Here is a 56,657-nt window from a genome sequence, read left to right on the forward strand (position 1 = left end):
GGAGCCGATCGGCGGGTTGCTGCTGGCCAGGCTCACCGTCGAGGTGCTGACGGTGCTGGAGAGCCGCATCAGGGCCAGGTCGTAACGGGTGTAGCTGGTCGTTGTGCAGGAGACCAGCGGAGCGGGGTTGCTGCCGTTCCAGGAGCCGAGCAGCCCGAAGGTGGTGCTCGCTCCGGCAGCGAGGGCGCCGTTGTAGTTGACGTTGCGCGCGGTGACCTGCGTGCCGCTGGTGGTCACGGTGGCGTTCCACGACGACGCGACCTGTTGGCCGTTGCCGTAGTTCCAGTTCACCGACCAGCCCTGGACGGGCGAGCTGCCGGCGGTCACCCGCACCTCAGCCTGGAAGCCGCCGGCCCACTGGCCGGTGACCTGGTAGGACGCCGTGCAGGCTCCGGCCGGCGGGGGCGTGGTGGGCGGGGGAGTGGTCGGCGGCGGAGTCGTGGGCGGAGGAGTGGTCGGCGGCGGCGTGGTGGGCGGCGGGGTCGTCGGCGGCGGGGTCGACGACCCGCCGAAGTCGACGTCGCTGCACAGGTAGTACGACTGGTCCAGGTGACTGGCCTGCCAGATCGTGTAGACGATGTGTCGGCCGCTGCGTCCCGGTGCGCTGACCGGGATCTGGATGGAGACGCCACCGGTGTCCGGGTTCCACTGCGACGCCGGGGTGTTGCCGATCTGACCGGCCAACTCCAGGTCACTCCAGCCGAGCGGCTGGGTGGCCGCGTTGAAGCCCTGCTTGGTCACGTACACCCGGATGTAGTCGGCGCCGTGGCTGGCCTGGTCGAAGAAGCGGAGCCGGAAGTTGTTCGACACCGAGGTGGTCTTCCAGGCGCCGACGGTGTCCATGGCGTTGTAGCGACCGCTCTGGGTGCGCCCGCCGCTGCACAGCTGACCGTTGGGGATGGCGCCCTGGTGGTTGCCGGCCACGCCCTCGCGGAACAGGCCGTTCCAGTTCCACATGGCGTTCGGGTCGGCCTGCCAGGCCTGCCAGCACATCGGGTCCTCGGTGGCCATCCGCGGGTTCTGGAAGTCGCCGCCCCAGCGTTGCCAGCAGCTGTAGCTGCGCGAGGGCGGGTCGACGACCGAGCCGTGCGCGGCGGCGGGCCGGACCAGCATGGTGCTCAGTGCGGTCGTCAGCAGGAGCGTGATGGCTGCCGCGATGGCGAACAACCAGAGCACGCGTCGTGATCGGATGAGAGTGGACATGGAGCCCCCGGGGGGATGAGGTCGGACGACGACACCCGGACTGCCGGGAGTGCCCACTCCCGTGCCTGTTCGCTGGCTCCTGCGACGGCGTTACCCGGCACAATGCCAGGCAAATCGTCAGCGGTCAATGGGTTCGCGTCGCATCGGGGTGTGGGGGATGCCGTCCTCGACGTACTCCGGGCCGCTGACCTCGAAGCCGTGCCGGGCGTAGAACGCGACCAGGTGCGACTGGGCGTCCAGCACGCACGGCCGGTCGCCCACCATCTCCAGCGCCGAGGTCATCAGCCGGCTGGCGTGCCCGCCGCCGCGCGCCGCCGGGGCCGCCACCACCCGACCGATCCGCGCGAGGTCGCCCGGGTCGGTCAGGATCCGCAGGTACGCCAGGGGAGCGTCGCCGTCGGTCAGCCAGAGGTGCCGGGTGCCCGGCTCCACGTCCCGACCGTCGAGTTCCGGGTACGGGCAGTTCTGCTCCACCACGAACACGTCGGTGCGCAGCTTGAGCAGGTCGTGGAAGGTGCGGGCGTCCAGGTCGGCGAAGAAGGCGGTGCGAAGTTCGGTGGTCTGCTGGGGCACGCACCGATGGTAGGCCCCACCGGGCCGGGGCGGTCAGGGCGTCTCCGGGTGGCTGGGGCTGAGGTAGGTGGCGGCCACGGCGGTGAGCAGCAGCACGCCGCCGACGAGCACCGGCAGCGGTAGCGGCTCGTGCAGCAGCGCCACGGCCAGCGCCGCCGCGGTCAACGGTTCGAGCAGGGTCAGCACGGCGGCGACGCTGCCCGGGGTGGTGCGCAGCCCGGCGTAGAACAGCGCGTACGCCACGGCGGTGGTGACGACACCGAGGTGCAGCAGCAGCGCCACCGCGTCGACGCGGGCCGGTACGCCGATGCCGGCGACAAGCGCGAACGGTGCGAGGGTCAGCGCGCCGACGGTGGTGGAGATGGTGGTCAGCGTCATGGGTGCGGTGTGCTGCGACACCTGCCGGCTGATCAGGGTCGTCACCGCGTACCCGAGGCCGGAGCCGGCGGCCGCGAGCAGGCCGAGCAGTGGGGCCGGCGCCGCCGTGGTGGGCTGCGCGGTGGCCATGGTGATCAGGGCGAGGCCGGCCACGGCGGCGACCAGCGTGCCGAGGCGCAGCGGGCCGGGGATCCGGCGGGCGTGCGCCGACTCCCAGGCCGCGGCGAGCACCGGGGCGAGGCCCAGGCTGACCACGGTGGCCACGCTGACCCCGGCCAGCGCCACGGCGGCGAAGTAGAGCGCCTGATAGAGGCCGAGGCCGACGCCGGTGATCACCAGCGGCAGGGGTGCCGCGCGCAGGGCGTCCACCAGCGCGCCGAGCCGGCCGGCGGTGCACGCCAGCAGGACGAGCGCGGCGATCGCCAGGCGGTGGAAGCCGATGCTCACCGGGCTGAGCCCGGTGCTCTCGCGCAGGAGTTGCACCGCCACGCCGGTGGTGCCCCACAGCACTCCGGTGACGGTGATCTGGATCAGGCCGGTGCGGGCCCGGAGGACGGCCGGGGCAGGGGCGGCCGGCGACGCGGTACGGGACGTGGACACGGATGCGCTCCGAAGGGTGAGCCGTTGACGGGGACGACGTCGACGGAGCGCGTACGGCGAAATGGCCGAGCGGGTGGGTCACCCGGTCGGCGTGAGGCGCGGCGCTCCGATCAGGAGCGCGGCGGGGGAAGGACGCCCAGGAAAGGCCGCATGACGACGACCGTACCGCAGCGGGCCGCGTCAGGCCGGGCGGGCGCCGACGGCGTCCCGGATCTCGGCGCCCTCCGTGCGTTCGACGGATCGGGCGCAGTGCCCGCAGCAGAAGAACCGGCCGTTGACCTCGACGCCGTGCCCGACGATCTTGATTTCGCAGTGCTCGCAGATGGGTGCCATGCGGTGAATCGCGCATTCGAACGAGTCGAAGGTGTGCACGTCGCCGCTGACCGTGCGTACCTCGAACGCCATCCAGTAGTCGTTGCCGCAGACCTCGCACGTTGCCATGGAAAACCTCCCGTATCAGGACATGTGCTATCAGGTTGCCCCGGCGCAGAAGGTCGGGTGGGCCGAACGCCGCCGCTCGACCGGTACGGGTGGCGTGTCGGCTCTGGCGTGTCGTCCGTTGGGTCGCCGCGACCCCGACAACAAACTCGCCGACATCGATGGATTTATTGACCAGGCTCTTTACTGTTAACAAAGTTTAAATTACGTTGAGGGGCACCTCACCGAGAAGGAGCTGCCCCGATGCGTCGAAGAATCACCGTCCCGCTGGTGGCGGCGGGTGCTGTCGCCGCCACCCTCACCGTCGCCGCGCCCGCCCAGGCGCACGGCTACGTCTCCGCCCCGCCGAGCCGGCAGGCGCTCTGCGCGCAGGGCCGGGTGCCCGACTGCGGGCAGATCAAGTACGAGCCGCAGAGCGTGGAGGGGCCGAAGGGCCTGCGCAGCTGCAACGCCGGGATCGCCCAGTTCGCCGTCCTCAACGACGACAACCGGGGCTGGCCGGCCACGTCGGTCGGCAGCTCGCTGACCTTCACCTGGGTCAACACCGCCCGGCACGCCACCAGCAACTGGGAGTACTGGATCGGCAACAGCCGGGTCGCCGTGGTCAACGGCAACGGCCAACAGCCGGGCGCCACCGTCTCGCACACCGTCAACCTCGGCGGCTACTCCGGCCGGCAGAAGATCCTCGCGGTGTGGAACATCTCCGACACCGCCAACGCGTTCTACTCCTGCATCGACGTGCAGATCGGCGGCGGCGGCGGGTCCACGCCCACCCCCTCGCCGACCCCCTCGCCCACGCCGCGGCCCACCCCGACCGCCGCGCCGACGACTCCGCCCGCGCCGGGCGGCAGTTGGACGGCCGGCCGGGCGTACCAGGTCGGCGACCAGGTCACCTACGGCGGTCGCACGTACCGCTGCCGGCAGGCGCACACCGCGATCCTCGGCTGGGAGCCGCCGAACGTACCGGCGCTCTGGCTTCAGGTCTGACCGCACGGGCGCGGCCCCGGCCGCGCCCGTGTCGCCGCCCACGCGTGATCGGAGCACCCGCCATGCCTCGCGCGACCCCGCTGGCGCCCTTGGTCGCCGCGCTGCTGCTGGCCGCCGCCTGCGCCGGGCCGTCCGCGTCCCCGTCGGCCGCGCCCGAGCCGGCTCCCGCGGCCCCGGCCGGGTCGGCGGCAGGCGGGCCGTCGACAGCCGGATCGGCCGCCGAAGGCCCGCTGAGCGGCATCGACGTGGTCTTCCTGAACACCATGGTCGGGCACAGCGAACGCACCCTGCAGATCGTCCGGCTGGCGGGCGGCCGCTTGCGCGACGACGCGCTGCGCACCCTGGCCGCCGCCGTCGAGGTGACCGAGGCCGACGAGTTGTCGACCATGCGTGGCTGGCTGCCCACGGCCGGGCCGGGCGCCGGCGTGACCGGGCACGACCACGCCGGGCACGGCGACGACGCCGCGCTCGACCGGCTGCGGGCCGCACCCGACGCCGACGTCGACCGCGTGCTGCGCGAGGTGCTCGCCGACCACCAGCGGGCGGCGGCCGACCTGGCCCGAGCCCAGATCGACGTCGGCCGCAACGAGCAGGTCCGCGACCTGGCCCGGCGGATCGAGCGGTCCCGGACCGCCGAGGTCGAGCTGCTGACCGGGAGCTGACCGGGGTACGCCGCTGGCGCACCTCCCGCCGCGCGGAGGCCGCTCGCCTTCCGGCCTCGCGCGCTGGCTTCGTGCCCTGGCCTCGCGCGCTGGCTTCGTGCCCTGGCCTCGCGCGCTGGCTTCGTGCCCTGGCTTCGCGCGCTGGCCTCAGGTCAGCGGGGTTCCAGCCGGATGGAGACCGAGTTGACGCAGTGCCGGGTGTCCTTCGGGGTGAAGCCCTCGCCGTGGAAGACGTGCCCGAGGTGGCTGTCGCAGCGGGCGCAGCGGATCTCGGTGCGGGCCATGCCGAGGCTGCGGTCCTCGATCTCCTTGACCCGGCCCGGGATGGCGTCGTCGAAGCTCGGCCACCCGCAGTGCGAGTCGAATTTCGTGTCGCTGGCGAAGAGTTCCAGCCCACAGGCGCGGCAGTGGTAGACCCCCTGGGTCTTCGTGTCCACGTACTCGCCGGTCCACGGGCGTTCGGTGCCGGCCTCCCGCAGGACGTGGAACTCCTCGGGGGTCAGCCGGACGCGCCACTCGTCCTCGGTCTGGGGCAGCTCGTTGTCGTCAAGACTCACCCGTCAACGGTACGTCGAACGTCGGGGGTGTGGCATAAGGTCGCGAGATGGCTGGCACCAAGGCAGCGGTCACCGAGGTCGAGGTGGCCGGGCACAGCGTACGGCTGAGCAGTCCAGACCGGGTGATCTTCCCGCAGCGGGGCTTCACCAAGGCGGACGTCTTCCACTACTACCTCGCGGTCGGCGACGGCATCATGCGCGCCCTGCGGGACCGGCCCACCACGCTGCAACGTTTCCCCGAGGGCGTCGAGGGTGAGGCGTTCTTCCAGAAGCGGGTGCCGACCCGGGGCGTCCCGCCCTGGGTCTCCACTGCGGAGATCACCTTCCCGAGCGGCCGGAGCGCGGCGGAACTCCGCCCGGTCGACCTGGCGCACGTGGCCTGGGCGGCGCAGATGGGCACCATCGTGTTCCACCCGTGGCCGGTGCGCGCCGCCGACGTGGACCGCCCCGACGAGCTGCGCATCGACCTGGACCCGCAGCCCGGCACCGACTTCGCCGACGCGGCCCGTGCCGCCGGGGAGGTCCGCGCGCTCCTCGACGAGTTGGGCGCGACCGGCTGGCCGAAGACCTCCGGTGGCCGGGGCGTGCACGTCTACCTGCGCATCCAACCCCGATGGACGTTCACGGAGGTGCGCCGGGCCACCATCGCGCTGGCCCGCGAGGTGGAGCGCCGCCAGCCCGACCTGGTCACCACCGCCTGGTGGAAGGAGGAGCGCGGCAGCCGGGTCTTCGTCGACTACAACCAGATGGCGCGCGACCGCACGATCGCCTGCGCGTACTCGTTGCGGGCCACCGCGCGAGCCACCGTCTCCACCCCGGTCACCTGGGACGAGCTGCCCGACGTCGACCCGGACGACTTCGACCTCCGCAGCGTGCCCGCCCGGCTCGCCGAGCGGGGCGACCCGCACGCCGGCATCGACGACGCCCCGTGGGACATCACCCCGCTCCTGGAGTGGGCCGAGCGGGACGCCGCCGCTGGTCAGGGCGACCTGCCGTACCCTCCCGACCACCCCAAGATGCCCGGCGAGCCCAAGCGGGTCCAGCCCAGCCGCGCCAAGCGCACCCCCGACGACGACAAACCCTGACCTGCGAGCCCACTGGCGGTAGGGCTGTCGGTGTCGCGGCAGCGAGGGGGGGGTCAACGCCCGCACCAAAGCGGTTCCGCATCGCCCGGAAGTTGTCGTACACCTGTTCTAATGTTTGGGTGTGATCGATGAGTTGGCGCGGGCGGAGAGCGCGGTGCGGGCGTGCGCCGACGCCGCTGCCTGGGCCCTGCCCGAGCGTGATCTGATCGCGGCGCTCGATGCCACGCACCGGCTCCAACAGCGGCTGGCGGCGGTGCAGTTGGCCCTCGTTCGGGAGTTGGACGGTCGGGGCACCGCGGTCGCGCAGGGCGCGTCGTCGACGACCGTGTGGTTGCGCCATCGCCTGCGACTCGACGTCGCATCCGCCCGTCGGCTGGTCGGCCTCGCCGCCTCCGTCGACGCCGCCCCGCCGGCCGTGCGGAGCGCCCTCGCGACCGGGGCGGTCACTGTGGAGCAGGCCCGGGTCATCGCCGACACGGCCGCCACGGTGTCGACGTCCGCGGGCCCAGAGGTCGCCGGCAAGGCGGTCGGCGTGCTGGTCGAGTGGGCCGCGCAGTTCGATCCGTCGTTGCTGCGCCGGATGGGGGCGCGGATTCTCGACCACGTCGCACCCGACGTCGCCGATGTCGCCGCGGCGACGGCCCTCGCCGCCGAGGCCGCGCGGGCGGCCCGCGACCGGCACGTCACCATCTCCGAGCAGGCCGGCGGGCGGCTCCGGCTCGCCGGCACCCTCGACGCGGAGGCCGCCGCGCTGCTGCGTGCCGCCATCGACCCGCTGAGCGCGCCCTCCGGCTCCGACGACACCCGCAGCGCGGGGCAGCGCCGCCACGACGCTCTCGCCGACGTGTGCCGGCTCGCCCTGCGCGCCGGCGACCTGCCCGAGAACGGCGGCGACCCCGCCCAGATCGTCGTCACCACCAGCTACGACGGGCTGACCCGGCAACTGCGCGGCGGCACCCTCGACATCGGCGTGCAGCTCACGCCCGACACGGTGCGTCGGCTCGCCTGCGACGCCGCGATCCTTCCCGCCGTGCTCGGCGGCGCCGGGCAGGTCCTCGACGTGGGCCGGCAGCGCCGCCTCATCACCGGCCCGCTGCGGCGTGCCCTGGTGCTGCGGGACGGCGGCTGCGCCTTCCCCGGCTGTGACCGGCCACCCCGTTGGTGCGCCGCCCACCACATCCGCCACTGGGCCGACGGCGGCCCGACCAGCCTCGACAACGCCGTCCTGCTCTGCGGCCACCACCACCGACACGTCCACCAGAGTGACTGGGCGGTCCGGCTCGGCGACGACGGCCATCCCGAGTTCGTGCCGCCGGCCTGGCTCGACCCCGACCAACTCCCGCGCCGCAACCACTACCACCGGCGAACGTGACCGGGGCGCCGAGGATGCGCTGATCCCCGGCGCCCCGCCCCAGATGTCATGCCTGATGCCGCCCGCCCGTCGGCTCTGCCGGCTCCGGCCCTACTCGCAGCCGAGGGAGTCCCGGTACTTGGCCGGCGGTTTGCCGGCGGCCACCTCGTCGGCGGTCTCCCAGAACACCTCCGGCCAGTCTCCCTCGTCGTTCATCTGGCGCAGCACCGTCCACCTGTGGCTGCTGCGCAGCGCGTCACCGGCGCGCCGGAGAGCGTCGTCGTCGCCGGCCTTCTTGGCGCGCAGCCACTCGGCTATCCAGGCGCAGCCGACGCGGCTGGTCACCTTGGCACCGAACTGGTACGCGTCGTTGGCGCCGAGCCCGCCCAACGCGGTGACGTCGAAGCCCGGGGGGAGCGGCACGTCGGCGAGCACCTTGGCGGCCTGCTCGGTCGCCCGTTGCGGCGTCACGATCTCGGCCGGCAGCGCGGCCAACCAGGTTTTGGCGTCGACGCGGACCACGGTGGCGAGGACCTCGTCGAACGCCGCACGCGTCCACGTGCCGCCGGTCCGGAGTTCGACGAAGGAGCCCTCGCGGGGCTTCAGCATGACCGCGAAGTCACCCTCGTTGTACTGGAACCGCTCGGCCGGCCAGCCGTCGACCGTCACCTGCGCCGGCTCGCTGACCCGGAGCCGATCCTCGTGGAAGCTGTCGTACACGTCGGCCGGGTACCAGTTCATCTCCAGTTCCCGATCGTTGTTGCTGAACGTGATCGAACCGTCCTTCTCGGTGAAGCCGTAGACGGAGGTGGCCTTCCAGCCAGGCTGGTCGATCAGCAACCGTGGGTTCTCCTCGGCCGCCTTGAGCACCATGGCCCAGTCGGTGATCGGCTTCGTGTCATCGGAGGTGTCCGCCGGGGTGGAGGGGCGGTCCTCCGGCCGATCCGCGTTCATGATCGAGCCGGTGACGACCACGCCGAGAACGACGGCGGCGACACCCGCGCTGGCGAGGCCGCTCAGCAGCGCGCGGCGTTTCCTCTGGCGTCTGGCCGACGGTTCGGCGACCGGTTCGAGGGTCGGTGTGGACATGATCTCCTCCAGGAGGTTCTGCGCGGCCCCGTCGAGGTGCTGAACGACCTCGGGTCGGTACGGGTCGGCGTCGCGAACCATGCGGTCGAGGTGCGCGTCAGTCATCGGCCCTCCTTCGGGGTGCGTACGGCCAGGACGTCGAATACATGTCCGGGTGGGTCCGCATCGTCACCGACCAGTTGTCGCAGCCGGGCCCGGGCTCGCGACAGCCGGGTACGGGCCGCGGCCGGGCTGATGCGCAGGACGTCGGCGGCCTCGCGCGGCTCCAGGCCCTCCCAGAAGGTCAGCATCAACAACTCCCGGTCCTGCTCACCGAGCCGGGCCAGCGCGGCCCGGACCGTGAGCCGTTCGGGCACCTCGCTGCCCGGGTCGGCGACGATGACGGCCCTGAGCCGTTGACGCAGCCGGTCGCCCAGCCGCCCTCGGCGCAGCCCACTGCGGTGGTGGTTGGCGAGCACCCGCCGGGCCACGCCGTACAGCCACGGCCGTACCTCCGTGTCGGGTGGCATGTGACGGCTGCGCCGCCAGGCGACGAGGAAGGTCTCTGCCACCACGTCGGCCGCGTCCTCGGGCTGCTCGACGCGTCGCATCGCGTACGCCAGCAGCGGCTCGAAGTTGGCCGCGTAGACGCGTCGAAATCGGTCCTCGTGCTCGGTCGTGGAGCTCACGTCTACTCCATGTCCGGTTCGGCGTCGGTCGTGACGGGGACGGCCGGAAAAACTGCCGGGTCGACTCTCGATCCGCCACCCCACGCTATCGGGGCGAGTGCGTGCCGAACATTGCGCGACCGATTGACATTCGATAGGTAGCGAGCGAGGATCGATGCATGGTTGTCGAGCGTCGAGCGGTAGCCGCTCTCCGAGTTTTCCTCGTGGTGCTGTTCGGGGTCCTGATCCCGTTCGAGACACTCTCCCTGCCGGGGCAGTTCGCGCACATGGCGCAGGAGTCGCCGCAGGACGCGTACCTCCGATGGCCGGCGACGGCCGTGGCGGTCTTCTGGGTGCTGTGCGTCCAGGTGGTGATCGTTTGCACCTGGCAATTGCTGAACCTGGTCAAGAAGGACCGCATCTTCACCGAGGCGTCCCTGAAGTGGGTGGACGCGATCGTGTGGGCCATCGCCGCCGCCTGGGTGGTGCTCGTCGCCGTCTTCCTCTACGTCGTGTTGAACGCGGACGATCCCGGCCTGCCGGTCCTGCTGTTCCTGCTGACGGTGGGTGTCACAGTGGCCGGGCTCCTGATGGTGGTGATGCGTGCGCTGCTGCGGCAGGCCACCACGCTGCGGACCGACATGGAAGCGGTGATCTGATGCCCATCATCGTCCGCATCGACGTCGAGTTGGCCAAGCGCAAGATGAGTGTCGGCGAGTTCGCCGAACGGGTCGGGCTCACCCCGGCGAACGTGGCCGTGCTCAAGAACGGTCGCGCCAAGGCCGTTCGCTTCAGCACCTTGGAAGCGATGTGTCGGGTGCTCGACTGCCAGCCCGGTGACCTCCTGGAGTGGGTCGACGAATGACGTACCTCTTCGCCGTCCTCGCCGCCGCGCTCGGGGTTGCCGGCATCGTGCACGGAGAGGCTGACGACTCGCCCGGCCTGCAGTTTCTGGGCGCCGCGCTCGTCGTGGGCGCGGTCGTCTTCGGGGTACGGACGGCCCGGCGCGGCCGGTAGCCCGGCGAATGGGCCGCACGGGCCGAGCCGACTACCCAGAATAACGATCATGTAACGGGCGCGAACCTTTCCCGGTGGATGACCTGTCTTGAAGGTCGTCGGTCCGCCAGGGCCAGGGGAGGCGTCGGATGAAGTTGGTGTGGAGACGGGCCCGCGAGGCGCGAGGTCTGCTAGTTGCCGCGGTGATCGCCGCCTTGGTCGCCGTCGTGCTGGTCACCGGCCTGTCCGACTACAACCGCCGCGCGGTGGACGCCGGGCAGCGGGCGCTGGTGGCCGCGTCGCCGGCCGAGGAGCGCGGCCTGCTGGTCAGCGGCTCCGGCGGGCGCGACGCCGCCGAGTTCGCCACCCGCGACCAGGCGGTGCGGGCCGAGTTCGCCGACGGGCTCGCCGGCGTGCCGGTCACCGTCGCCGTTGCCCGGTACGGCACCGGTCGGGAGTTGACCGGCGACCTCGGGTCCGTGTCCCGCGCCGGCGACGACCCGATCTTCGCGAACCTGGCAACCATGGAGGGCCTGGCCGAGCACGCCGAGCTGACCAGCGGGGCATGGCCCCGGGCCGGCTCGACGCCGGTCCAGGTGAGCCTGCCGGAACGGGTAGCCACGGCACTGGGCCTGACCGCCGGAGCGCGGATCCCGCTGCGGGACCGCGCCACCGAGCGGGCCGGCGAAGTGGTGCTCGCCGGCACCTGGCGGCCCCGTGACGCGACCGAGGCGTACTGGCTGCTGGCTCCCGGAGTGGGTGCGGGCAGCGCCGGCTCGGGGACCTCGTACGGGCCGTTCGTGCTGGACCCGGCCGACTTCGCGGCCACCTTCCCCGGCTCGGTGACGGTCTCCTGGCTGGCCGAACCGGACCTCGGCGGCGTCGACGTCGGCGACCTGCCGGCCGTGCGGGACGCCATGACGGCGGCCGTGACGGCGGTGCCCGAAGCAGCGCAACTGGGCACGTCGGCGCAGTCGATGACCAAGATGGACCTGCTGCTGGACCGGATCGGCCGCGCTGACCTGGTGGGCCGATCCTCGCTGGCCACCCCGCTGCTGCTCATCCTGGTGCTCGGCGGGTACGCGCTGGTGCTGGTCGCCGCGCTGCTGCACGAGGACCGCCGCCCGCAGACCGCGCTGCTGCGCGCCCGTGGCGCCGCCCGCCGACAGTTGGCCGGCCTGGCCGCCCGGGAGGCGACCCTGGTGATCGCCCCGGCAGCCCTGCTCGGGCCGGTGATCGCCGGGGAGGCGCTGCGGTTCGTCCGGCCCGGCGGGTCGGCCGAACTGTCCACGGCCGGCGGCAACACCACCCTGATCTGGGCGGCTGCCGCGGCGACCGCCGCCGGCTGCCTCGTGGCCATGGTCGCGCCCACGCTGCGCGGCGCCGGCACCTACGTGGCCGACATGGCCGCCAGGTCCCGGCCGAACCGGGCGGCGAGCGTCCAGCGGGCCAGCGTCGACCTGGTGCTGGTGGCGCTCGCCCTGATCGCCTGGGTGCAACTGCGCCGGTACGCCTCACCGCTGGCCGGCTCGGACGGCCGGCTCGGGCTCGACCCACTGCTGGTCGCCGCGCCGACGCTCGGCGTGCTGGCCGGTGCCGTGCTGGCGCTGCGGGTGCTCCCGCCGCTCACCCGGTTCGCCGAGCGGTTCGTCGACCGGCGGCCGTGGACGGCCACCATGTTCGGCATGTGGCAGGCCGGCCGGCGTCCACACGCCGGGCCGGTGCTGCTGCTCGCCCTCGCCGTCGGTGGCAGCACCCTCGCCTGGTCCCTGATCAGCACCGGTGAGCGGTCCCAGGTCGAGCAGGCCAGTCACACGGTCGGCGCCGACCTGCGGGTGACCGAGCGGTCCGGTTCCGCCCCGCTGGCCCGAGCCGGTCAGCTCGCCGCGTTGCCGGGCGTGAACCGGGTACTGCCCGCGTGGCGGGACGAGGTACGGGTCGGTCGGCAGGACCTGCCGGTGACCGTGATCGGCGTCGACCCGGCCAGCGCGGCCGGCGTCGTCCGGCTCGACGACCGCCTCAGTGACGTGCCGGTGTCGGACAACTACCAGCGGATGGTCCAGGCCCGGGGCGCCCCTGTCGGAATCGAACTGCCTGCCGGCACCCGCGCGATCACCGGCACGGTCCGCACCCCCGTCGAGGGGTCCGTCCGGTCCCACCAGATCGCGGTGGCGTTGCTGGTCACCAGCGACGACGGGCTCGCCTTCCGGCTGCCGGCCGGCAACGCCCCGAGCAACGGACGGGCCACGCGTTTCACGGCCCAGCTACCGGATGTGGGTGAGGCGCGGCTGAGGCTGGCCGGGTTCGAAGCCGACGGCGGGCCGAGGGCCGGCACCACCTACGGGCTTCAGGTGCAAGGCTTGACGCTGGTCGACGCCGACGGCAAGGCCCGGCCAGCCGAGTTGACCGGCGACTGGGCGACGACCTGGGTCGGAGGGCCGCGCGTGCCGGTCCGATCGGGCGCCGCCGGGCTCGTGGCAAGCCGCGACCTGCTCGACTATCCCGGCGGGGAGCGTGCCTCCCAGGACTCGACCCGGTTCGTCGTCGTACCGGGCGCACCGGCCGCGGCCGTACCGGTGCTGATGACCGCCGGGGTACGCGATGCGCTGAGCCTGCGCGTCGACGACAAATTCACCCTGGACCTCTCCGGCGTGTCAGTGCCGGCGCGACTGGTCGGGGAATTGACCTCCGTGCCGACCACCACCGGAGAGGGCGTGCTGCTCGACCTGCCCGCCGCGGCAGACGCGCTGATCGCCGCTGGCGGGACGATACGTCCGGTGCCGGAGTGGTGGATCGGTGCTGGCGACGCGACAGCCGCCGCACGGGCGGCCAGCGAACTGCCGGGTGTCACCGTGCTCAACCGGGAAGCGGTGATCGAGTCGGCCGCCGACGACCCGTACTGGCAGGGTTCCCGCACCGGGATGCTCGCCGCCGCGCTCGGCGCGGTGCTGCTCGCCCTCGTCGGGCTGATGGTGGACGTGTGGGCAACCGCCCGGCGCCGGCTCGGCGAGTTCGCGGTGCTGCACACCCTCGGCGCGACACCCCGGCTGCTGGCGCGGGCGTTGCTGGCCGAACAGTCCTTCCTGGCCGGCATCGGCGTGGGTGTCGGGCTGCTGCTCGGCGCCGCGGTGGGGGCCACCATGGCCCCCCTGGTCATCCTCACCCCGGCCGCTGGTCGGCCGGTGCCCGCGGCGACGTTCGTGCTGCCCTGGGTGCCGATTGGCCTGACCGCGGTGGGTCTACTGCTGGCGGCGCTCGCCTTCAGCGCGTTCATCGCCACCGGCATCCGCAAGCGGGTGGCGGCGGTGCAGCTGCGAATCGGGGGAGAACGATGAGCGTCGGCGCGGCCGCCCGGCGGGTCCGGGCGTACGGCGGGCAGTTCCTGCTTCTGGCGGTGCTGACCCTGGTGGTCACGCTGCTGGTCAGCGGGGTGCCCCGGCTCGTCAACCGGCTCGCTGAACAGGGTCTGCGGGCGCAGCTGAACAATGAGCTGCCCGCCCGCCGAGACATCTCGTACTCCACTGGCGAGACGCCCTTTAACTCGATCAAGACCGCCACGGGAGCCGCTCGCGAGCGGTTCGACGACCTGGCGGAGCAGATGCCGCCGCAGGTGGGCTCGGCGGTCACCGAGCGCTGGCACAGCGTGGAGATCCCACCGGCCCGGGTGGCCGGCCCGGACCTCGTGGCCGGCAAACTGCTGGTCGACCTGGGCCTGCGGGTCATGCCCGGCATCCAGGACAAGGAGAGCAGCACCCTCGTCGAGGGGGCGTGGCCGAGCGAGACGTACGTTCCCAGCCGGCCGATCGAGGTGGCACTCGATGTCGACGTGGCCGGCAAGCTCAACCTGCGGGCCGGCAGCCAACTGCGCATCGGCCACACCGACGCCAAGGGCAACATCATCGATCCGTCTCCCGTGCTGGTGGCCGGGTTGTTCCGCCCCACCGACCGAGCGAACGGCATGTGGGACGGGCTGCCGCCGGCGCTGCGGATCACCGAACCGATCGGCGATGGCCAGCCGAAGATCGTCGTCGGCATGGTCGCCCAGTCGGTCTTCAACAAGCGGGCCGCGGAGGGTTGGCCGATTCGGTCCGAATGGCGGTACCGACTCGGCGTCGACTCCATCGACGCACGCGACCTGGACCAGTTGATCGACGGCCTACAGACAATGCAGCGCAGCACCCCGTCGGACCTCACCCTGACCCAGGGTTTCGACGTGCCGCTGCGGGCGTTCGCCGCCCAGCTGAACGCCGCCCGGACCCTGCTCGCGGTGATCGCGGCCGGAGTGCTCGCCACCCTGGCCGGGCTGATCGTGCTCGCGGCCACCCTCGCCACCCGCCGACGCCGCGCGGAGTTCGTGCTGCTGCGCGCCCGAGGGGGTGCGGCCACCGCCGGCGCCCGGCGCAGCCTCGCCGAGTCGCTGCTGGTGGTGCCGGTCGCCGCCGCGCTGGGCTGGTGGCTGGGCACCCTGTTCCCCGGTGCCCCGGACTCGACCGCGCCGTATGCCGCCGCGGCGACCGTGCTGGTCACCCTCGCGCTGCCGCTGGCGACGCTGGCCGTGCCGACCGGAGGGGCGGCCCGCCGGGACCTGGTCCGGCTCCGCCCGTCAGCGCGCCGGCTCACCATCGAGGTCTTCCTCCTGCTGCTGGCCGGGCTCGCGGCGGTGCTGCTGCGCCGACGTGGCCTCACCCTCGGCGAGGTGGACCCGCTGCTGGTGTCGGTGCCGGTGCTGCTCGCGATCGCCGCGGCGGTGCTCGCGCTGCGCGCGTACCCCTGGCCTCTGCGGTTGGTCAGCCGGCTCGCCGCGCGGACCCGGGGCAGCGTGACGTTCCTCGGCACCGCGCGGGCCGGCCGCTCCGCAGTGGCAGCCCCGCTGGTCGTCGTGGTGCTGGCGATCGGCACGGCGGCGTTCTGCGCCGTCGTCGCCGCCGGTGTCGACGCGAGCCGGGACCGGGCCGTCGAGCGGATCGTTCCCGGCGACGCGGTGGTCCGGGGCGAACGTTTCGCCCCGGACACCCTCGACGCGCTGAGTGCGCTGCCCGGGGTTCGGGCCGTCACCCGGCTGCTGGACGAGCCGGATCAGCGGCTGGCCACCGACGCACTCGGCACCGACGCGCGGGTCGCTCCGGTGGCGGTGTTGGTGGTGGACAGCTCGGGTCTGAGCGCGGTGAGCCGGGAGTCCGGTGTGGACCTGCCCGTACCGGCCGCCTTGCCGAGCGCCCAGCCCGCTGCGGGACCGCTGCCCGCCATCGTCTCCCCGGCGGTCGCCGCCGACCTGACCCGGGCGGGCCTGGACCGTTCGGCGTTCGTCTCCGTGCAGGGCGAGCGGTACGAGTTCCGGGTCGCCGGTTCGCAGGAGAGCTTCCCGCTGCTGTCGGAGAGCACCAGCCGGTTCGTGATCCTGCCCTGGCAGGCGCTGCCAGCCCGTAACACCGAGCCCGTGCCCACCAGCCTGCTGGTCGCCGGGGACCGGCTCGACGCGGAGGTGTTGCGCCAGGTCGGCGACCAGGGGCAGGACCGCTACCAGCGCGACGGAACGGTGACCGGCCTGCAACGGAACATCGGCGTGACGGTCGACACCCGCGACGGCGTCCGGCGGGACCTCGGCGACGGTGGTGCCAACGGTGTGCTGGCCTTCGGCTTCGCGGCCGGTGCCGCCGGCGGCACCGCGCTCGGGCTGCTCGCCATCGCGTTCACCGTGCTCGCCGGCGCGCGAGCACGCGGTCAGGTGCTGTCCCGGCTGCGGACCCTCGGCCTGTCCCGCCGACAGTGGCGAGGGCTGTTGCTCGTCGAGTTGGCCCCGCTGGTCGGCACGTCGGTGCTGACCGGCGCGCTCGTCGGGGCGGTGCTGCCCCTGCTGCTCAACCCGGTGCTCGGCCTGACCGCGTTCACCGGCGGCGTACCGGTCCGGGTGGCCTTCGAGCCCGGTCTCGTCGTCGCGGTGTTCGCGCTCGGGGCGGTCGCCCTCGGCTTCGCGGTCGTCGTCGAAGCCCTGAACAACCGCCGGCTGCGCCTCGGTGAGGTGCTCCGGCTCGGAGAGGAGAGCTGAGATGACCGCTACCGCCCAGACCGCACCGATGCCGGACCTGGCCGTCCTACAGCAGCGGGCCGCACAACGGGCCGCCGAGCGGGCCGGCGGGGAGGACCGACTGCGCGGCCACATCGTCTGCGACGGCCTGGTGCGCATCTTCAAGACCGAGGGGGTGGAGGTCGTCGCCCTGCAGGGCCTCGACCTGGTCATCGACCGGGGCGAGCTGGTGGCGATCGTCGGTGCCTCCGGTTCGGGCAAGTCGACCCTGCTCAACATCCTCTCCGGCCTGGACACGCCGACCGCCGGCATCGCCCGGGTGGCCGACTACGATCTGCTCTCGCTGTCGGCCAAGCGGCGGTTGAGCTACCGGCGGGAGTTGGTCGGGTTCGTCTGGCAGCAGACCGGCCGCAACCTGCTGCCGTACCTCACCGCGCTGGAGAACGTCGAGCTGCCGATGCAGCTGGCTGGCAAGCTCAGTCGCAAGGCCCGCCGGAAGCGGGCCCGGGAACTGCTCGACATGGTCGGCGTGGGCTACTGCGCGGAGCGGCGGCCGGGACAGCTCAGCGGCGGTGAGCAGCAGCGTTGCGCGGTGGCCGTGGCGGTGGCCAACGACCCGGAGGTGCTCTTCGCCGACGAACCGACCGGTGAGCTGGACGAGGCGACCGGCGCGGACGTCTTCGCGGCGCTGCGCGCCATCAACGCCGAGCTGGGCGTCACCATCGTGGTGGTGACCCACGACCACGCCGTCGCCACGCAGGTCCGCCGGACCGTCGCGATCCGCGACGGCCGAACCGCCTCCGAGGTACGCCGGACCGCCCGGATCGACGCGGAGGGCAACACCGAGCTGGTCAGCGAGGAGTACGCGGTGCTCGACCGCAACGGTCGGATGCAGTTGCCGGCCGCGTTCGTCGACGCGCTCTCGATGAAGGAACGGGTTCGGCTCGACCTGGAGCTTGACCATGTGCAGGTACGGCCCGGTGACCGGGCCACGGACGATCGGGAGGCACGGGCGTGAGCCGTCGGGACATGATGGTGACGGGAGCGGCCGGGTTCGGCGGTGCGTCCACGGAGCACCCCGGCGAGGTGGTCCGGGTCAGCAATGTGAGCCGCACCTTCGGCCGGGGCGAGCGCGCCGTGCACGCGGTGCGGGACGTCTCGTTCAGCGCCAACCGCGGTGAGCTGGTCGCCATCCGCGGCCGATCCGGGGCGGGCAAGACCACGCTGCTGAACGTGATCGGCGGGCTGGACCGGCCGGACAGCGGTCAGGTCGTGGTGGCCGGGCACGAGGTGACCGCGGCCGGCGAGGCGGAACTGCTGCGGCTGCGCCGGGGCATCGTCGGGTTCGTGTTCCAGACCTTCGGGCTGGTGCCGATCCTCTCCGCCGCCGAGAACGTCGGCGTGCCCCTGCGGCTGGCACAGGTGCCGGCCGCGGAGCGGGAGCAGCGGGTCGGGGTGCTGCTGGAACTGGTCGGCCTGGGCGGGCACGCGGCGCAGCGCCCCTACGAGCTCTCCGGTGGGCAGCAGCAGCGGGTCGCGGTCGCCCGCGCGCTGGCCAACGAGCCGGACCTGCTCATCGCCGACGAGCCCACCGGTCAGCTCGACTCGGAGACCGGGCGGTCCATCATGGACCTGCTGCGGGCGGTGGTGCACGCCCGGGGCATGACGGCACTGGTGGCCACGCACGACCCGGCCCTGATCGACCTCGCCGACCGGGTGCTCACCCTGCGCGACGGCCGCCTGGTCGACAGCTGACCGCTGCCGGACGGACGGCTGCCGCACGCCAGGGCGCTTCGCGACGGACCCTCGCTTCGCGACGGACCCTCGCTTCGCGACGGACCCTCGCTGTGCGGCGGGCCCTCGCTGTGCGGCGGACGCTCGCTGTGCGGCGGGGCTTGCTGGGCGTTGGGGCTCGCTGTGGCGTCGGGGCTTGCGCCGGCCTCGCACAGCTCGGCCGCAGTAGGCGAGGTGGTGGTCCGCGCTCGCTATGGAGCTGATGTCGTAAACGGATCGGTGCGCTGATTTGTTTACGACATCAGCTCCAAAGCGTCTGCGACATGGTGGTACGGGGGCCGCCCAAGGACGCAGCTCCGCGCTCCGCGCTCCGCGGACCCCGGTCGGTCAGAGGGCGAGCTTCATGCCCTCGTGGCTGGCCACGAAGCCGAGGCCCAGGTAGAAGCGGTGCGCGTCGTCGCGGGTCTTGTCAGTGGTGAGCTGGACCAGGGCGCAGCCGCGCTGCCGGGCCTGGTCGATCGCCCAGGCCATCAGCTCACGGCCGAGCCCCTGGCTGCGGCGGTCGGAGCGGACCCGGACCGACTCGATCAGGGACCGCTCGGCGCCGTGCCGACCGAGCCCGGGGATGTAGGTGATCTGCAGGCAGCCGACCAGGTCACCGTCCTGCTCGGCGACGATCAGCTGGTTGCGCGGGTCCGCGTCGATGGCGGCGAACGCCCTCTCGTACGCGTCGTCGACCTCGGTGAAATCGCGGGCCTTGCCCAAGATGTCATCGGCGAGCAGGGCGATGACGGAGGGCAGGTCGGCCCGGACCGCCTCCCGGAAGATCACGTCGGTCATCGGGTGAGAATCCCACAGCGACGGGGATCGAGCCGGCCCTGGCTGGCCTGCTAGAGCAGCACTCCCGCCGGCTCGGGGTCAGCGGCCCGTGGTCGTGGTGAACGGCGACGCAGGGACGGTCGGGGCGGCCTTCGACTACGCCGAGATCCGACAGATCTACGGCGCGGGTTGGGCTGAGCGGCTGACCCTCACGCGGCTGCCGGCCTGTGCGGGCGACGACCCCGCAGCTGTCGGAGTGCCAGGTGACCGATCCGGTTGAGGTGGCCAACGACCCGGCCACCAGTGCGTTGTCGGCCAAGGTCGACCTCTCCTGCACCTCACCGATAGTCTTCGCCATCACCGCGGACGAGTCCTCGGACGAGGGCGACTACAAGGCCACGGACCTAAAGGCATCGGGTTCATGGACTGCGGGGACAGCTCCGGAGCGTTCGCCTACTCCAACCCGCCGCGCCTGCCGCCGGCAGAGGGCCCGCTGCCCGAGATGTCACTGGACTACTCGTCACAGATGGTCGACGGGCGGATGGCCGGTGCCAACAACGGGCAGTGGTGCGGCTACTCCCAGGTGGTCACCAAGGTCGGCGAGCCGGGTCGGGGCGTACCGCTGACCACTCGAAAGCGCTCCCACCGCGGCCTGCACGACCAGCCGTTGCCAGGCGGTGGCCGGCGCGACGTACAGGTGTCCGATTCCGAGGGCAACACGTTCTCGTACCATGCGGCGCTGGCCGGCGCTCCGCCCGAGGAGGCGTCCCTCGACGGGTCGGCGGTTGTCGAGGCGTCCACCTCGCAGTGTTGGACCCGCCAGACAGCCGCGCGCAGCCACTCCGGTGGCACCGACCGGGCGTACCTCACCGGACCGTCCATGGAGAAGACCCGCAAGCTGCTCGCGTCGAACGTGTGGGCGCGGACCGAGACCCGCACCACCTATGACAGTGAGGGCCAACCGGGGACGGTGTCTGATCTGGGTGACACCGCCCGTACCGGCGACGAGACCTGCACCCGCACGACGTACGTCAAGAACGGCACCGCGTGGATCCGCGCGGCGGTGTCCCGGGTGGAGACCGTCGCCAAGACATGCGGCGAAACGCCCGCCCGGCCAGTCGATGTCATCTCCGATGTCCGGACCTACCACGACGCTTCGGACGTCCACGGCGCCACCCCGAGTAAGGGCATGGTGACCCGCGAGGAGACCTTCGACACGTGGAATGGCGGGCCTGTCTACACCGTCATCTCCCGTATTAGCCACGACGGGCTCGGGCGGATCACGAGCGCGACTGACGCCCGCGGTGGGGTCACCACCACCGCGTAAGTTTTCCCTTAAGGTCGACGAACTTGGTTATAAATATCCAAGGTTTGGCGCGGGCGTGACGACGGGTGTCAAAGATGGACGTTCTCGACTACTCCTCGTGGACGGTTATGGCGATCCTTTCGCCAGCCTTTAGAGGGGCGGCTCATGGCGGTCAAGAATATGTCGGATCGGGTGACATGTTGCTCGAGTACTGTCGAAGGATGGGGGGTGAGATACCTCTACTTAAGCTCATCCTGAAGTCCGATTTCCTGGATTCGGTGGATCGGAAGCTCGACGGCAAGGAGGGGCTAGGAAGTGCGCACCCACTCTCCGTTCATGAAGCTCGTTCCATCCTTCGCGAGGTTGCACACGAGAGTGCAGATTCCCTAACTGGTCGACATGTTGCGGTGTTGCCCACTTGGACGGCAGGAGCCGTGAAAGTTCTGGCCGACGCCCGATCAACTTCTGAGGAACGAGGCATCCCATGGGTTGGCGACCGCGAAGTATTGACCGCACTTCTCATGAGCGAGGGGACGACGGCGAGTGCGTTCTTGGCGCGCAGTGGCATCAATCGCAGTGATCTACTGTTGAAGGTGGGACGTCTCGAGCCATTCCAGGGCAAGCGTCCATGGGCACCTGCGATAGATTCGCTGGAGATGACGGGCGTACTGCGCGTGAATATGATGAGCCGCTTTCTGGGTTGGCCCATCCACGTAGTTTCGAGAAAGGTCAACGGGCGGAGCTTTGGTCTACTCTCAACGCTGGAGGGTGAGGCTACCCGGCAGGCTGTCCGAGAGGGCTCTGCGGGTGTTCAGGCGGAGCAGGTCGTGCTCGGCGCAGCTTCGATTTTCCATCAGTTGGCATTGAGCAAAATTTCTGAACCGGAGGAGCTGCACAACTCCCGGACCGTACTTGAACGGTACGGCCTCTCGTACGCTGACCTGAGCCTCCGCGTCGTTCATAGCGCCAGATCTGTTCGGTCCCAGCTCAATGGGGAGCCGCTCTCCGTTCAGGCGCGCCCCCCGGTCGCTTCACCCGAAGTTGCGATGGCCTTTGAACTATTGCGCGGCTTGGTTGCGCAGGGCAATAGTTGCATCCAGGTCTTGGAGTCGCTATTCGCGATCCCTCAGGTAACAGCTGCGATCGCTGCGCTCACTGCCGATCAACCTTGACGTCCGAGGTTGCGTCCAGGGAATTGGTGTACCACTTGCCCCTGGTGGCCGTGTTGCCTGAGGAGACGGCCACTGCGCGGTCCTTCGAGACGGCTCCTTGACCGTGAGCTCCGCGTCGGCCAGATCAGTGTGCACGTCGTACCCGTCTGGCACGACGGCCTCTTCTTCGGAAAGATCAAGAATGCGGCCAGCCGAGCCGCCAACGTGGTGGCCAACACCGCCAGGTCGGCGGTCAAGACCGTGGTCTACAACGCGGGCACCATCTCCGCGGTCGCGGGCGGGATAGCCATGGTGGCGGCGGTGCTGCCACCCGCGGCCCAGGTGGTGGCGGTTGCCGCCGGTGCCGTTGCGGCGGTCGCCGGCGACGAATACGGTACCGCAGTATGTGCCGGGACGTGTCGGAGGCATCTGATTCGTGCGACCGTATAGGAGGTGCTCTAATGGTCGACTACGTCGGTGAGAATCCATCAGGGTTGACCCAGCGCGCCCAGGATTTTCTGCGTAGGTGTTCGAGCCGTGAAGATTTTGATCGAGGTCTTGTTGGCGCCGATCTTGACCAAGAGATCCGTGCCGTCTACGTTCAGCCGAACAGTAAGATCGTTTCAACGCTGGAGTTTGTCCAGGAACGCTATGGAGGGCTCACCTACACGAGTGGCTTATTTGACTCCGACGTCTTCTTCACGCCGGTCTGCGAGCCAGAGGATCCGACGGAGGAGCTTGAGATCCTGTATGCGGTGCAGACGGGATCACCTGCGGGTGCCTGTCTCTCAGCCGACGGAGTGGTGATCGTTGGCGTGGATTACCACGAGGTGCCAGAGTTCCCATCGCTTGACTCGTTAATTGAATGCGATTCCATGTTCGAACTCGCCGAGCAACAGCCGGCGACCGGCACTATGCACCTTGCAGGGCTGGATCGCCTTCGAGGCGCTGTCGAGCTAATCGAGGCGAGTCCGTTTCGGCTTCGGCGAGTGCCGGAGGCAGGCGGTGCACACACATACTGGTTCAGCGGGCAATCGGCCTATGTGTTCCTGTCTGGAGTCTGGGGCGCGATAGGTTTCATGCCCCCATCGATCCGTGTTTGGGCCGGAAATCAGCAGGAGGTTAGTCGGATTCTCGCGACATTCGGCTGACGGTTTCCGGTCTGCTGACAAATCTGCGGATCGCTAGCGGGCTGGGCAGCGCAGGCCGTCCCGGGGGACGGTCAGGTCGAGCAGGTACGCGTCGACCGCGTTGGTGATGCAGGAGGTCTGCGGGTACGCGGTGTGCCCCTCGCCCTCCCAGGTGAGCACCCGACCGACGCCCAGCATCGACGCGAGGCGCGGGGTCTGCTCGTAGGGCGTCGCCGGGTCGCCGGTAGTGCCGACCACCACGATCGGCGGTGCGCCGTTGGCCTTCCCGGTCGGGTACGGGTCACGCCCGCCCGGCCACTCGACGCAGCTCAACATGCCGACCGCGAGCGCCGGCCCGAACAGCGGGTACTTCGTGCGCCACTCCGACTGCAACTGGCGGATCTCGTCGCGGCTCGGCTTCTCGGTTTCGTCGGCGCAGTTGATGGCGAGGTTGGCGTCGAACAGGTTGGAGTAGTGCCCGTCGCTCTCCCGGCCGGCGTACGAGTCGGCGAGCCGGAACACGTCCTTCGGGTCGCCCTCGGCCAGCCGGTCGATGGCCTGCGCCAACTCCTGCCAGCCCGACTCGGTGTAGAGAGACGAGATGACCGCGTAGAAGACCCAGCCGGCGGTGGCCTCGCGCCCGTCGTCACCGCGTACCGGGGAGACCTTGGCCTTGTCGATGGCCGTGGTGACCGCCGCGCGGGCGTCCGGGGCGATCGGGCAGCGGGCGGCGTTCGCGGCGCACCAACGGCTGAAGTTGTCGAACGCCCGCTCGAAGCCGCGTGCCTGGCTCTCCGAGCCGGCCACCAGCCGCTGCTGCGGGTCGACGGCGCCGTCGAGCACCAGCGCGCGCACCCGCTGCGGGTAGAGCTGGGCGTAGATGGCGCCGAGCAGCGTGCCATAGGAGTAGCCCAGGTAGGTGAGCTTGTCGTCGCCGACGGCGGCCCGGACCGCGTCCATGTCCCGGGCGGCCTGCTCGCTGCCGTACAGCGGCAACTGGTCGCCGTAGCGGTCGCCGCAGCCGCGCCCGATCCGCTGGCTCAGCCCGACGAAACCGTCGAACGACGCCTGGCTCGCCGGATCGGGGTCGTAGCCGAAGCTGGCGTCCAGGTCGGCGTCGGAGATGCACTTCACCGGGCTGGAACGGGCCACGCCGCGCGGGTCGAAGCCGACGATGTCGAATCGCTCGGTAATCGAGCTGGGCAGACCACCGAACTGGCTGCCGAAGGAGAGGTAGACGGCGGTGTCCACGCCGGAGCCGCCCGGACCGCCGGGGTTGACGACCAGCGAGCCGATCCGGTCACGTTGTTTGCTGGACCGGGCCCTCAGCAGGGCGATTTCGAAGGTCTGCCCGGCACCCGGCCCGGCGGTCGCTCCGGTGCCGGTGCCCCAGTCCCGGGGGACCGCGATCCGGGCGCACTCGTAGCGCATGTCCGGCGCGCCGCGGCCGACCAGGTCCTCGGCCACCTCCGGGCAGGGCCGCCAGGTCGCCGAGCTGCCGGCCGGCGCCGCCTCGCCCTGCACCTCGGTGCGCGGCGCGAACGCCGGCAGTGTGCAGCCGGCGGTCAGCAGCGCCGCCACCACGAAGGCGGCGAGACTGCGACGGACCCGGCGACTGGTCGCCATCCACGGCTGGTCGGCGGTGCGGGTCACGTGATCCTCCGAGGTCGGGTCGACAGCCAGGCTACGCCGGGCCGGTGGAGGCTCGGTCCACGGTGGTCGTCGGGTCGCCGCGCAGCACCTGGTCCACGTCGTAGCGGATCGGGCGGTCGAGCTGGTCGTAGCGGCAGGAGCGGGGATCGCGGTCCGGCCGCCAGCGGACGAACCGCGCGGTGTGCCGGAAGCGCTCACCCTCCATCGCGTCGTAACCCACCTCGACCACCAGCTCCGGGCGCAGCGGCTCCCACTCCAGGTTCTTCGTGCCGGTCCAGCGGCTCACCCCGCCCGGGATGCGCTGGCCGCGCTCGTGGTCGCCGTGCACCCACGGGTGCTCGCCACCGGTGTCCCGGTACGGTGCCAGCTCGTCGAGCAGTTCGGCGCGGCGGGCCATGGTGAACGACGCGCTCACGCCGACGTGGTGCAGGAGACCGGCGTCGTCGTAGAGACCGAGCAGCAGCGAGCCCACCACCGGGCCGGACTTGTGCCAGCGGAAGCCGGCCACCACCGCGTCGGCGGTGCGGGCGTGCTTGACCTTGAACATCAACCGCTTGCCCGGCTCGTAGGGCAGGTCGGCCGGCTTGACGATCAGGCCGTCCAGCCCGGCGCCCTCGAAGACGTCGAACCAGCGGCGTGCGGTGTCCGGATCGGTGGTGACCTGGGTGACGTGCACCGGCGGCCGGACCCCGGCCAGGGCCTCGACCAGCCGCTCCCGGCGGCGCGGGTACGGCTGGTCGAGCAGCGACTCGTCGTCGATGGCCAGCAGGTCGAAGGCGACGAAGTCGGCCGGGGTGGTCTCGGCCAGCAGCTTCACCCGGGACGCCGCCGGGTGGATGCGCTGGGCCAGCAGCTCGAAATCCAGCCGGGGCTGGCCGGCTGGTCCGTCGCGCCGGATCACGATCAGCTCCCCGTCGACGGCGCACCGGGCGGGCAGTTGCCGGCGGGCCTGCTCGACGACCTCGGGGAAGTAACGGGTCATCGACTTGCCGCCCCGGCTGGCCAGCTCGACCTCGTCGCCGTCGCGGAACACGATGCACCGGAACCCGTCCCACTTGGGCTCGTAGGTCAGCCCGGCGGTGGTGGGCAGCTTGGAGACGCTCTTGGCCAGCATCGGCTCGACCGGCGGGTTGATCGGCAGGTCCACGGCGCCAGTCAATCAGACGGTACCGACAGTCGTGAGGCACATCACGGTGCACGCGGGGGCGGCGTGTCCGCCCGAGCGCCGCTCGTCCCGACCGGGTGAATCAGATAAGCGCAGGTCAGAGCTACTTTCGCGAGATGTCCGAGTGGGTCTGTGACTGCTGCGGGCGGTGGCGGGTGAGCGTCGAGCTGATCCGGGGCCGCTACCGCTACCGGTTGACCCGCCGATACCCGGAGCGGTTCGGCGGTGGCCGCAATGTGCTCGGCGAGGTCGGTTCGGTGCCGGAGTTGGAGGAGTTGCTCGCCCGGCGTACCCCATTGAGCCTGGCCGACCTGCGCGAAGCCGCCTGACCCGCGCGAGGTGTCGGCGGGTCCGCGCCCGAAGCTGGCGGGCCGGTGGATGCGCGCGTCACGATGTGCCGGGCAGCCTCGTCCCCATCGCGCGGCGGCGCCGGGCGGTGCCGCCGGGGAGGAGACGTGATGCGGTTCGAAGCTGGTACGGAGATCGCCGCCGATGCGCAGCGGGTCTGGGAGGTGCTGGTCGATGTGCGGCGGTGGCCAGAGTGGACGGCCTCGGTGAGCCACATCGAACGGGGCGAGTCAGGCCCCCTCGCCGTCGGCTCGACCGCCCGGGTGACCCAACCGAAGCTGCGACCGGCGGTGTGGCGGGTCACCGGGCTGACCGAGGGGCGTAAGTTCACCTGGGTCTCCGACACCCCCGGAGTGCACACCCGCGGGGAGCACCGGTTGTCGCCGCTGCTGGGCGGCGGCACCCGGGTCGAGCTGGCGATCGCCCAGTCCGGGCTGCTGGCCGGGCCGGTCGGCTGGCTCTACGGCGGTCTGCTTCGCCACTACCTGCGGCTGGAGGCTGACGGCCTCAAGCGTCGAAGCGAGGAGGGCTGACGGCAGGCCCGTCCAGCACGGCGGGTTTCTCCAGCACCGCCAGTTGGATGCCGTTCGGGTCCGGCCGGTGCGCCACGACCCGATAGCCGTGCCGCTCGTAGAGCCGGAGATTGCGGGCGCTGTCCGCGCCGGTGAAGAGGGTGAACAGGGCCACCTCGGGTGGGCAGGCCGCCTCGATCGCGGCGAGCAGCCGACCCCCGATGCCCTGACCCTGCTGGTCGGGGGCGACCGACAGCCGCCCGATGTGCGCGGTGTCCCCGTCCAGGTGGGCGCGGACGGAGCCGACCAGCCGGTGCCCCAGCCGGGCGGCGAGGACGGTGGCCGGGCCGGTCAACGCTGCCCGGACCTCGTCCAGCGTCTCGGTCAGCGGCGGCAGGAAAGGATCGGTGTAGTGCTGTGCCTCGGTCAGGTACGCGGCGCGCTGCACGGTGAGGATCTCACCGGCGTCCGCGGCACCTGCCGGGACGATGCTGGCCTCGGCGCTCATCGGGGCAGCACACCACAGCCGTCGCCGGCACCGACGCGCGGCCCGACCGTCGCCCGTACGCTGGCCGGCGATCGCCGACCGGTGCGCGCCGGGCGGGCTGGTCAGAACCGGGCGAACGAGCGGATCGGGGCACGCGGGCCGTACTTCGGCGCCTGGATGCCGGCGGCCTCCAGCAGCAGACAGACCCGGCCCCGGTGGCCCCGGAACGGCTCCAGCAGAGCCAGCATCCGGGCGTCGTCGCCGCGTGCCTCGCCGGCGAGCGCCCAGGCCACCGTGTTCGGGATGTGGTAGTCGCCGAGGCTTACCGCGTCCGGGTCGCCGTAGGCGATCCGGACCACCTCGGCGGCGGTCCACGGGCCGATGCCTCCGATGGCGGTCAGTCGACGGGTCGCCTCGGTGGCGTCGGCGCAGCGCTCCAGCCGGTCGGCCAGCGCGGCGGCGCGGCGCAGCGTGTCGGCCCGGCGCTGCTCGACGCCGAACGGGTGGAACACCCAGTACGGGGTGGCGGCCACCGCGGCGGACTCCGGCGGCAGCAGCAGCGGTTGCAGCGGGCCGGGCGCCGGCTCACGGAAGTGCCGCACGGTCGCCGAGTACGCCCGGTACGCCTCCTTGCCGGTGACCTTCTGCTCGAACACCGCCCGCAACAGTCGGGGAAAGACCTGCCCGGTGGTGGGCATTCGCAGTCCCTGGTGCTCCCGGGCCAGCCGGGCGACGAGCGGGTGCGCCGCCGCCAACTCGGCGAAGCCGGTCAGGTCGTCACGCAGCCCCGCGATCGCGTCGGCCCGAGCCACCACGTGCTCGGCGCCCGGGCCGTAGCCCTCGGCGAGCAACTCACCGCCGGCCGGCCGCAGTGAGAGCGTGGCCGGGCCGTCGGGGGTGCGGGTCGCCCACCAGAAGGTGCCGGCGGCGATGCGGGCGCACGGGTCGTACGGGCTGAAGGTCAGAGCGCGGACCGACGCGGCCAGCCGATAGCCGACCGGCGGGTGCAGCACCCGGGTCGCGGCGGGTTCGGTCTCGGTCACCCCGCCACTCTGCCAGGTGAGGATCGGCGTTCACCACGTAGCCGTTCGGCAGTCGGTTGGGCAGAATCGCACGGACACCTTCAGTTGGCCGTACCGGTGCTGTCGTACCGACCGAATGGCCAGTATTTTTTTCGCGAATCGGGGCGGAGCGTACTTATGGGACGTCCCTCTGTGTGTCGGCTGTGGAACCTGTGGTTGTTTGATTTTCCGCAGTAAACGCACCGCTCCGGGCAACTGCGGCGGCCACCGTCTGTCCCGCTGAATGGGAGAGCGCGCGAGCCGGCCCGGAGATTCGGTGCCCGCCGACAGCCGCCGCAGCGCGGCACGCAGCCGGTGCCGGATCCCACGCGGTGCCCACGGGGGAACTGTGAAAGGGCATGCAGTGATGGCTGCACGAGTGTGTGTTGCTTCAGCGCGAGTGGGGTTCCACGCCGCTACCCACCAGCAGGGCTGACAGTGGCCGCCGACGAGGTGGCCGTTCCCAGCGAACGGCCCGGCGCATGATTGCCCTGAAGATCTACCGACTGCTGCCCCAGCCCGTACGGCGACGCCTGTTGGGTCTACTGCCCGCCCACCGCCGGATCGGCCTCGTGCAGGCCTTCTCCCGGCGGCGCGGCGGCGACACCGTGCATCCGTCGGGTGCCCTGGTGACCGTGCCCGACGGCGGTGTCCGGACCCGGGCCGAGGTGGTCGACACGGCCACGCCGTTGCAGCTGTGGCACCGCAACCTCACCGCCGTCACCGCCGCCCTGGAAGCGGCAGGCATCGACTACCACTGCATCCGCAACGACGACCACCTGCGGAGCACGGTGGCCGTCCTCGACGACCAGCGGCCGGCCGTGCGTCGCCTGGTCAAGTCCGCGCCGACGCTGTCCGGGGCGCACGTCCGGACGCTCACCGTCCAGCCCGGTCGGGACCGGCCCGACGATGCTCCGACCGAGGTGATCCAGGTCTGGTTCCCGGTGACCGACGTGCGGGCGGGTGTGGTCCTCGGCGCGCAGTTCGCCTGCGAGATCGAGTTCTGGACCCGGCACGGCGACGTGGTCCGCGCCCCCCGGCACAACGCGGTGATCGACGAGGCGCCCGCGGAGGCGGAGAAGGTCCGGGTCGCCGCGGCGCTCATCAGCCACTTCGTTCCCGAGGCGGACGACCACACCTACCGCACCCGCCGTGACCTCACGGTCCGGGCGCCGGACCGGGTGGGCTTCCCGATCGACGCCGTCTACACCTGGGTGGACGGCTCGGACCCCGACTGGCTCAAGCGCAAGATGGACGCGCTCGGCACCCCCGACGGGCCGCTGCACGCCATCGCGGCCAACACGTCGCGCTACCACAACCGCGACGAGTTGCGGTACTCGATGCGCTCGTTGCACAGCTTCGCGCCGTGGCTCCGCCGGATCTTCCTGATCACCGACAGCCAGCTGCCCAGCTGGCTCGACCCGAACCACCCGATGGTCACCGTGATCTCGCACGCCGAGCTCTTCGCCGACCTCGGCGGACGTTCGTCGTTCAACTCGCACGCCATCGAGTCCCGGCTGCACCGCATCGACGGCCTGGCCGAACACTTCCTCTACCTCAACGACGACGTCTTCCTGGGCCGGCCGCTGCTGCCGACGCACTTCTTCCACGCCAACGGGATCGCCAAGTTCTTCCTCTCGCCGGCGCAGTTCGGGCTGGGCGAGGCGAAGCCCAGCGACCCGCCGGTGAACGCCGCCGGCAAGAACAACCGCCGGCACATCCAGCGGCAGTTCGGTGTGACCATCACGCAGAAGATGAAGCACACGCCGTTCGCCCTGCGGCGCAGCATCATGCAGCAGATCGAGGCCATGCTGCCGGTCGACGTGCTCGCGACGGCCCGGCACCGTTTCCGCCACCACGGCGACCTGTCCATCCCCTCGTCGCTGCACCAGTACTGGGCGTACCTGATCGGCCAGGCAGTGCCGGCCGACATCGAGTACGAGTACGCGGACCTCGGTCACCCGTCGACCCCGGCGCGCCTCGCGGAGCTGCTGACCCGCCGGCACCGTGACGTGTTCTGCCTCAACGACACCGACTCGGACCCGGCGACGATGGCCGCCCAGGAGCAGATGCTGGCCGACTTCCTGCCGCGCTACCTGCCCTTCCCGGCGCCCTTCGAGCTGCCCGACGATGTGGTTGCCGAGCGCCGACAGTTGGGGGCCACCGCCCTGTGGCGGAAGAGTGGAGGCGATCGGCGCAGCGTCCAGCAGCCGGCTCCGGGCACCACCGTGATCCTGCAGGTCCCACCGACGGCGAGGCCGGCCACGTGGCCGCCCTCGCCCCGAACGAGTGGCCCTCCGCCGGCCACCGACGCGCCGATCCGACTCGGAGAGTGACGTGACATCTGACCAGCATCGCTGGATCGCGCCGTTGCGGGCGCTCGGTAAGCGCGCCGTGGCGCTGCCCCGACAGGCCGGGCAGCGGTGGCAGTCCCCCGGTCGGCCCCGGTCCATGGCGGTGATGGCCCACCAGGACGACGACCTGTACTTCCTGAACCCGTTGCTCGCCAGCCAGCTGCGACACAGCGAGGCGCACCTGACCGTCTGCCTGACCACGGGTGAGGCGGATGGACGGAACGCCCCGGGTGGCACCGCGGCGCACGCCGCGCTGCCGGTGGACTTCGAGGGCTTCGCCGCCGCCCGGTTCAACGGACTTCGTGCTGCATATGGGGACATGGTCCTGGGCGACCGGGGCGCCAAGTGGCACCGTGCGGCGATCACGGTCGGGTCCGGCATCGAGGCGGATCTGTCGACGTTGGTGGACGCGCCGCAGATCCGGATCGTCTCTCTCAACCTCTGGTGTTCGCCGCCGCCAGGTTCTCCGGCCGACGCCGGCCCGCTGCCACGCCTGTGGACCGGCGAGGCCGCCCGTACGCCCACCATGATTCCGACCGACTCCCCGGTCTCCGCGACCTTCGACTACTCGCGGGAGAGCCTTGTCGAGGCGCTGCTGCATCTGCTGCGCGACGCCGACCCGACGCTGCTGTGGACGATGGACCCGGACCCCGACCGGCAACTGCACAACAAGGCGAACCCACAGCACGCCGACACCGGCGACTACTCCGACCACATCTTCCACACCATCACGGGGCTGTTCGCCCATGAGGCGGCCCGTCGCTGGTTCGCCGAGGGTGGTGGCAGAGCCGCTTCCGTCGAGGCGTTCCGCGGCTACTACGTCCGACGGTGGCCGTCCAACCTCAGCCCGAAGGGGCGGGCGCTCAAGCAGCGGTACAAGGACGTCTACGGGTGGGCTGACCGCCGCCCCGCCGACGGTCCGGTGGGCCACGGCGACCTCAAGGTCGGTGGTGACGCGATCGGCGCCGGGAACGCCTCCGGCACGACCCTGCGCTATCCCGGCTCCCGGGCCTGGGCGGTCCAGGGCGGCGACGGTCGGTTGTCCGCCTTCGCCGTACGGGGTGGCCGGGTGGTGCACTGGCGGGCGACCAGGTCGGGTGGGTTCGCCCCGGGTCGGGGCGTTCCCGGTACGCGACTCCTGCCGCACGTCGCCGCGCTGGCGGCTCCCGACGGTGGCTGGCGGCTCTTCGCGGTGCGGCAAGGGCTCACCGCGGAGCCGGACCGGCACGTCCGCGACGTCTGGACGATCGTGCTTCCGGCCTCCGGGGACTACGCGGAGGTCCGGTGGGAGTCGCTTGGCAACCCCAACGGGCGCAGCGATCCCGCGAAGCGGCGGAACATCGGCATGCCGCAGGCCGTCGCCCTGCCGGGCGGCAGGATCCTGCTGTTGGCCAGGAACGCTGGCAAGGGACTGAGCGCCCGACTGCACGACGGGACGTCCTGGACGCCGTGGCAGGACCTCGGCGGCTGGGACACCCAGGACGGCCTGACCGCCGTCGCGCTGGACGACCACACCGTGGAGGTGCTTGCCGCCGGGCGCACCGGAACCGCCCGTTGGCGGGTCACGGTGCCGGAACTCACCGCCGAGTACACGCTCCTGGAGACCGAGCCACCGGCGGGGCCACCGGCCGTGCTACGGCTGCCGGACGGCGATCGGCTGCTCCTGTTCCGGCGGCGGAACTCGGCGTCGGTGTTGTCGTACCGCACCCGGGGCGCCGGCCGCGAGTGGGACCTGTTGACGGCCGCCGACCTCGGCGGCCACGGCGGCCCCGGCCCCCTGACCGCCCGGTATGTGGCCGACTCGGGCGCCGTTCTGCTGGCGGTCCGCGACGACGCGTCCAGTTCCAGCGTCGCCTGGCTGGATCCGGGCGGGTCGACGCCCTGTCGCTGGCTCCGCGAGCCGACGCCGATCGCTGGCGGCCACGCCGTCCAGGTCGACCACAGCGGCCGACCCGTCGTTCTGGCGGTGTCCACGGCGGGCGGCCTTTTCGCCCTGCGGCCGAACCGCTCCGGATCGTCCCTGACCTCCACGAAGGAAGTGCCGTGAACCACATGCCGGCGGTACCGCGACAGCCGGTCGCACCACCCGGGCCCGTCGGCGCGGGCCGGTCCGTCCCGCCGGGACGAGTCCCGGGCGACGTGTCCGACCTGTGCGAGATCCTGGTCGACGGCGGCCGTCGCACCGCGCACGTCCATGCCGACCTCACCCCGATCCTGGGGCGTCAGCGGAACGTCGACGCGGTGAGTGGTGCGCTCGACGCGCACGGGGTGGACTATTTCCTCGTTCGGGGCATGGACGACCGGACGCCCGTGATCGGCGTCAGTGAGGTCGATCGGGTGGCCGCCCTGGGCGCGCTGGAGAAGCTCGGTGGGGCCGCGACCTGCTACGTGAGCCAGGTGCTGCCCCGACCGCCGATCGTCGGTGGCCTCAAGGACGCGTCGGAGACCCAGGCTTGGACGGAGCTGTACTCCGCACGGGCGATCAAGCTGACCTGGTTCCGCGTCGACCCCACCCTGAAGCTGACCCTCGGCCCGGCGTACGGCTGCGAGATCGAGTTCTGGAAGCCCGACCGGGCCGCCGGTGTGCTGCGTTCGCCCCGACCGAACCGGATGATGCGGGCGGTGGCCCTGGACGGCACGCCGGTGCGGGTGGGCGAGCACCGGCTGACCAGGCTGGCGTCCCCGGTGAAGCAGCACCCACCCCGGCGTAGCCGGCCGGAGTTCGACCGGCTGCTCCCCGATGACATCGACTTCCCGATCGATCTGGTCTACACCTGGGTGGACGGCGCGGACCCGCAGTGGCAGCAACGCCGCGCGGGCGTGCGCGGCGAGTCGCTGCACGTCGAGGCGGCGAGCGAGTCGCGCTACATCAACCGTGACGAGCTGAAGTACTCACTACGGTCGGTGCACCTGAACGCCCCGTGGGTCCGCAACATCTACATCGTGACCGACCACCAGCGGCCGGCGTGGCTCGACCTGAGCGCCGGCAACATCTTCCTGGTCAACCACGAGGAGATCTTCGCCGCCCCGGACGCCCTGCCGACCTTCAACTCGTGCTCGATCGAGAGTCAGCTGCACCGCATCGACGGTCTCGCCGAGCATTTCCTGTACCTCAACGACGACATGTTCTTCGGTCGCCCACTGGCGCCGCAGACGTTCTTCCTCGCCAACGGCAACACCAAGTTCTTCCTGTCGCAGAACCGGATCCCGCTCGGCGAGATCACCCACCTGGACTCCCCAGTGGACGCGATGATCAAGAACAACCGGGCGTTGATCGAGAAGCGGTTCGGCCGGACGCTCACCCAGGGCACCCAGCACGTGCCCTACCCGCTGCGCCGCAGCATCCTGGCCGAGATCGAACGCGAGTTCCCGATCGAGCACGAGGCCACCATGCGGAGCCGGTTCCGCAGCGCCAACGACCTCACCATCACGTACTCCCTGCACCACTACTACGCGTTCCTGACCGGCCGCGCGCTGCCTGGCCACGTCAACTACGGCTACGTCCAGCTCGCGGTGCCCGATCTTGAGGCGCGGCTGCGGCGGGCCGAGGCACGACGGGACTGGGACACCTTCTGCATCAACGACGCCTACTCGACGTTCGCGCAGCTGAAACACCAGATGAGCATCCTCGAACCGTTCATGGAGGCGTACTTCCCGGTCCCGAGTCCGTACGAGCTGAGGACCTCCGGGTGAAGTTCGCCTTTCTCATCCACAACATGTACGGCGTCGGCGGCACCAACCGGGCCGTGCTGAACCTGGCCACCGCCCTGGTGGGCCAGGGGCACGACGTGGAGATCGCCTCGGTGTTCCGGCGGCTCGACCGACCGATGTTCGCCATCGACGAGCGGATCGCGCTCGTACCGCTCGTCGATACCCGGCCACGTCGCCCCGACCGGGTCGATCCCCAGCACCGGGAGCCGTCCCTCCTGGTGCCGGAGAGCGAGGAGTTCCACACCCAGTACAGCCGGCTCACCGACGAGCGGGTGATCGAATACCTGCGCTCGACCGGGGCCGACGTGATCGTGGGAACCCGGCCCGGCCTGAATCTGGCGGTGGCGCGGTACGGTCCCGACCACGCGGTCCGGGTGGCGCAGGAGCACATGACGCAGGATCTGATCGACGACGCGCTGAAGGACCACATCCGGCTCGCGTACGACCGGATCGACCTCGCCTTCACCGTGACCGATGGCGACGCCGCCGCGTTCCGGTCCGGCAATCCGGTGCCGCACACCCGGGTCGAGGCGCTGCCGAACAGCGTTCCCCGGCCCGCCGTGCCGCCTGCCAGCGGGAGCAACCGGATCGTGGTCAGCGCCGGGCGGCTCGACCCGATCAAGCGGTACGACCGGCTCATCGCCGCCTTCGCGCGGGTCGCCGGCGACCACCCGGACTGGAAACTGCGGATCTACGGCGACGGGCCGCAACGCCCGGCGCTGGTCGCGCAGATCCGCGAGTTGGGGATGTCCGACCAGGTCCAGTTGATGGGCCGGCGCGAGGACATGTCGACGGAATGGGTCAAGGGATCCATCGCCGCGGTGTCGTCCGAGCGTGAGTCGTTCGGCATGACCATCGTGGAGGCGATGCGGCTCGGCCTCCCGGTCGTCAGCACCGACTGCCCGGTCGGCCCCCGGGAGATCATTCAGCATGGTGTCGACGGCCTGCTGGTCCCGATGAACGACGTCGACGCGTACGCCGACGCGCTGCGGACGCTGATGCACGACGACGACCTCCGGGCCCGGCTGGCCAAGGTGGCACTGGTGAACGCGGCCCGCTTCGACCCGGAGACGATCGCCGAGGCCTTCGCCCAGCGGTGTGCCGCCGTGCTGGCCGAGCGAGGCCCGACACCCGGCGGGTCCTCGCGGGCTGCCCGATCGGGCAAGGGACCGCGGGTCCGCCGGTCGGTCCTGGCTCGTGGCGGTGAGCTGATCCGGGAACCCAACCTGGTCCGCCTGTTGGGTGACCCGGTCCTGCGCGGCATCGCCGGCAGCGACCTGGCCCGCCGGGCGAGTATGGGCGCCCTGGTCCGCCTGGCCCGCATCCGGCACGCCCGAGCCACCTCCGCCCGGTTGCAGAAGGCGATCCGGCGGCGGGCCGCCGCACCGGCCGCCGGGCCGGTGGTGGACTGTCTGGTGCTGCCGGACCGCAGCCTCAGCTGGCGGATCGACGCCCCGGGTATCGCCGCCGGGGGACACCTGCTGCTGCGCGACCGGGACACCGGGCACAAGGTGCAGGTGCCACTGGAGCCGCAGGACGACGCCGCCCAGCAGGTGGCCGTGCTGCCCGCGCACGCGTTGCCGGAGGGCCGCTGGAATGCCTACCTCCAGCCACCCACCGGCGCGCGACTCCGGCTGCGTCCCAACCGGATCGACACGCGGGTCCTCGCGGGCGGTCATCAACCGGTGGACGACCCGGCCGGCGGGTACGCGGTCCGGTCACACGTGCCGTACCGAACGGCCGACGGCTTCCTGGCGGTACGCAGCTGGGTGCGCGAGGAGCACGCCGAGGTGCGGCGGATCGCCCTCAGCGGCGAACGGGTGTCGATCGAGATAGCCTGGTCCGGCATCGGCGTCCCGGAGCAGGCCATGCTGCGCCGACGCGGCCACCACGAAGGGGCCGTCTCCGTGCCACTGGTGCCGACCCGCACCGGCCACCTGCGCATCGATGTCGCCGTCGAGGAACTGACCGTCCAGCGACTGGGCCGCTACGAGGACTGGGATCTGTGGCTGGCGCAGGCCGGCACCGACCGTGAGGTCCGGTTGGGTCTGCTCGTCGATGACGTGGTCGACAAGAAGCTCATCTACAACTATCCCGAGATCTACCTCGTGGACGAGCCAGGGCTGGACCTCGTCGAGGAGGATCCCGCGCCATTGCTACGGGTCCGCCCGTACTACACCCGTGACAGCGAGCTGTCGATCGTCGTCATCGACCGTCCGTGAGCGCGAACGCAGGGAAGGACAGGCGATGACCGAGCAGAAGCGTACGCCGCCGACCAAGCCGGCCCTCGCCGAGCCGTCCCGGTTCGTCGACGTCTACCGACGGGTGCTGAGCCCGCAGACCCGACGGGCGATCGCGACGAAGGTGAGCCCCCGTACCCGGCACCAGCTGAAGCAGTGGGTCGCCCGAGCCTCGCGGGACGATCGCGCGGGCGAGCGGCGGGCCGAGCGGCTGGCGCGTCGGCAACCCGACCTGCTGGCCGAGTCGGACCGGATCATGGTGACCGCCGACCGTGCCCCTCGGGTTGCGCGGGTCCGCCGGGACATCACCCCGCTCGGGGCGCAACAGGCGAACCTGTCGACGGTGATAGCAGCTCTCGACGAGGCGGGCGTCGCCCATTTCACCGTTCGTGGCGTGTCGAACCAGTCCTCCGTGGTCGCGGTGGACGCCGTCGACCGGGACCGGGTGCTGGCCGCGTTGGCGACGGCCTGCGCCCGGGTTCCCGGCTACGTGAGCGCGGCCCTCGGGGCTGGTGACCAGCCGGAAGGGCCCCCCGAACCGGGTTTCGAGGGGCCGGTGTGGCGGCGCTTGTCCACCACGTCGGTGCTCCGGGTGACCTGGTACTGGACGGAACCCCGACGGCTCCTGGTGCTGGGGCACGCGTACGGGTGCGACGTGGAGTTCTGGACCCGGCGGGACGGCCGGCTCGTCGCGCCCCGGCGCAACCGGGTGACGGAGGAGGTGCCGCTGACCGCGACAGCGGTCGCCGCAGCCCCGGCGTTGTTCAGCTCGTTGGCCCCGCCCACGAGCACCGCGACCGTTCGTACCCGGCCGGAGTTCGCCGCCCCCCTCCCCGAGGACGTCACCTTCCCGATCGACGTCGTCTACACCTGGGTCGACGGCACCGACCCGGCCTGGCTGCGCCGCCGGGCCGAGGTGGCCGGTGTGCCGTACCACGCCGAGGCGGCGAGCGCGGCGCGGTTTCTCAGCCGGGACGAACTGCGTTACTCGCTGCGCTCACTGCACCTGTTCGCGCCGTGGGTGCGCCACATCTACCTGGTGACCGACGACCAGGTGCCGACCTGGCTGGACGACACCGCACCGGGTCTACGGGTGGTCAGCCACCGGGAGATCTTTGCCGATCCGACCGCGCTGCCGACCTACAACTCGCACGCGATCGAGAGCCAGTTGCACCACATCGACGGCCTCGCCGAGCACTTCCTGTACTTCAACGACGACGTCTTCCTCGGCACCGAGGTGTTTCCCCAGGACTTCTTCCTGGCCAACGGCATCTCCCGGTTCTTTCCCTCTCCGGCGCTGGTGCCGTCGGGCCCGCCCACCGACGACGACATCCCGTCGTCAGCGGCCGGAAAGAACAACCGGGCGTTGATCGCCGACCGGTTTGGCACGGTGCTGACCCAGAAGATGAAGCACATGCCGCACGCGCTGCGCCGCAGCGTGCTCCACGAGATCGAGCAGACGTTTCCCGAACCGTACCGCCGAACCGCGGCCAGCCAGTTCCGCAGCATGAACGACCTGTCGATCGCCTCGTCGCTGCACCACTACTACGCGTTCCACACTGGCCGTGCGGTGCCGGGGGGCCTGCGCTACACCATCGCGGAACTGTCCAACCCGGACACACCCGCCCGGCTGGCCCACCTGCTGGCCCGCCGGGACCGGCAGGTGTTCTGCCTCAACGACGCGTACTCCGTCGAGGAGGACCTGGCCGCCCAGTTGGCGCTGCTCATCCCGTTCCTGGACACCTACTTTCCGGTCCCGAGCCCTTGGGAGCGGGTCTGACGAGGATGCCGGCACCACCGGTATGCCGACGCCGTGGACATGACGATGGCCGGTCGCGCCCTCCCCGGCGGCGACCGACCATCGTGTCCTCGTGGTGGCGGGCTCAGTACGAGTAGCCACCACCGGCGTCGCTCGACTCGCTGTCGGCGGGCGGGGCGACCGGCTTCGGGGTGTTGGTGGGCAGGCAGCTCAGGTTCTTCTTGCCGTCGGGCTGGACCACGAACCAGGTGCCGCCGACGGCCTGGCCCTTCCACTGGCCGGGCTTCTTGTCGCCGATGTAGCGGTACACCGGCCAGCCGGCGATGGTGAGCTGGCGGGTGCCGTCCTGTCGGGTCACGCTGCCGACCTTGTCGTCGGAGACCCCGGTGAGCTGCGGGTTTCCGTCGGTCAGCGCCGGGGGCCAGACCTGCGCGCACTTGTCGACGCAGTTCGACGCGGGCGGGTCGGCGGTGTCCTTGTCGAAGCGGTACAGGATCCAGCCGTCCTGGTCGGTGACGACCTTGCCCATGCGGGCCACGCTCTTACCGATCAACTTCTCGGTCAGGTCGACGTCCGCGGCCGGCGGCGCGTCGGCGGCCGGCGCGTCCGCGGCCGGTGACGCCTCGGGTTCAGCCGATGCGGTGGGCTCGGCCGCGGCGACGGCGACCGGCTCGACCGCGCTCGAGTTCGCCCCGTCGTAACCCGCGGGAGCGCAGGCCGTTAGTGCGACCATCGCGCTCACCAGGATGACGGTCCGCTTCATCTGTGCCACGTGCCCTCCTCATTCTTGGCAGTTCACCCATAGGTACGGCGGGCGGGCTGTCAAGGTTGAAGTAGTAACAGTGGTCAATTTCACTCGGATTCGTTGAACCGAATTCGACGTCCATCCGTGTGGCCCTGCACGAGGCCTGTCCCGCCAAACAACAGATCGGCACCGGCCATTGTGAAATGACCGGTGCCGATTCGATGCGGGACCTTACATGGGCACCGTGACCAGCGGGCTCGCCACCCCGTGGCTGTCGACCGACTGCACCTGGAGTTGCTTGATCTCGCTCGCCGGAGCGGACGTCGACGCACTCAGTTCGAGACCCTGCGGGCGGTTGTTCGTGCCGTAACCACCCTCGGGCACCGACCAGGTCGAGATGACCTCGGTAGTGGCGTTCTTACGCACCACCACGAGCCGGCACGTCCGCGGCCCAGGCAGTTTCCGCAGACTGAAGTTGATGCGGGTGCCGTACTCCCGCTCGACCAGGAACATGGTCGTCTGCACGCCCGTCGTCGGATCGGTGGCGTCGACCTGGTCGCCCTCCTCCTCGGTGCCGCCGACACCCGGGCCGCTCGGCGGGGCGGTCGGCGCGGCCGTCGGCGGATCGTTCGCCGGCGCGCTCGTCGGCGACCCCGCAAGAATCCCCGGCGCCTCGTCGCCGGCCACACTCGTGAAGCCGTACCCCGTAAGGCCGCCGAAGACCACCACCGCCGCGGCGGTGGCGAGCAACTGACGAAACCGGGTACGCCGACGGTCGGCCCGGACCGCGACCAGCGTCCGATCCAAGAGGGCTGGATCGGTGGCGGTCTGCTCCAGCGCCATCATCGTCTCGCCGTCGATGCCGGAGAGCAGGCCGACCACCGGCACCATCGTCTCCAGCTCGGCCGCGCACGCCCAGCACGCGGCGAGATGCTCCTCGAACCGCTCGGTGTCCTGCTCGTCGAGCACGCCGAGCGCGTATGCGGCGACGTCCATGTGGTCTGGTCGGCTCATTCTGTCACCCCCCGCTCCTGCAGAGCCGTGCGCAGCGCGCGCAGCGCGTAGTAGACCCGCGACTTGGCGGTGCCCAACGGAAGCCCCAACTCCTCGGCGGCCTCCGGCACCGTCCGCCCCCGGAAGTACGTCGAGATCAGGATCTCCCGGTGCGACTGACTCAGCGTACGCAGCGCGTCCGCCACGGTCATCGTGCGTAGCACCCGGTCGGTGCTGTCCGCCTCGGCGAACGCGGTCAGGTCCCGGTCGTACGTCTCCGGCGGCCGGGCCTCCTGGCTACGGTGCTCGTCGATCGCGATCCGGCGGGCCACGGTGACCAGCCACGGCCGCAACGACCCCTGCCCCTGCGCGCCGAGACGGTGCGCGTTGCGCCAGGCCCGCAGCAGCGTCTCCTGAACGATGTCCTCCGCGCGCTGCCGGTCCCCCCCGGTGAGCCGCATGACGAACATCAGCAACGGACCGGCGTGCTCCGCGTAGAGCAACCGGATCAACTGGTCAGAATGGCTGGCCTCGGTTGTCGTCGCCTGGTGGCGCCCGGGCGCCGGTCGGGGCGTCACCGGATCATTTTGGCGAGACGACGCTCGCGCGTCGACCCCTCGGGCAGACGAAGTCGGCCTCGACGACGACCGCGCGGACAACCAGTCTGCGCGAACCGCGTCGCCGTGCCAACCGGCCGCCACCGCATGCATGCAGACCTCCGGGATGTCCGTTGACCAACGCCGCCCCCACAAGGCGGGACGCCCGGTGGTACGCATCGGCGCCGCGAGCGGATCAACATTCCGCGAAAAAGTTCTGCGGCGCCGTCGGGCGCGGTGTCAGCGGCGCACGGAGAACAGGCCCGGCGGCGGCGGATCCGAGCCGGTCGCGTCGGCGTCGTGCACCACCGTCGCCCCACCGGAGAAGCGGTCCAACTCGTCGCCGGCCACCACCCGCCCGGGAAACCAGTCGCCGGCCGCACGCCGCGTCAACTCGGGCACCGGGGGAGTGGTCCGGCCGGCGACCAGCACCAGATTGCCGTACCGGCGGCCGCGCAGCACCGCCGCGTCGCCGACCAGGCACGCCTGCGGCAGCACCGCGCGGACCGTGGCGACCTGCCCACGGGCGTGCCGCAGCGGCGGGCCGTCGGCCAGGTTCGCCAGGTACCAGCCCGCCGGGCGCAGCACCCGGGCCACCTCGGCGGCGTACTCCACGGAGGTGAGATGCGCCGGGGTACGGGCACCGGCGAAGACGTCGGCGACCACCACGTCGTAACTGGCGTCCCGGGTGGAGGTCAGCACGGCCCGCGCGTCCTCGACGCGGACCCGCAGCCGGGTGTCGGCGGGCCACGGCAGCGCGCGACGCACCAACTCCACCAACGCACCGTCCACCTCGGACACCCGCTGGGTGGAGCCGGGCCGGGTGGCGGAGACGTACCGGGGCAGGGTCAGCGCGCCACCACCGAGGTGCAGCACCCGCAGCGGCTCGCCGGAGGGCGCGATCAGGTCCAGAGCGGCGGCGAGCCGCCGGACGTACTCGAACTCCAGATGGGTGGGATCGGTCAGGTCGACGTGCGACTGCGGCGCGCCGTCCAGCAGCAACGTCCACGAACCGGGCCGGTCCGGGGACGGCACCAACTCGGCCTGCCCGGTGTCCACCTGCTCGACCAGCCGGTCGTCACCCGCCCGCTTACGTCCCATCGCGACCAGCCCCCCGCTCAGCGGCCGACGCGGGCCGCGGCGCTCAACGCGCGGTGCAGCAGCCGGGAGTCGCCGAGCAGCGCCCGCAGGCGACGCTCCAGGCCGGCGATCGGGATCAGGTTCTGCGGGGCGCGCGGATCCTTGTACGGGGTGGACGCGAACCGGGGCAGGGTGACCAGCGACAGGTCGGCCAGCTCGATCGCCGACTCGACGGGCAGGTCGGCGGAGCACTCCACCCGGACGATGCCCGCCCACGGAGCGCCGAGCGTCACCGGCAACCGCAGATACCACGACCAGCCGCCCCAGGCCGTGCCGAGCCGGAACACCGGCGAACGCTCACCGGACGCCATGCCGGTCACCACCGCCGTCAAGCGGGCATCGAGGTACTGGCTGTGCTGGGTCTTGATGTAGCCCAGCGTGCGCGGCAACTGCCGGCGGCTGCGCAACGGGCCGTCCACCACCAACAGGTCGCCGTCGACCCGGGCGGCGTCGGACACCGCCACCTCCAACGCGGTCAACGGGCCCTGCACGGCGGCCGGCAGCTTCGCCAGCTCACCGGTGCCGCCCACCCGGTGCACCGGGTACCGAATCGCCCCCGCCACCACGTCCTGCGCCGACGGGCTCGCCGTGAACAGACCCCGACCAACCCGGGTCCCGGCCAGCTGCGCCGCCCCCCGACCCAGGTCGCAGCGGACCACCCCGGCCGCGTACGAGGCGGCCACACCCGGGAACGACCCGCCGTCGGCCTCGGCCGTCCAGATGCTCGCGTCGATCCTGCGGACCCCGTCGACCAACAGCACCACGTCCGGCGACCGCACGTCCGGGCGTACCCCGATCGCCCGCCAGTCCACGGCCGGCAACTCCACGTCCGCCTCGACCTGCGCGCTGCTCGGCGTCGCCGGCCCCGACGCGGACGCCTCGAACGACGCACCGTACGCCGGATCCCACGAGTCGACGAAGAACGCCGCGTCGCTCGCGCTCACCGGGCTGGCCTTTCGTTCGCGACTGCGGGGCTCCGCTGCGCTGCGCTCCTCGCGCTCACCGGACTGGCCTTTCGTTCGCGACTGCGGGGCCCCGCTGCGCTGCGCTCCTCGCGCTCACCGGCCCGTCCGTTCGATGCGGGCCGAACGCGCATCCTTGCGCACCTCGAAGCGGACCGGGATCCGCTCGGCCAGGGCCGGGACGTGGGTGACCACGCCGACCATCCGGTCACCCCGGGCGGCCAGGCTCTCCAGGGTCGCGGCCACCGTGTCCAGAGTGGCCGCGTCCAGGGTGCCGAAGCCCTCGTCCAGGACGATCGACTCCAGACTCGCCGCGGTCGTCGACATGCCGGCCAACTGCTCGGAGAGCGCCAGCGCCAACGCCAGCGACGCCTGGAACGTCTCACCGCCGGAGAGGGTCCGCACACCCCGACGCAGCCCGGCGTCGTGCTGGTCGACCACGAAGAACTCGCCCTTGTCGTGCACCAGCTCGTACTGCCCGGAGGACAACTCCCGCAGGATCCCCGACGCGCCGTCGACCAGCAGGTCCAACGCCTCGGCCAGCAGCCACCGCTCGAAGTTGTTGGCCCGCAGGTGCCCGGCGAGAGCGCGTGCCACCTGCGCCTCCCGCTCGTGCTCGGCCCGCTGCTCGCGCAGCGTCCCGGCCTGCTCGCGCCGCTCGGCCAGCCGGCGCCGGTCGGCCTCGGCCCGCTCCACCGCCACCGTCGCGGCATGCACCGGATCGTCGGCGACCGGCACGTCGGCGGCGGCGAAGATGCCGGCGATGCCCTGCTGCACGACGTCGGCAGCCGCCTCGGCCTCGGCGACGACCGCGGCCCGGGCGGCCCGGTCGGCGCGGCGGCGCTCCACCTCGGCGCTCGCCCAACCGGTCAGCGCCGTCCACGCGGCGGCCACGTCGTCCCGGTCGGTGGCGGGCGGGCCGAACCGCGCCAACCCGTCGCGGGCGCTGTCGAAGCCCCGCCAGGCAGCGCGCAACCGATCCTCGGCGGCGTCCACCCCGGCGCGGGCCTTGCGGGCGCTGTCCCGGCCCGCGCGTACGGCCGTCGCCGCCTCCTCCAGGGCGCGCCGTAGCCGCGCGTGCTCGGCCAGCTCCCGGCGCAGCACGGCCGGCTCCGCCGCGCCGACGAGCTGCCCGTCGAGGTCGGCCAGCCGGGCGTCCAACTGCTCCTGCCGGGCACGGGCCTGCACCAGCAACCGCTCCAGGTCCCGTGCCGCCGCGTCCCGCTGCTGCACCATCGCCTGGGCGGCCTTGGTGGCGGCCCGCGCCGCCTTGCCGGCCGCCGTGGCGGCGGCCACCGCCGAGTCGACCGGCACCGCCGGCACCTCGGTCACCGGCTGCTCGCAGACCGGGCAGGGCGCGCCCGGATGCAGGTGCACCCGCAGGCTGACCGCCAGGTCGGTGGCCTTCGCCTCCTCGTGCGCCCGGAAGGCCGCCTCCAGCTCGGCGTCGGCCCGCTCGGCGTCGGCGCGGGCGGCGGCCAGCGCGGCCACCGCAGCGCTGTGCTCGTCGTGCGCGGCGCTCACCCTCGCGCGGACCGTCTCGGCCTCGCCGGTCACCCCATCCCGCTCCTCGTACGCCCGCAGTTGCAGTCGCAGCGCGCTCTCGTCACCGGCACCGGCCAGCTCGCCGCGCAGCTTCTCCTCCCGCTCCTCGGCCAGCGAGACGCCGGTGGCTGCCGCCTCGGCCTCGGCCCGTGCCTCGACCACGGCTCGGGCGATCTCGGCCACCCCGCGGGGTGCCCTGATGCCGGTCAGCACGGTCAGCTCGTCGTCCAGCGCGGTCAACGCCGCCGCCGCCTCCCGCGCGGTCGCCCGGGCCGCCGCCAGCTCCGGAACGGCAGCGGTCACCGCGCCGGCCAGCTCGACCATCCGGTCGACCCGCGCGTCGGCCTCGGCCAACGCCTCGTCGTCCACACCCGTCAGGCCGGCGAGCAGCTGGTCGACGGCGTCCAGGCGGGCCTCCGCCTGCGCGGCCCGTGCCGTCGCCTTCTTCTGCACGCCCTCGTAGACGCCGAGGCCGAGCAGGTTGACCAGGATCTGCTGCCGGGTCGCCGGCTTGGCGTGCAGGAAATCGGCGAACTGCCCCTGCGGCAGCACCACGCAGCTGGTGAACTGCTCGTACGGCAGCCCCACCGCCTCCAGCACCGCCTGCTCCATCTCGGCGGGCGTGCCGGCCACCACCTCACCGAGATCGTCCGGGCTCAACCCGGTGTCGAGCTTGGTCACGTCGAAACCGGCCGGCATCATTTGCAACCCGGCGTTCGCGGTCTTGACGTTGCCCCGGCCGTCCCGGCGGACCACCCGGGTCGCCACGTACCGCGCGCCGCCGGACTCGAAGACCAGCCGCACCCGGGCCTCGGTCGCCGACGGCGCGAGCGCGTTGGCCAGCCCTCGGGGGCCACCCCAGCGGGGCACCATGCCGTACAGGGCGAAGCAGATGGCGTCCAGCACCGTGGACTTGCCCGAGCCGGTCGGGCCGATCAGGGCGAAGAAGTCGGCGTCGGTGAAGTCGACGGTGGTCTCATCCCGGAAGACCGTGAAACCGGCCATGTCCAACCGCATGGGACGCATCAGTGATCGACCTCCTCGAAGAGCTCGTCGAAGAGTTCCCGAACGCCCTCGTCGGCGTGCCCCCGGCTGTCCAGGTAGTCGGCGAACAACTCGCGGGGCGAGCGCCCCGAGCGTTGCGCGATGCGGGCGCCGCTGCCCGGCGAGGCGAGCAACTCCGGGTCGATCCGGATCTCCAGTGCCCGGGGGAGCAGCTCCTGGATCTCCTCGCGCAGGCCGGCGCGGGGTTGCTCCCGTACGAACACGCGCAGCCACGCGTCCGGCGCCTCGATCTCGGCGAGTTGGGCCAGCGTGCCCCGCACGGTGCGCAGCGCGCTCGCCGCCGTCACCGGCACCTCCCGGACCCGGGCGGCGGTGGTGGCGGTCACCTCGACTAGCGTCACCGACGGGACATTCTCCTGCTCACCGAAGTCGACCGCGAGCGGACTGCCGCTGTAGCGCACCGGGCAGGGCCCGGCGACCCGCTGCGCCCGGTGCAGGTGACCCAGCGCCACGTAGTGCGCGGTGGCCGGGAAGACGGTGGCCGGCACGGCGTAGCCGAGCACCGTGTGGGCGTCCCGCTCGCCACCACCGGCGGCCGCCCCGGTCACCGTGACGTGCGCGGTGACCAGGTGCACCCGGTCCGGTTCGGTGAAGCCCTCGGTGAGCCGGCCCAGCACCCGACCCAGATGGTCGGCGTACGTCTGGTTGGCCTCCGCAGCGGTCAGCTCGTACATCTCCAGCGCGCGGATCGCGTACCGCTGGGACAGGAACGGCAGCGCGGCCAACTGCCACCGTTCGCCGCCGGCCGTGGTGCCGTCGATGATGTGCTCGTCCGGATTTTCCCGCACCCCACCGCGCAGCGTGATGCCGGCGGCCTCGGCCCACGGCCGCAGCGCGTCCAGCGCGGGGCCGTTGTCGTGGTTGCCGCCGATCGCCACCACGTCCGCGCCGGTGCGGCGCAGCGCGGTCAACGCCCGGGTGACCAGGCGGGTCGCCTCGGAGGTGGGCGCGGCCGTGTCGTAGAGGTCACCGGCGACGATGACCAGATCGGGCTGCTCGGCGCGGGCGATGTCGATCACCCCGGCCAGGACGGCCTTGTGCTCCTCGGCCCGGGACTGCCCCTTGAGGACCTTCCCCACGTGCCAGTCGGAGGTGTGCAGGATCTTCATAGCTGCGCCGGCCCCTGCCTAGAACGGGATGTCGTCGTCGGCGCCGCCGCCGGAGCCCACCACGGCGAACGGGTCGGCGGACTGGGTGATCGAGCGCAGTGTCTCCGATGGTGCCCGGCCCGCCTCGGAGACCCGGGTCGCCCACGCCGGGAACGGGAACTCCAGGCAGAGCGGCACCGGGATGTCGGGCTGGTTGACGAACATGGTGCCCGGCTTGGCCAGCAACGCCCGCTGCCGCTGCGCGGGCGGGAGGAAACCGTACTCCGGGCGGGACGCCTCGGCCGGGTCGAGCCGGCCGACCACGCGGATCGCCGAGTTGGTGACGATGCGCCGCTCCACCTCGCTCGCCGTCTGCTGGGCGCCGATCAGGATCACCCCGAGCGAGCGGCCCCGCTCGGCGATGTCGAGCAGCACCTCCTTGATCGGGGAGGAGCCTTCGCGCGGGGCGTACTTGTTGAGCTCGTCGAGGACGACGAAGAGCAGCGGCTTGGCGGTGCCCGACTTCTCCTTGCGCTCGAACTCGCTCTTGAGCGTCACACCGACCACGAACCGCTGCGCGCGATCCGGCAGGTTGTGCAGGTCGACCACGGTGACCTGCGCCGACTCGCTGGTGTTGATCGAGTGCGGTCGGCGGGTGGCCAGGTCGCCACGGATCAGCCGGGCCAGGTCCTTCTTACTGCCGATCAACCGCCGGGCGAACGCGTTGACGGTGCCCAGGCCGACCGCGCTACCCGCCCAGTCGGAGCGGGTCTCGTCGTCGTTGAGCTGGTCGACGATGTGGTCGACCAGATCACCGTAGGAGCCGAGCCGCACCCCGTCGATGCTCACCCCGCCGTCGGCCGGCTGGGCGTAGCGGGCCAGGTGCGCGGTGACCGAGTGCACCACCATCGTGTACTGCTGGCGTTCGTCGTCGGCGTCCGCGAACACGTACGGCAGGAGGCGGTCGGCGCAGAACTCGTCCAGCGTCCAGTAGAAGGCGTCCACGCCGGTGAGCCGGCTGCTCACATCCGGTGTGCCGGCCGCGTCACCGACCCGGGGCGGCGCGTACACCCGCACGTCGGGGAACGCGCCGGCGCTCAGCCCGAGCCTCGCGTACGCCGCGCGGGTCGGCTCGTCGAGCCGGCTGTTGGGGTGGTCGAGGAAGAGCAGGTCCTCACCCTTGACGTTGAAGATCAGGGCCTTGGCGTTGACCGCGTCGCCACCCAGCACCCCGGAGCGGAACACCGAGTAGAGCAGGAAGGTGGCGAAGCTGGTCTTGGTGGCCACCCCGGAGATGCCGGAGATCGAGACGTGCGCGCCCCGGCTGCCGTCGAGGAAGTCGGCGTTGAGGTAGACCGGCACCCCGTCGCGGCCCATCCCCATCGGGATGCGCCGCTCCATCCGGTCGAAGTGCAGCGCGCGTGCGCGGGCGTCGCCCTCGGCCCGGTGCACCACCGCGCCCGGGGTCGGCGGCACGTACAGCTCCGGATCGACCCGCGTGGTGGTGACCTCGGCCGCCTCCTGCACCTGCGCGGGCAGCGTGCCGTCGGCGATGGCGAACACGTCGGACTCGAACTGGGCGCCCTCGTGCCGGGCGCGGACCTGGGTGACCACCCCGGCGATCGTGACCGGCTCCCGGTCCGGCAGCTCACGCCGGGTGACCACCACGTCGTCGAGCTGGAGGTAGCTGCCGGGTGCCACGGCCGTCCAGAACTGCAACGGGGTGGCGTCGGCGGTGCCCAGCACCCGCCCGACCGCCTCGCCAGGGCTGTCGAGGTCGGCGTCGGTCATCGGGCGACTCGGGTCGCTCGGGCATCACGGTCGGCGCGCATGCCCTGCATCCTGCCCGAGGAGTACGACAGGTCGCCACGCGACGCGTCGGACGACACGCTTGACCACCAGCTGCCTGACGCAGCGTGCTCGTCCGGGTGCACGGGGTGCGCGCTGTCCTGGGTAGCCCCACTCGCGGGCACCAGCCGGCACCCCAGGGACTCAACCTTGGAGGCGCCGGTCGCGTTAGGTAGACATGGAGCACGCATGAATGACGACTTCGGCGCCTTCGTCGCGACGAGCGGCCCGCGACTGCTCCGCTTCGCCGTCCTGATCACCGGGCAGCGGGCGGACGCCGAGGACCTGCTGCAGGAGGTGCTGGAGCAGGCGTACCCCCGCTGGCGCGCGGTCCGGCAGCGGCAGCCGGAGGCTTACCTGCGTCGCGCGATGATCAACCGACTCGTCAGCCGGTGGCGCTCACCGTGGAGCCGACGTCGGGTCGCCGGACTTCCAGACGCGGTGCCACAGCAGGACGAGATGGCCCGGGTCGACGACCGGGAGTTGCTGCTGGCGGCGATGCGGGAGCTTCCGCCGCAGATGCGGGCGGTGGTGGTGCTGCGGTACTGGCTCGGCTTCTCCGAGGCGGAGGCGGCTGCCGAACTTGGCTGTTCCACGGGATCGGTGAAGAGCCAGGCATCCCGTGGGCTGCGCCGGCTGCGGACCCGCCTGGAGGCTGCCGGTGTCACCCCACTCGACCTCGACCTCGCGAAGGAGAACCATGCGTGACCACGAGGTGGCCGGCCTGCTCGACCACGCTGTCGCGACCGTCGAACTGCCACCCGACCTCGCCCGCCGGGTCATCGCAGGCAGCCGGGCACGGCGCCGCCGGCGTCTGCTGCTGTCGGGCGGCACGGCGGCGGCGTTTGCCGTGGGGGCACTGCTGCTCCCGCAGATGGGGCCGGTGGGTCGTGGGGACGGCGAAGCCGGGGGCGCCGGGCCGGGCGCAGCTGCCGACATCCCGGTCGGGATCGTCGGTCCCGACGGTCGACCGTTGACGCAGGCGCAGGTCGTCGCGGTCGGCCGGGTCGGGACGGAGACGCTCGTGTTGATCCGACGGGAACCACGCGCCGAGGAGCGGGCCGCCGGGGGACAGGCGGCCGAGGTCTTGATCGCCCCGGACGCGGGCGATCCGCGCCGGTTGCTCGACTACCTCTCGTACGACCTGGCCTGCGTCGACGGTGACGTGGTCTGCTCGACCGTCCGATCCACCGGCAGTGGGCTGGGCGTTGCCGTGGCCCGTCGCTCCGGCGGCCGGCTCTACGTCCTGGTCCAGGCGCCGCAGGGACGTACCGTCGAGGTCGTCGCCAACGGCGTGCCGCATCCGCTCGGCTCGGCGCCGCGTGGCGCGGTGGCCGAGGTGGTCGCCGCCGAGCCGTACGAAGAGGTGCAGGTCTGGGTGAGCACCGCGGACGGCCAGCGCTACCAGATCCCGTGGGCTCCCGGGGCGGTGCTCATTGACTGAAGCCCTCCGTTACGGGCGACGCCTCGCTTCAGCTCGTGCCGACCGGTAGCGGTCGACGTCAGCAGTCGTCCGGAGAATCGGACTCACTGACGGGCGTGGCGGAGCATGAGGACGCCGTCGTCGGCGGCGAGCACGTGCCGCAGCGGCAGGTGCCGGGGTGCGGTGGTGTCGCCGGCGGTGATCCGGCCCGGCCCGGGCCCGGCGAGCAGTGGCGCGACGGTGAGGCACAGTTCGTCCACCAGGTCGGCGGCGGTGAGCGCGCCGAGCAGATGCGGGCCGCCCTCGCAGAGCAGTTGGGTCAGCCCGCGTCGGTGCAGCTCGGCGAGGCCGGCGGCGAGGTCGACCCGGCCGGTGCCGCAGCGCAGCAGGTCGGCGACGTCGGTCAGGCCGGGCGGTGGCTCGGCGTCGGCGTGGGTGAGCACGATCGGGCGGACCGGCGCGTCGGCGAAGGCAGCCTGCGCAGGGTCCAGGTCCAGCGAGCTGGAGACGACCACCAGCGTCGGGTACGTGGCCAGCCCGTGGTCGCGGCGCCAGGCCCGGCGGGTCTCGCTCAGCCGGACCGCCCGGTAGCCCTCGTGGCGCAGCGTGCCGGCGGCCACCACCAGCGCGTCGCAGAGCATCCGCAGCAGGCCGAACACCCGCTTGTCCGGCTCGCCGGAGAGCCCGGCGGAGTAGCCGTCCACGGTGACCGCGCCGTCCAGGCTGGAGACGAAGTTGACTCGCAGTCGGGGCTGGTCAGCGCGGCCGTATAGGGCGGTCAGCGTGGCATCGTCGAGCGGTGCGGTCGACGGCTCGGGCCAGAGCCGTCGAATCGGAATTCCGACCGTCATTCGCCGGCCGGACCAGTGACCGGAGGGGTCGGTTGGGCGGTACGGTGCTGGCAGTCGCACCAGTTCCGGCCCGGGCAGTCGTCGTGTCGCCGGGCCCGGCACGCTCGGCAGATCATGCTCGCAGCCTAAGCCGCGGGAGGACAGGACAGCATGCCGCGTCAGATCTTCCAGCTGAAGATGTCCGTCGCCGGCGTCCGTCCGCCGGTGTGGCGCCGGGTGCTCGTCCCCGCCGGCTACACGCTCGATCGGCTGCACCGGGTGGTGCAGCACGCGATGGGTTGGCGGGACTGCCACCTGCACTCGTTCGAGGTCGACGGGGTGCAGTACGGCGAGCCCGATCCGGACGGGGAGTTGGCGCTGCACGACGAGCTGGACGTACGGCTGGACGCGGTGCTCGGCAAGGGCAGTCGGTTCTCCTACACGTACGACTTCGGGGACTGGTGGGAGCACGACCTGGTCGTGGAGGACGCGCTGACCGCCGACCCCGACGAGCGGTACCCGGTCTGCCTGGACGGCGAGTGGGCCTGCCCACCGGAGGGCATCGGTGGCCCGGCGGGCTACCACGCGTTGCTGGCGGCCCTGTCGGATCCGGCCCATCCGGAACGGGTCATGCTGCGCGACTGGGTCGCGGACGGGTTCGACCCGATGTTCTTTGATCCCGCCGTCACCACCACGCTGCTGCGCCGCTTCTGTTGATCCGCTGCTCGCGGCCCCGCTGACCGCCTGTCCGGTCGACTCCCGGTGCCCGTCCGAAACAGGGCGGTAACGATCTGGGAACGCTCCCAACGGTCTATTGACACCCCCGTACCACCCCGGCAATCTCATGGGAGCGCTCCCGGAGTGGTGCGGGTCACCCGCCGCGCGCCGGGTGCCACCCGTGGTGGTGCCCACCGGGATGCGCCACGGCACCCCCACCACACCCGACTGACAAGCCTCACCACCGAAAGAGGGGTTACAGATGCGCCTCACCACGCGGCGTACCCGCCTGGCGGTCGCTGCCCTGGCCGCGATCACCGCCGTCGGCGGTCTTACGGCATGCGGCAAGGACGACGACAAGCCGGCGGCCGGCGAGAAGCCGGCCAAGCTGGTCGTCGACACCTTCGGCGAGATGGGCTACGACGAGCTCGTCAAGCAGTACGAGAAGGACACCGGCATCAAGGTCGAGCTGCGCAAGACCGCGCAGCTCGGTGAGTACCGGCCGAAGCTGGTCCGCTACCTGGCCACCGGCAAGGGCGCGGCGGACGTCACCGCCCTGGAAGAGGGCATCCTCAACGAGTTCAAGCCCAACGCGCGCAACTGGGAAGACCTCACCCCGCTGGTCGCCGACCACTCGAAGGAATACCTGCCCTGGAAGTGGGAGCTGGGCAAGGCGCCGGACGGCCGGCTGATCGGCCTGCCGACCGACGTCGGCAGCCTCGCCGTCTGCTACCGCAAGGACCTGTTCCAGGCGGCTGGCCTGCCCACCGAGCGCGACCAGGTGTCGGCGCTCTGGCCGGACTGGAAGGGCTTCCACGACGCCGGTCTGAAGTACAAGCAGGGCAGCGGCGGCAAGGCGTTCATCGACTCGATCACCGCCGTCTCCAACGGTGTGCTCTTCCAGGGCAACGGTGACCTGTTCTACGACAAGGAAGACAACGTCATCGCGGACACCAGCCCCGCGGTGAAGAACGCCTGGGACACCGCCACCTCGATGGTGGACATCTCCGCCAAGGCGTCCACCTGGTCGCCGGAGTGGTCGGGTGGCTTCAAGCAGGGCACCTTCGCGGCCACCTTCTGCCCGTCCTGGATGCTCGGCATCGTGTCGGAAAACTCGGGTCCGGCCAACAAGGGCAAGTGGGATGTCGCGTCCGTGCCGGGCGGCGGCGGTAACTGGGGCGGCTCGTGGCTCGCGGTTCCGGCGCAGAGCAAGTACCCGAAGGAGGCGGCGAAGCTCGCCGAGTACCTGACCAACGCGAAGGGCCAGGTCGAGGCCTTCAAGGCCAAGGGCCCGCTGCCCACCAACCTGGAGGCGCTGAAGGACCCGGCGTTCCTCGGCTACACCAACGAGTACTTCAGCAACGCGCCGACCGGCAAGATCTTCGGGGAGAGCGTCGCCAAGATCCAGCCGATCCACCTGGGCCCGAAGCACCAGGCGGTGAAGGAGAACGCGCTCGAGCCGGCTCTGCGGGCGTTCGAGAACGGGCAGGCCGACAAGGCGAAGGCCTGGGAGCAGTTCACGAAGGACGCAAAGACTCAGGGTGCCTTCTGAGTGATTCCCTGCCGGTGGCGTTCGGGGCTTCCCGGACGCCACCGGCCGGTCCCCTCCGCGTAGCGCCCTGCGCGAGGGCCCCCGGGCCTCGCCGGAAAAGGAAATTCGCATGAGCCTGTCGGCCACGACGGCACCGCCGTCGCCAGCAGCACCGCCTTCTCCCGAAGTCCCTTCCCGACTTCGCCGGGGAAGGTTACTCAACCGTCTCGATGTCAAGTACTCGCCGTACCTTTACATCGCCCCGTTCTTTCTGATCTTCGGCGCGTTCGGGTTGTACCCGATGCTGCGTACCGCCTGGATGTCTCTGCACGACTGGGACATGATCGGCGATCACTCGTTCATCGGCTTCGACAACTACACCCGGCTGATGTCCGACGAGTACTTCTGGAACGCGCTGGTCAACACGTTCGGCATCTTCGCCTTGTCGACCATCCCGCAGCTGCTGCTCGCCCTCTTCCTGGCGAACCTGCTCAACCGGACCCTCCTGCGCGCCAAGACCTTCTTCCGGATGGCCATCTTCATGCCGAACGTGGTGTCCGTGGCCGCTGTCGCGATCGTCTTCGGGATGCTGTTCCAGCGGGAGTTCGGCCTGTTCAACTGGCTGCTCAGCTTCGTCGGTGTCGACCCGGTCGACTGGGACGGGCAGCGGTGGAGTTCCTGGACCGCCATCTCCTCCATGGTCAACTGGCGGTGGACCGGGTACAACACCCTGATCCTGCTCGCCGGCATGCAGGCGATCCCGAAGGACCTCTACGAGGCTGCGGCAATCGACGGCGCCAGCCCGTGGCGGCAGTTCTGGCAGATCACCCTGCCCATGCTCAAGCCCACCTTCATCTTCGTGGTCATCCTGTCCACGATCGGCGGCATGCAGCTCTTCACGGAGCCCCTGCTCTTCGGCAACGGCAACATCATCGGCGGCAACCAGCGGGAGTTCCAGACGCTGGCCATGTACATGTACGAGATGGGCATCGTGAACCTGAACACCGCCGGCTACGGAGCCGCGGTCGCCTGGGCGATCTTCATGATCATCGTCGTGGTGTCGCTGTTCAACTTCCTACTCGTCCGCCGCTCGGCGAAGTGAGGAGAGATCGATGATCTCGGCTTCCCAGCGCCTGTGGCGCACCAGCCCGCTGACCTACATGGCGCTCGTCCTGGCGGCGCTGCTGTCGATCTACCCGTTCTACTACATGGTGGTGATCGGCACTCGCAGCCTGGACAACATCAACGACGTGCCGCCGCCGCTGACCCCCGGCGGGGCGTTCGGTGACAACTTCGGGCGGGTGCTCGACAACGACGCCGCCAACTTCCTCACCGGCATGATGAACTCGATCATCGTCTCCTCGGTGGTCACCGTGTCGGTGGTGCTCACCGGTTCGCTGGCCGGGTTCGCCTTCGCCAAGCTGCGGTTCAAGGGCAGCAACGCCCTCCTGCTGGCGATCATCGTCACCATGATGATCCCGACCCAGATGGGCCTCATCCCGCTCTGGGGCATGATGCAGGACCTGGGCTGGTACGACACCCTCTACGCGGTCACCGTGCCGTTCCTGGTCAGCGCGTTCGGCGTGTTCATGATGCGGCAGTACGCCAGCCAGGCGATCTCCGACGAGCTCATCGAGGCCGGTCGCGTCGACGGTGCGAGCACGTTCCGGATCTACTGGAGCATCGTGCTGCCCGCGCTGCGCCCCGCCGCCGGCGTCCTCGGTCTGCTGACCTTCATGGAGACCTGGAACTCGTTCCTCTGGCCGTACGCCATCCTCTCTCCGGAGAACCCGACCCTGCAGGTCTCGCTCTCCTTCCTCTCGTACGCCTACTACACCGACTATTCCCAGGTGTTCGCCGCCACGGCGATCGGCACCATCCCCCTGGTGATCGTCTTTCTCGTGTTTGGCCGCCAGATCATCGGCGGGATCATGGAAGGTGCCGTCAAATCGTGAGCAACCCCTCCCGCCCGCCGGCCTCCGGTGCACTCGCCGAGCGTCCGTCGCTGACCTTCCCGCCCGGCTTCCTGTGGGGCGCCGCCACCGCGGCGTACCAGATCGAGGGCGCGGCGACCGAGGACGGTCGAGGCCCGTCGATCTGGGACACCTTCAGCCACACCCCGGGCCGGACGGTCAACGGGCACACCGGCGACGTGGCCTGCGACCACTACCACCGGCTGGACCCCGACGTGGCGCTGATGGCCGAGCTGGGGCTGAAGTCGTACCGGTTCTCCGTCTCCTGGCCGCGCGTGCAGCCCGGCGGGTCCGGTCCGGCCAACGCCGCCGGCCTCGACTTCTACCGGCGACTGGTGGACAACCTGCTGGCCAACGGCATCGAGCCGTGGCTGACCCTCTACCACTGGGATCTGCCGCAGCCGCTGGAGGACGCCGGGGGCTGGCCGGCCCGGGACACCGCCGCCCGGTTCGCCGACTACGCCACGCTTGTCGCCGACGCCCTCGGCGACCGGGTGCGGTACTGGACCACCCTCAACGAGCCGTGGTGCTCCGCGTTTCTCGGCTACGGCTCCGGTGTGCACGCGCCGGGCCGCACCGACGGCGCGGACGCGGTCCGCGCCGGGCACCACCTGATGCTCGGTCACGGGCTGGCCGTGCAGGCGTTGCGGGCCGCCCGCCCGACCGCCGAGCTGGGCGTCACGGTCAACCTCTACCCGGTCGACCCGGCCAGCGACGCGCCGGGCGACGTGGACGCCGCCCGGCGCATCGACGGGCTGGCCAACCGGTTCTTCCTCGACCCGCTGCTCAAGGGGGCGTACCCGGAGGACCTGGTGGCCGACCTGGCCGGCGTGACCGACTTCGGGCACGTCCACGACGGTGACCTGGCGACCATCTCCAGCCCGCTGGACGTGGTCGGCGTCAACTACTACAGCCGGCACGTGGTGGCCGCGCCGATCGAGGGCGAGCAGCCGGAGAAGTACTGGCGGGCGCCGTCGTGCTGGCCCGGCAGCGAGGACGTCCGGTTCGTCACCCGGGGCTTCCCGGTCACCGACATGAACTGGGAGATCGACGCCCCGGGCCTGCTGGAGACGCTGCGTCGGGTCCACGAGGAGTACACCGACCTTCCCCTCTACGTCACCGAGAACGGCTCCGCCTTCGTCGACACGGTGGTCGACGGGGAGGTCGACGACGTCGACCGGCTCGCGTACTTCGACGCCCACCTGCGCGCCTCACACGCGGCGATCGAGGCGGGCGTTCCCCTGCGGGGCTACTTCGCCTGGTCGCTCATGGATAATTTCGAGTGGGCCTGGGGTTACACCAAGCGGTTCGGCATGATCCACGTCGACTACGACAGCCAGGTCCGCATCCCCAAGTCCAGCGCCAGGTGGTACGCCGAGGTGATCCGACGCAACGGTCTGGCCGCACAATAGGCTCGGGCCAGCCATCAGGGCGGTCCTGGTGTCCACCCCACTCAGGTGGCGCCGGGTCCGCCCGCCGTCGGAGGAGCAGACGATGACAACGCAGCGCACCCGGTCGCTCGGGCGCCCGACCCTCGACGCGGTCGCGGCGCGCGCCGGCGTGGGTCGCGGCACGGTCTCCCGCGTGGTCAACGGCTCGCCCCAGGTCAGCCCGGAGGCCCGGGCCGCGGTCCAACAGGCCATCGCCGAGCTGGGGTACGTGCCGAACAGGGCGGCCCGCGCGCTGGTCACCCAGCGCACCGACTCCGTCGCGCTGGTGGTGTCCGAATCCGGCGAGCGGGTCTTCACCGAGCCGTTCTTCGCCGGCATCGTGCGGGGGATCAGCTCCGGGCTGCTGGAGACACCCATGCAGCTCTGGCTGGCGATGGCCCAGTCGCCGGTGGAGCGCGAGCGCGTCGAGCACCACCTGACCAACCAGCACGTCGACGGCGTACTGCTGCTGTCGTTGCACGACTCCGACCCGCTGCCGACCCTGCTGGAGGATCGGGGCCTGCCCGCCGTGCTGGGCGGCCGGCCAGCCCGGATGCTGCAACCCGGCGCCCAGCCGGCCTGGTTCGTCGACGTGGACAACGTTGGCGGAGCCCGGCAGGCGGTGGAGTACCTGACCGGCCAGGGGCGGCGACGGATCGCCACCATCGCCGGCCCGCAGGACATGGGGGCGGGCCTGGCCCGGTTGGCCGGCTACACCGAGGCCGTCAAGGCCACCGGAGCCGGCGTCAA

At 71.5% G+C, this 56,657-nt stretch carries 50 protein-coding genes and 1 pseudogene (1 of these 51 running past the window's edge); 30 read left to right on the plus strand and 21 right to left on the minus strand.

Features of this window, described 5'->3' with window-relative positions; genetic code table 11:
• Positions 1-93 precede the first annotated feature (93 nt).
• The 4 genes and pseudogenes from ABZ808_RS13115 to ABZ808_RS13130 form a co-directional block, all read right to left on the minus strand.
• Positions 94-1,203: pseudogene (locus ABZ808_RS13115) on the minus strand (lytic polysaccharide monooxygenase); the annotation flags it as partial.
• 117 nt (positions 1,204-1,320) lie between these two features.
• A complete protein-coding gene (locus ABZ808_RS13120) occupies positions 1,321-1,776 on the minus strand; it encodes a GNAT family N-acetyltransferase (RefSeq protein WP_357004894.1) in 456 nt (151 codons plus the stop codon).
• Positions 1,777-1,809: 33 nt separating this feature from the next.
• Positions 1,810-2,754, minus strand: coding sequence for a DMT family transporter (locus ABZ808_RS13125; RefSeq protein WP_357004897.1), 945 nt, complete (start codon positions 2,752-2,754; stop codon positions 1,810-1,812).
• Between the two features lie 180 nt (positions 2,755-2,934).
• Positions 2,935-3,195, minus strand: coding sequence for a hypothetical protein (locus ABZ808_RS13130; protein ID WP_053653495.1), 261 nt, complete (start codon positions 3,193-3,195; stop codon positions 2,935-2,937).
• Positions 3,196-3,435: 240 nt separating this feature from the next.
• Between ABZ808_RS13130 and ABZ808_RS13135 the strand changes: the two genes are divergently transcribed.
• A complete protein-coding gene (locus tag ABZ808_RS13135; RefSeq protein ID WP_357004900.1) occupies positions 3,436-4,179 on the plus strand; it encodes a lytic polysaccharide monooxygenase in 744 nt (247 codons plus the stop codon).
• Positions 4,180-4,241: 62 nt separating this feature from the next.
• A complete protein-coding gene (locus ABZ808_RS13140) occupies positions 4,242-4,841 on the plus strand; it encodes a DUF305 domain-containing protein (RefSeq protein WP_357004904.1) in 600 nt (199 codons plus the stop codon).
• A gap of 152 nt (positions 4,842-4,993) precedes the next feature.
• Here ABZ808_RS13140 and msrB read toward each other — a convergent pair whose 3' ends face one another.
• Positions 4,994-5,398: a peptide-methionine (R)-S-oxide reductase MsrB gene (gene msrB, locus ABZ808_RS13145; protein ID WP_357004907.1), complete on the minus strand. Its 405-nt coding sequence runs from the start codon at positions 5,396-5,398 to the stop codon at positions 4,994-4,996.
• Positions 5,399-5,445: 47 nt separating this feature from the next.
• Between msrB and ligD the strand changes: the two genes are divergently transcribed.
• Together ligD and ABZ808_RS13155 are read left to right on the plus strand one after the other, a co-directional pair.
• Positions 5,446-6,483: a non-homologous end-joining DNA ligase gene (ligD, locus tag ABZ808_RS13150; protein ID WP_357004911.1), complete on the plus strand. Its 1,038-nt coding sequence runs from the start codon at positions 5,446-5,448 to the stop codon at positions 6,481-6,483.
• A 121-nt stretch (positions 6,484-6,604) separates the two neighbouring features.
• Positions 6,605-7,855 (plus strand): DUF222 domain-containing protein, encoded by a 1,251-nt coding sequence (locus ABZ808_RS13155; protein WP_357004914.1) that lies wholly within the window; start codon positions 6,605-6,607, stop codon positions 7,853-7,855.
• Between the two features lie 90 nt (positions 7,856-7,945).
• On the opposite strand, the gene ABZ808_RS13160 is transcribed toward ABZ808_RS13155, so the two are convergent.
• Together ABZ808_RS13160 and ABZ808_RS13165 are read right to left on the minus strand one after the other, a co-directional pair.
• Positions 7,946-9,028, minus strand: coding sequence for a hypothetical protein (locus ABZ808_RS13160; protein WP_357004917.1), 1,083 nt, complete (start codon positions 9,026-9,028; stop codon positions 7,946-7,948).
• A complete protein-coding gene (locus ABZ808_RS13165) occupies positions 9,025-9,591 on the minus strand; it encodes a sigma-70 family RNA polymerase sigma factor (protein WP_357004920.1) in 567 nt (188 codons plus the stop codon). The genes ABZ808_RS13160 and ABZ808_RS13165 overlap by 4 nt, the downstream gene beginning before the upstream one ends.
• A 158-nt stretch (positions 9,592-9,749) precedes the next feature.
• Here ABZ808_RS13165 and ABZ808_RS13170 point away from each other — a divergent pair, with 158 nt between their 5' ends.
• From ABZ808_RS13170 to ABZ808_RS13200, 7 genes are all read left to right on the plus strand, one after another.
• The gene (locus ABZ808_RS13170; protein ID WP_357004923.1) at positions 9,750-10,229 is read left to right on the plus strand and encodes a DUF2975 domain-containing protein; all 480 of its coding nucleotides are present in this window, start codon (positions 9,750-9,752) and stop codon (positions 10,227-10,229) included.
• Positions 10,229-10,435 (plus strand): helix-turn-helix transcriptional regulator, encoded by a 207-nt coding sequence (locus ABZ808_RS13175; protein WP_053653506.1) that lies wholly within the window; start codon positions 10,229-10,231, stop codon positions 10,433-10,435. Before ABZ808_RS13170 ends, ABZ808_RS13175 begins: the two co-directional genes overlap by 1 nt.
• A complete protein-coding gene (locus ABZ808_RS13180; protein WP_357004925.1) occupies positions 10,432-10,587 on the plus strand; it encodes a hypothetical protein in 156 nt (51 codons plus the stop codon). The genes ABZ808_RS13175 and ABZ808_RS13180 overlap by 4 nt, the downstream gene beginning before the upstream one ends.
• Positions 10,588-10,715: 128 nt before the next feature.
• The gene (locus tag ABZ808_RS13185; protein WP_357004928.1) at positions 10,716-13,901 is read left to right on the plus strand and encodes an ABC transporter permease; all 3,186 of its coding nucleotides are present in this window, start codon (positions 10,716-10,718) and stop codon (positions 13,899-13,901) included.
• Complete coding sequence (locus tag ABZ808_RS13190) at positions 13,898-16,612, plus strand: FtsX-like permease family protein (protein ID WP_357004930.1); 2,715 nt, start codon at positions 13,898-13,900, stop codon at positions 16,610-16,612. The genes ABZ808_RS13185 and ABZ808_RS13190 overlap by 4 nt, the downstream gene beginning before the upstream one ends.
• Position 16,613: 1 nt before the next feature.
• Positions 16,614-17,609: an ABC transporter ATP-binding protein gene (locus tag ABZ808_RS13195; protein ID WP_357004934.1), complete on the plus strand. Its 996-nt coding sequence runs from the start codon at positions 16,614-16,616 to the stop codon at positions 17,607-17,609.
• A gap of 14 nt (positions 17,610-17,623) precedes the next feature.
• Positions 17,624-18,346 (plus strand): ABC transporter ATP-binding protein, encoded by a 723-nt coding sequence (locus ABZ808_RS13200; protein ID WP_357006733.1) that lies wholly within the window; start codon positions 17,624-17,626, stop codon positions 18,344-18,346.
• 366 nt (positions 18,347-18,712) lie between these two features.
• On the opposite strand, the gene ABZ808_RS13205 is transcribed toward ABZ808_RS13200, so the two are convergent.
• Positions 18,713-19,165, minus strand: a complete 453-nt coding sequence (locus tag ABZ808_RS13205) for a GNAT family N-acetyltransferase (RefSeq protein ID WP_357004936.1) — start codon at positions 19,163-19,165, stop codon at positions 18,713-18,715.
• A 400-nt stretch (positions 19,166-19,565) separates the two neighbouring features.
• Between ABZ808_RS13205 and ABZ808_RS13210 the strand changes: the two genes are divergently transcribed.
• The 4 genes from ABZ808_RS13210 to ABZ808_RS13225 all read left to right on the plus strand — a co-directional run bounded on the left by ABZ808_RS13210 (position 19,566) and on the right by ABZ808_RS13225 (position 22,752).
• Complete coding sequence (locus ABZ808_RS13210) at positions 19,566-20,471, plus strand: hypothetical protein (RefSeq protein WP_357004939.1); 906 nt, start codon at positions 19,566-19,568, stop codon at positions 20,469-20,471.
• A gap of 74 nt (positions 20,472-20,545) precedes the next feature.
• Positions 20,546-21,622: a hypothetical protein gene (locus tag ABZ808_RS13215; protein ID WP_357004942.1), complete on the plus strand. Its 1,077-nt coding sequence runs from the start codon at positions 20,546-20,548 to the stop codon at positions 21,620-21,622.
• Positions 21,623-21,751: 129 nt separating this feature from the next.
• Complete coding sequence (locus tag ABZ808_RS13220; RefSeq protein WP_357004945.1) at positions 21,752-22,051, plus strand: hypothetical protein; 300 nt, start codon at positions 21,752-21,754, stop codon at positions 22,049-22,051.
• 11 nt (positions 22,052-22,062) lie between these two features.
• Entirely contained in the window at positions 22,063-22,752 is a 690-nt protein-coding gene (locus tag ABZ808_RS13225) for a hypothetical protein (protein ID WP_357004948.1), read from the plus strand.
• Positions 22,753-22,785: 33 nt separating this feature from the next.
• Here the strand turns inward: ABZ808_RS13225 and ABZ808_RS13230 are convergent, their stop codons facing one another.
• Both ABZ808_RS13230 and ABZ808_RS13235 read right to left on the minus strand, forming a co-directional pair.
• Entirely contained in the window at positions 22,786-24,357 is a 1,572-nt protein-coding gene (locus ABZ808_RS13230; RefSeq protein WP_357006736.1) for an alpha/beta hydrolase, read from the minus strand.
• Positions 24,358-24,415: 58 nt separating this feature from the next.
• Entirely contained in the window at positions 24,416-25,531 is a 1,116-nt protein-coding gene (locus tag ABZ808_RS13235) for an ATP-dependent DNA ligase (protein WP_357004951.1), read from the minus strand.
• A 134-nt stretch (positions 25,532-25,665) separates the two neighbouring features.
• On the opposite strand from ABZ808_RS13235, the gene ABZ808_RS13240 reads away from it, so the two are divergent.
• Complete coding sequence (locus ABZ808_RS13240) at positions 25,666-25,878, plus strand: hypothetical protein (protein WP_053653514.1); 213 nt, start codon at positions 25,666-25,668, stop codon at positions 25,876-25,878.
• Positions 25,879-26,007: 129 nt separating this feature from the next.
• The gene (locus ABZ808_RS13245) at positions 26,008-26,430 is read left to right on the plus strand and encodes an SRPBCC family protein (protein ID WP_357004954.1); all 423 of its coding nucleotides are present in this window, start codon (positions 26,008-26,010) and stop codon (positions 26,428-26,430) included.
• Here ABZ808_RS13245 and ABZ808_RS13250 read toward each other — a convergent pair.
• Together ABZ808_RS13250 and ABZ808_RS13255 are read right to left on the minus strand one after the other, a co-directional pair.
• Positions 26,405-26,917 (minus strand): GNAT family N-acetyltransferase, encoded by a 513-nt coding sequence (locus ABZ808_RS13250; RefSeq protein ID WP_357004957.1) that lies wholly within the window; start codon positions 26,915-26,917, stop codon positions 26,405-26,407. The genes ABZ808_RS13245 and ABZ808_RS13250 overlap by 26 nt on opposite strands.
• A gap of 101 nt (positions 26,918-27,018) precedes the next feature.
• On the minus strand, positions 27,019-27,939 hold the full coding sequence (locus ABZ808_RS13255) for a DNA-3-methyladenine glycosylase 2 family protein (RefSeq protein ID WP_357004960.1): 921 nt from the start codon (positions 27,937-27,939) through the stop codon (positions 27,019-27,021).
• Positions 27,940-28,439: 500 nt separating this feature from the next.
• Here ABZ808_RS13255 and ABZ808_RS13260 point away from each other — a divergent pair, with 500 nt between their 5' ends.
• The 5 genes from ABZ808_RS13260 to ABZ808_RS13280 all read left to right on the plus strand — a co-directional run bounded on the left by ABZ808_RS13260 (position 28,440) and on the right by ABZ808_RS13280 (position 38,042).
• Entirely contained in the window at positions 28,440-30,293 is a 1,854-nt protein-coding gene (locus ABZ808_RS13260) for a stealth family protein (RefSeq protein ID WP_357004963.1), read from the plus strand.
• A 1-nt stretch (position 30,294) separates the two neighbouring features.
• Positions 30,295-32,358 carry a PIG-L family deacetylase gene (locus tag ABZ808_RS13265; RefSeq protein ID WP_357004966.1) on the plus strand — a complete coding sequence of 688 codons (2,064 nt, stop codon included), beginning with the start codon at positions 30,295-30,297 and terminating at the stop codon, positions 32,356-32,358.
• Positions 32,359-32,450: 92 nt separating this feature from the next.
• Positions 32,451-34,004: a stealth conserved region 3 domain-containing protein gene (locus ABZ808_RS13270; protein ID WP_357004969.1), complete on the plus strand. Its 1,554-nt coding sequence runs from the start codon at positions 32,451-32,453 to the stop codon at positions 34,002-34,004.
• Positions 34,001-36,244, plus strand: coding sequence for a glycosyltransferase family 4 protein (locus ABZ808_RS13275; protein WP_357004972.1), 2,244 nt, complete (start codon positions 34,001-34,003; stop codon positions 36,242-36,244). The genes ABZ808_RS13270 and ABZ808_RS13275 overlap by 4 nt, the downstream gene beginning before the upstream one ends.
• A gap of 25 nt (positions 36,245-36,269) precedes the next feature.
• On the plus strand, positions 36,270-38,042 hold the full coding sequence (locus ABZ808_RS13280; RefSeq protein ID WP_357004975.1) for a stealth family protein: 1,773 nt from the start codon (positions 36,270-36,272) through the stop codon (positions 38,040-38,042).
• Between the two features lie 103 nt (positions 38,043-38,145).
• Here the strand turns inward: ABZ808_RS13280 and ABZ808_RS13285 are convergent, their stop codons facing one another.
• From ABZ808_RS13285 to ABZ808_RS13320, 8 genes are all read right to left on the minus strand, one after another.
• Positions 38,146-38,784, minus strand: a complete 639-nt coding sequence (locus ABZ808_RS13285) for a hypothetical protein (RefSeq protein ID WP_357006739.1) — start codon at positions 38,782-38,784, stop codon at positions 38,146-38,148.
• 213 nt (positions 38,785-38,997) lie between these two features.
• Positions 38,998-39,780: a zf-HC2 domain-containing protein gene (locus ABZ808_RS13290; protein ID WP_357004978.1), complete on the minus strand. Its 783-nt coding sequence runs from the start codon at positions 39,778-39,780 to the stop codon at positions 38,998-39,000.
• Positions 39,777-40,469 carry a sigma-70 family RNA polymerase sigma factor gene (locus ABZ808_RS13295; RefSeq protein WP_357004982.1) on the minus strand — a complete coding sequence of 231 codons (693 nt, stop codon included), beginning with the start codon at positions 40,467-40,469 and terminating at the stop codon, positions 39,777-39,779. Before ABZ808_RS13295 ends, ABZ808_RS13290 begins: the two co-directional genes overlap by 4 nt.
• Positions 40,470-40,595: 126 nt before the next feature.
• The gene (locus ABZ808_RS13300; RefSeq protein ID WP_357004986.1) at positions 40,596-41,456 is read right to left on the minus strand and encodes a fused MFS/spermidine synthase; all 861 of its coding nucleotides are present in this window, start codon (positions 41,454-41,456) and stop codon (positions 40,596-40,598) included.
• Positions 41,457-41,473: 17 nt separating this feature from the next.
• Entirely contained in the window at positions 41,474-42,439 is a 966-nt protein-coding gene (locus tag ABZ808_RS13305) for a hypothetical protein (protein ID WP_357004989.1), read from the minus strand.
• 114 nt (positions 42,440-42,553) lie between these two features.
• Positions 42,554-45,028 (minus strand): SMC family ATPase, encoded by a 2,475-nt coding sequence (locus tag ABZ808_RS13310; protein WP_357004992.1) that lies wholly within the window; start codon positions 45,026-45,028, stop codon positions 42,554-42,556.
• Positions 45,028-46,176 carry an exonuclease SbcCD subunit D gene (locus tag ABZ808_RS13315; protein WP_357004996.1) on the minus strand — a complete coding sequence of 383 codons (1,149 nt, stop codon included), beginning with the start codon at positions 46,174-46,176 and terminating at the stop codon, positions 45,028-45,030. Before ABZ808_RS13315 ends, ABZ808_RS13310 begins: the two co-directional genes overlap by 1 nt.
• 18 nt (positions 46,177-46,194) lie before the next feature.
• On the minus strand, positions 46,195-47,946 hold the full coding sequence (locus ABZ808_RS13320; protein WP_357004999.1) for an ATP-binding protein: 1,752 nt from the start codon (positions 47,944-47,946) through the stop codon (positions 46,195-46,197).
• A gap of 246 nt (positions 47,947-48,192) precedes the next feature.
• On the opposite strand from ABZ808_RS13320, the gene ABZ808_RS13325 reads away from it, so the two are divergent.
• Together ABZ808_RS13325 and ABZ808_RS13330 are read left to right on the plus strand one after the other, a co-directional pair.
• Positions 48,193-48,711, plus strand: a complete 519-nt coding sequence (locus tag ABZ808_RS13325) for a SigE family RNA polymerase sigma factor (protein WP_357005003.1) — start codon at positions 48,193-48,195, stop codon at positions 48,709-48,711.
• Positions 48,704-49,447 carry a hypothetical protein gene (locus ABZ808_RS13330; RefSeq protein ID WP_357005006.1) on the plus strand — a complete coding sequence of 248 codons (744 nt, stop codon included), beginning with the start codon at positions 48,704-48,706 and terminating at the stop codon, positions 49,445-49,447. Before ABZ808_RS13325 ends, ABZ808_RS13330 begins: the two co-directional genes overlap by 8 nt.
• A gap of 83 nt (positions 49,448-49,530) precedes the next feature.
• Here ABZ808_RS13330 and ABZ808_RS13335 read toward each other — a convergent pair whose 3' ends face one another.
• Positions 49,531-50,277, minus strand: a complete 747-nt coding sequence (locus ABZ808_RS13335) for a pyrimidine reductase family protein (RefSeq protein ID WP_357005009.1) — start codon at positions 50,275-50,277, stop codon at positions 49,531-49,533.
• Positions 50,278-50,427: 150 nt separating this feature from the next.
• On the opposite strand from ABZ808_RS13335, the gene ABZ808_RS13340 reads away from it, so the two are divergent.
• The 6 genes from ABZ808_RS13340 to ABZ808_RS13365 all read left to right on the plus strand — a co-directional run.
• A complete protein-coding gene (locus tag ABZ808_RS13340) occupies positions 50,428-50,973 on the plus strand; it encodes a plasmid pRiA4b ORF-3 family protein (RefSeq protein WP_357005012.1) in 546 nt (181 codons plus the stop codon).
• A gap of 262 nt (positions 50,974-51,235) precedes the next feature.
• Positions 51,236-52,525, plus strand: a complete 1,290-nt coding sequence (locus ABZ808_RS13345) for an extracellular solute-binding protein (RefSeq protein ID WP_357005015.1) — start codon at positions 51,236-51,238, stop codon at positions 52,523-52,525.
• Positions 52,526-52,634: 109 nt separating this feature from the next.
• A complete protein-coding gene (locus tag ABZ808_RS13350; RefSeq protein WP_357005018.1) occupies positions 52,635-53,606 on the plus strand; it encodes a sugar ABC transporter permease in 972 nt (323 codons plus the stop codon).
• A 10-nt stretch (positions 53,607-53,616) separates the two neighbouring features.
• Positions 53,617-54,459 (plus strand): carbohydrate ABC transporter permease, encoded by an 843-nt coding sequence (locus tag ABZ808_RS13355; RefSeq protein ID WP_357005021.1) that lies wholly within the window; start codon positions 53,617-53,619, stop codon positions 54,457-54,459.
• On the plus strand, positions 54,456-55,889 hold the full coding sequence (locus ABZ808_RS13360) for a GH1 family beta-glucosidase (protein ID WP_357005024.1): 1,434 nt from the start codon (positions 54,456-54,458) through the stop codon (positions 55,887-55,889). Before ABZ808_RS13355 ends, ABZ808_RS13360 begins: the two co-directional genes overlap by 4 nt.
• Before the next feature lie 82 nt (positions 55,890-55,971).
• Positions 55,972-56,657: the 5' portion of a LacI family DNA-binding transcriptional regulator gene (locus tag ABZ808_RS13365; protein WP_357005027.1), read on the plus strand. 361 nt of this gene lie beyond the right edge of the window; only the first 686 of its 1,047 coding nucleotides appear in the window; it begins with the start codon at positions 55,972-55,974; the stop codon falls past the right edge of the window.

Origin of the sequence: Micromonospora sp. NPDC047527, from assembly GCF_040643015.1 — a bacterium.
In the GTDB taxonomy this organism is placed as follows: Bacteria; Actinomycetota; Actinomycetes; order Mycobacteriales; family Micromonosporaceae; genus Micromonospora.

What these genes read in the sequence shown, in the direction of transcription:
- ABZ808_RS13130 (WP_053653495.1), bottom strand. Translation starts at nt 3,195, where the DNA reads ATGGCAACGTGCGAGGTCTGCGGCAACGACTACTGGATGGCGTTCGAG.
- ABZ808_RS13135 (WP_357004900.1), top strand. Translation starts at nt 3,436, where the DNA reads ATGCGTCGAAGAATCACCGTCCCGCTGGTGGCGGCGGGTGCTGTCGCC.
- ABZ808_RS13140 (WP_357004904.1), top strand. Translation starts at nt 4,242, where the DNA reads ATGCCTCGCGCGACCCCGCTGGCGCCCTTGGTCGCCGCGCTGCTGCTG.
- ligD (WP_357004911.1), top strand. Translation starts at nt 5,446, where the DNA reads ATGGCTGGCACCAAGGCAGCGGTCACCGAGGTCGAGGTGGCCGGGCAC.
- ABZ808_RS13160 (WP_357004917.1), bottom strand. Translation starts at nt 9,028, where the DNA reads ATGACTGACGCGCACCTCGACCGCATGGTTCGCGACGCCGACCCGTAC.
- ABZ808_RS13170 (WP_357004923.1), top strand. Translation starts at nt 9,750, where the DNA reads ATGGTTGTCGAGCGTCGAGCGGTAGCCGCTCTCCGAGTTTTCCTCGTG.
- ABZ808_RS13175 (WP_053653506.1), top strand. Translation starts at nt 10,229, where the DNA reads ATGCCCATCATCGTCCGCATCGACGTCGAGTTGGCCAAGCGCAAGATG.
- ABZ808_RS13180 (WP_357004925.1), top strand. Translation starts at nt 10,432, where the DNA reads ATGACGTACCTCTTCGCCGTCCTCGCCGCCGCGCTCGGGGTTGCCGGC.
- ABZ808_RS13185 (WP_357004928.1), top strand. Translation starts at nt 10,716, where the DNA reads ATGAAGTTGGTGTGGAGACGGGCCCGCGAGGCGCGAGGTCTGCTAGTT.
- ABZ808_RS13190 (WP_357004930.1), top strand. Translation starts at nt 13,898, where the DNA reads ATGAGCGTCGGCGCGGCCGCCCGGCGGGTCCGGGCGTACGGCGGGCAG.
- ABZ808_RS13195 (WP_357004934.1), top strand. Translation starts at nt 16,614, where the DNA reads ATGACCGCTACCGCCCAGACCGCACCGATGCCGGACCTGGCCGTCCTA.
- ABZ808_RS13200 (WP_357006733.1), top strand. Translation starts at nt 17,624, where the DNA reads ATGGTGACGGGAGCGGCCGGGTTCGGCGGTGCGTCCACGGAGCACCCC.
- ABZ808_RS13205 (WP_357004936.1), bottom strand. Translation starts at nt 19,165, where the DNA reads ATGACCGACGTGATCTTCCGGGAGGCGGTCCGGGCCGACCTGCCCTCC.
- ABZ808_RS13210 (WP_357004939.1), top strand. Translation starts at nt 19,566, where the DNA reads ATGGACTGCGGGGACAGCTCCGGAGCGTTCGCCTACTCCAACCCGCCG.
- ABZ808_RS13215 (WP_357004942.1), top strand. Translation starts at nt 20,546, where the DNA reads ATGGACGTTCTCGACTACTCCTCGTGGACGGTTATGGCGATCCTTTCG.
- ABZ808_RS13225 (WP_357004948.1), top strand. Translation starts at nt 22,063, where the DNA reads ATGGTCGACTACGTCGGTGAGAATCCATCAGGGTTGACCCAGCGCGCC.
- ABZ808_RS13230 (WP_357006736.1), bottom strand. Translation starts at nt 24,357, where the DNA reads ATGGCGACCAGTCGCCGGGTCCGTCGCAGTCTCGCCGCCTTCGTGGTG.
- ABZ808_RS13240 (WP_053653514.1), top strand. Translation starts at nt 25,666, where the DNA reads ATGTCCGAGTGGGTCTGTGACTGCTGCGGGCGGTGGCGGGTGAGCGTC.
- ABZ808_RS13245 (WP_357004954.1), top strand. Translation starts at nt 26,008, where the DNA reads ATGCGGTTCGAAGCTGGTACGGAGATCGCCGCCGATGCGCAGCGGGTC.
- ABZ808_RS13250 (WP_357004957.1), bottom strand. Translation starts at nt 26,917, where the DNA reads ATGAGCGCCGAGGCCAGCATCGTCCCGGCAGGTGCCGCGGACGCCGGT.
- ABZ808_RS13260 (WP_357004963.1), top strand. Translation starts at nt 28,440, where the DNA reads ATGATTGCCCTGAAGATCTACCGACTGCTGCCCCAGCCCGTACGGCGA.
- ABZ808_RS13280 (WP_357004975.1), top strand. Translation starts at nt 36,270, where the DNA reads ATGACCGAGCAGAAGCGTACGCCGCCGACCAAGCCGGCCCTCGCCGAG.
- ABZ808_RS13285 (WP_357006739.1), bottom strand. Translation starts at nt 38,784, where the DNA reads ATGAAGCGGACCGTCATCCTGGTGAGCGCGATGGTCGCACTAACGGCC.
- ABZ808_RS13290 (WP_357004978.1), bottom strand. Translation starts at nt 39,780, where the DNA reads ATGAGCCGACCAGACCACATGGACGTCGCCGCATACGCGCTCGGCGTG.
- ABZ808_RS13295 (WP_357004982.1), bottom strand. Translation starts at nt 40,469, where the DNA reads ATGCATGCGGTGGCGGCCGGTTGGCACGGCGACGCGGTTCGCGCAGAC.
- ABZ808_RS13300 (WP_357004986.1), bottom strand. Translation starts at nt 41,456, where the DNA reads ATGGGACGTAAGCGGGCGGGTGACGACCGGCTGGTCGAGCAGGTGGAC.
- ABZ808_RS13310 (WP_357004992.1), bottom strand. Translation starts at nt 45,028, where the DNA reads ATGCGTCCCATGCGGTTGGACATGGCCGGTTTCACGGTCTTCCGGGAT.
- ABZ808_RS13315 (WP_357004996.1), bottom strand. Translation starts at nt 46,176, where the DNA reads ATGAAGATCCTGCACACCTCCGACTGGCACGTGGGGAAGGTCCTCAAG.
- ABZ808_RS13320 (WP_357004999.1), bottom strand. Translation starts at nt 47,946, where the DNA reads ATGACCGACGCCGACCTCGACAGCCCTGGCGAGGCGGTCGGGCGGGTG.
- ABZ808_RS13325 (WP_357005003.1), top strand. Translation starts at nt 48,193, where the DNA reads ATGAATGACGACTTCGGCGCCTTCGTCGCGACGAGCGGCCCGCGACTG.
- ABZ808_RS13330 (WP_357005006.1), top strand. Translation starts at nt 48,704, where the DNA reads ATGCGTGACCACGAGGTGGCCGGCCTGCTCGACCACGCTGTCGCGACC.
- ABZ808_RS13335 (WP_357005009.1), bottom strand. Translation starts at nt 50,277, where the DNA reads ATGACGGTCGGAATTCCGATTCGACGGCTCTGGCCCGAGCCGTCGACC.
- ABZ808_RS13340 (WP_357005012.1), top strand. Translation starts at nt 50,428, where the DNA reads ATGCCGCGTCAGATCTTCCAGCTGAAGATGTCCGTCGCCGGCGTCCGT.
- ABZ808_RS13345 (WP_357005015.1), top strand. Translation starts at nt 51,236, where the DNA reads ATGCGCCTCACCACGCGGCGTACCCGCCTGGCGGTCGCTGCCCTGGCC.
- ABZ808_RS13350 (WP_357005018.1), top strand. Translation starts at nt 52,635, where the DNA reads ATGAGCCTGTCGGCCACGACGGCACCGCCGTCGCCAGCAGCACCGCCT.
- ABZ808_RS13355 (WP_357005021.1), top strand. Translation starts at nt 53,617, where the DNA reads ATGATCTCGGCTTCCCAGCGCCTGTGGCGCACCAGCCCGCTGACCTAC.